This window comes from Ruegeria sp. P8 (assembly GCF_056534665.1).
Genome location: NZ_JBQERC010000021.1, coordinates 1 through 48,454, shown reverse-complemented (window position 1 = coordinate 48,454; position 48,454 = coordinate 1). Strand labels below are relative to the sequence as shown.

At 60.2% G+C, this 48,454-nt stretch carries 40 protein-coding genes; 18 read left to right on the top strand and 22 right to left on the bottom strand.

What is annotated here, in order from left to right; all coding sequences use genetic code 11:
- Positions 1-211 precede the first annotated feature (211 nt).
- From rfbA to ACR0BZ_RS17840, 10 genes are all read right to left on the bottom strand, one after another.
- Entirely contained in the window at positions 212-1,102 is an 891-nt protein-coding gene (rfbA, locus tag ACR0BZ_RS17885; RefSeq protein ID WP_480484785.1) for a glucose-1-phosphate thymidylyltransferase RfbA, read from the bottom strand.
- Positions 1,099-1,965, bottom strand: a complete 867-nt coding sequence (gene rfbD / locus ACR0BZ_RS17880) for a dTDP-4-dehydrorhamnose reductase (RefSeq protein WP_480920913.1) — start codon at positions 1,963-1,965, stop codon at positions 1,099-1,101. The genes rfbA and rfbD overlap by 4 nt, the downstream gene beginning before the upstream one ends.
- Positions 1,962-3,005, bottom strand: a complete 1,044-nt coding sequence (gene rfbB, locus ACR0BZ_RS17875) for a dTDP-glucose 4,6-dehydratase (protein WP_209508309.1) — start codon at positions 3,003-3,005, stop codon at positions 1,962-1,964. Before rfbB ends, rfbD begins: the two co-directional genes overlap by 4 nt.
- 3 nt (positions 3,006-3,008) lie before the next feature.
- Entirely contained in the window at positions 3,009-3,566 is a 558-nt protein-coding gene (gene rfbC / locus ACR0BZ_RS17870; RefSeq protein ID WP_480920912.1) for a dTDP-4-dehydrorhamnose 3,5-epimerase, read from the bottom strand.
- A 142-nt stretch (positions 3,567-3,708) separates the two neighbouring features.
- Positions 3,709-5,454 carry a Mur ligase family protein gene (locus tag ACR0BZ_RS17865; RefSeq protein WP_480920911.1) on the bottom strand — a complete coding sequence of 582 codons (1,746 nt, stop codon included), beginning with the start codon at positions 5,452-5,454 and terminating at the stop codon, positions 3,709-3,711.
- A 14-nt stretch (positions 5,455-5,468) separates the two neighbouring features.
- Entirely contained in the window at positions 5,469-8,270 is a 2,802-nt protein-coding gene (gene cphA, locus ACR0BZ_RS17860) for a cyanophycin synthetase (protein ID WP_480920910.1), read from the bottom strand.
- 15 nt (positions 8,271-8,285) lie between these two features.
- Positions 8,286-9,182, bottom strand: a complete 897-nt coding sequence (locus tag ACR0BZ_RS17855) for a cyanophycinase (RefSeq protein ID WP_480833416.1) — start codon at positions 9,180-9,182, stop codon at positions 8,286-8,288.
- Positions 9,183-9,456: 274 nt separating this feature from the next.
- On the bottom strand, positions 9,457-10,968 hold the full coding sequence (amaB, locus tag ACR0BZ_RS17850) for an L-piperidine-6-carboxylate dehydrogenase (protein ID WP_480920909.1): 1,512 nt from the start codon (positions 10,966-10,968) through the stop codon (positions 9,457-9,459).
- A gap of 3 nt (positions 10,969-10,971) precedes the next feature.
- Positions 10,972-12,078: a saccharopine dehydrogenase family protein gene (locus tag ACR0BZ_RS17845; RefSeq protein WP_480547540.1), complete on the bottom strand. Its 1,107-nt coding sequence runs from the start codon at positions 12,076-12,078 to the stop codon at positions 10,972-10,974.
- Between the two features lie 134 nt (positions 12,079-12,212).
- Entirely contained in the window at positions 12,213-13,466 is a 1,254-nt protein-coding gene (locus ACR0BZ_RS17840; protein WP_480920908.1) for a cytochrome-c peroxidase, read from the bottom strand.
- A gap of 33 nt (positions 13,467-13,499) precedes the next feature.
- On the opposite strand from ACR0BZ_RS17840, the gene ACR0BZ_RS17835 reads away from it, so the two are divergent.
- Positions 13,500-13,970 (top strand): tetratricopeptide repeat protein, encoded by a 471-nt coding sequence (locus ACR0BZ_RS17835; protein WP_480920907.1) that lies wholly within the window; start codon positions 13,500-13,502, stop codon positions 13,968-13,970.
- 30 nt (positions 13,971-14,000) lie between these two features.
- Here the strand turns inward: ACR0BZ_RS17835 and ACR0BZ_RS17830 are convergent, their stop codons facing one another.
- From ACR0BZ_RS17830 to ACR0BZ_RS17805, 6 genes are read right to left on the bottom strand one after another with little or no spacing between them, the layout of a single operon-like run.
- Positions 14,001-15,062, bottom strand: a complete 1,062-nt coding sequence (locus ACR0BZ_RS17830) for a TRAP transporter substrate-binding protein (protein WP_267365607.1) — start codon at positions 15,060-15,062, stop codon at positions 14,001-14,003.
- Positions 15,063-15,086: 24 nt separating this feature from the next.
- Positions 15,087-16,376, bottom strand: a complete 1,290-nt coding sequence (locus ACR0BZ_RS17825) for a TRAP transporter large permease (protein WP_209599366.1) — start codon at positions 16,374-16,376, stop codon at positions 15,087-15,089.
- Positions 16,377-16,964 carry a TRAP transporter small permease gene (locus ACR0BZ_RS17820; protein ID WP_480774360.1) on the bottom strand — a complete coding sequence of 196 codons (588 nt, stop codon included), beginning with the start codon at positions 16,962-16,964 and terminating at the stop codon, positions 16,377-16,379.
- Positions 16,965-17,017: 53 nt separating this feature from the next.
- A complete protein-coding gene (locus ACR0BZ_RS17815; protein WP_480477541.1) occupies positions 17,018-17,533 on the bottom strand; it encodes a flavin reductase family protein in 516 nt (171 codons plus the stop codon).
- A complete protein-coding gene (locus tag ACR0BZ_RS17810; protein ID WP_480920906.1) occupies positions 17,533-18,423 on the bottom strand; it encodes an aldo/keto reductase in 891 nt (296 codons plus the stop codon). Before ACR0BZ_RS17810 ends, ACR0BZ_RS17815 begins: the two co-directional genes overlap by 1 nt.
- Positions 18,423-19,577 (bottom strand): LLM class flavin-dependent oxidoreductase, encoded by a 1,155-nt coding sequence (locus ACR0BZ_RS17805; RefSeq protein ID WP_480488968.1) that lies wholly within the window; start codon positions 19,575-19,577, stop codon positions 18,423-18,425. Before ACR0BZ_RS17805 ends, ACR0BZ_RS17810 begins: the two co-directional genes overlap by 1 nt.
- A gap of 105 nt (positions 19,578-19,682) precedes the next feature.
- Here ACR0BZ_RS17805 and ACR0BZ_RS17800 point away from each other — a divergent pair, with 105 nt between their 5' ends.
- From ACR0BZ_RS17800 to ACR0BZ_RS17765, 8 genes are all read left to right on the top strand, one after another.
- Entirely contained in the window at positions 19,683-20,393 is a 711-nt protein-coding gene (locus ACR0BZ_RS17800; protein WP_480920905.1) for a GntR family transcriptional regulator, read from the top strand.
- A gap of 12 nt (positions 20,394-20,405) precedes the next feature.
- A complete protein-coding gene (locus ACR0BZ_RS17795) occupies positions 20,406-21,506 on the top strand; it encodes a Gfo/Idh/MocA family protein (RefSeq protein ID WP_480920904.1) in 1,101 nt (366 codons plus the stop codon).
- A 243-nt stretch (positions 21,507-21,749) separates the two neighbouring features.
- Positions 21,750-23,843: a hydantoinase/oxoprolinase family protein gene (locus tag ACR0BZ_RS17790; protein WP_480920903.1), complete on the top strand. Its 2,094-nt coding sequence runs from the start codon at positions 21,750-21,752 to the stop codon at positions 23,841-23,843.
- Positions 23,843-25,495 carry a hydantoinase B/oxoprolinase family protein gene (locus tag ACR0BZ_RS17785; protein ID WP_480920902.1) on the top strand — a complete coding sequence of 551 codons (1,653 nt, stop codon included), beginning with the start codon at positions 23,843-23,845 and terminating at the stop codon, positions 25,493-25,495. The genes ACR0BZ_RS17790 and ACR0BZ_RS17785 overlap by 1 nt, the downstream gene beginning before the upstream one ends.
- Positions 25,492-26,559, top strand: a complete 1,068-nt coding sequence (locus ACR0BZ_RS17780; protein ID WP_480920901.1) for a pyridoxal phosphate-dependent aminotransferase — start codon at positions 25,492-25,494, stop codon at positions 26,557-26,559. The genes ACR0BZ_RS17785 and ACR0BZ_RS17780 overlap by 4 nt, the downstream gene beginning before the upstream one ends.
- The gene (locus tag ACR0BZ_RS17775; protein ID WP_480920900.1) at positions 26,556-27,296 is read left to right on the top strand and encodes a maleate cis-trans isomerase family protein; all 741 of its coding nucleotides are present in this window, start codon (positions 26,556-26,558) and stop codon (positions 27,294-27,296) included. Before ACR0BZ_RS17780 ends, ACR0BZ_RS17775 begins: the two co-directional genes overlap by 4 nt.
- Before the next feature lie 309 nt (positions 27,297-27,605).
- Positions 27,606-28,856 (top strand): aminotransferase class V-fold PLP-dependent enzyme, encoded by a 1,251-nt coding sequence (locus ACR0BZ_RS17770; protein ID WP_480920899.1) that lies wholly within the window; start codon positions 27,606-27,608, stop codon positions 28,854-28,856.
- Between the two features lie 28 nt (positions 28,857-28,884).
- On the top strand, positions 28,885-31,302 hold the full coding sequence (locus ACR0BZ_RS17765; protein WP_480920898.1) for a GcvT family protein: 2,418 nt from the start codon (positions 28,885-28,887) through the stop codon (positions 31,300-31,302).
- Between the two features lie 117 nt (positions 31,303-31,419).
- Here ACR0BZ_RS17765 and ACR0BZ_RS17760 read toward each other — a convergent pair whose 3' ends face one another.
- Together ACR0BZ_RS17760 and ACR0BZ_RS17755 are read right to left on the bottom strand one after the other, a co-directional pair.
- Complete coding sequence (locus ACR0BZ_RS17760) at positions 31,420-32,001, bottom strand: UbiX family flavin prenyltransferase (RefSeq protein ID WP_480920897.1); 582 nt, start codon at positions 31,999-32,001, stop codon at positions 31,420-31,422.
- Positions 31,998-33,506, bottom strand: a complete 1,509-nt coding sequence (locus tag ACR0BZ_RS17755) for a UbiD family decarboxylase (RefSeq protein WP_480920914.1) — start codon at positions 33,504-33,506, stop codon at positions 31,998-32,000. The genes ACR0BZ_RS17760 and ACR0BZ_RS17755 overlap by 4 nt, the downstream gene beginning before the upstream one ends.
- 136 nt (positions 33,507-33,642) lie before the next feature.
- Between ACR0BZ_RS17755 and ubiT the strand changes: the two genes are divergently transcribed.
- Genes ubiT through ubiV form a run of 3 tightly spaced genes read left to right on the top strand, consistent with a single transcriptional unit; the run spans position 33,643 to position 36,087 of the window.
- Positions 33,643-34,185, top strand: coding sequence for a ubiquinone anaerobic biosynthesis accessory factor UbiT (gene ubiT, locus ACR0BZ_RS17750; protein WP_480920896.1), 543 nt, complete (start codon positions 33,643-33,645; stop codon positions 34,183-34,185).
- Positions 34,185-35,162: a ubiquinone anaerobic biosynthesis protein UbiU gene (gene ubiU, locus ACR0BZ_RS17745; protein ID WP_480833420.1), complete on the top strand. Its 978-nt coding sequence runs from the start codon at positions 34,185-34,187 to the stop codon at positions 35,160-35,162. The genes ubiT and ubiU overlap by 1 nt, the downstream gene beginning before the upstream one ends.
- Positions 35,163-35,166: 4 nt before the next feature.
- Positions 35,167-36,087 (top strand): ubiquinone anaerobic biosynthesis protein UbiV, encoded by a 921-nt coding sequence (gene ubiV, locus ACR0BZ_RS17740; RefSeq protein ID WP_480920895.1) that lies wholly within the window; start codon positions 35,167-35,169, stop codon positions 36,085-36,087.
- 88 nt (positions 36,088-36,175) lie between these two features.
- On the opposite strand, the gene ACR0BZ_RS17735 is transcribed toward ubiV, so the two are convergent.
- The 4 genes from ACR0BZ_RS17735 to ACR0BZ_RS17720 form a co-directional block, all read right to left on the bottom strand.
- The gene (locus ACR0BZ_RS17735) at positions 36,176-37,318 is read right to left on the bottom strand and encodes an amidohydrolase (protein ID WP_480920894.1); all 1,143 of its coding nucleotides are present in this window, start codon (positions 37,316-37,318) and stop codon (positions 36,176-36,178) included.
- Positions 37,319-37,498: 180 nt separating this feature from the next.
- Positions 37,499-39,517 carry a CocE/NonD family hydrolase gene (locus ACR0BZ_RS17730; RefSeq protein ID WP_480920893.1) on the bottom strand — a complete coding sequence of 673 codons (2,019 nt, stop codon included), beginning with the start codon at positions 39,515-39,517 and terminating at the stop codon, positions 37,499-37,501.
- A gap of 58 nt (positions 39,518-39,575) precedes the next feature.
- On the bottom strand, positions 39,576-41,615 hold the full coding sequence (locus ACR0BZ_RS17725; protein ID WP_480898894.1) for an oxidoreductase: 2,040 nt from the start codon (positions 41,613-41,615) through the stop codon (positions 39,576-39,578).
- Between the two features lie 286 nt (positions 41,616-41,901).
- Positions 41,902-42,828, bottom strand: a complete 927-nt coding sequence (locus ACR0BZ_RS17720) for a LysR family transcriptional regulator (protein WP_480508719.1) — start codon at positions 42,826-42,828, stop codon at positions 41,902-41,904.
- Between the two features lie 157 nt (positions 42,829-42,985).
- Between ACR0BZ_RS17720 and ACR0BZ_RS17715 the strand changes: the two genes are divergently transcribed.
- The 6 genes from ACR0BZ_RS17715 to ACR0BZ_RS17690 all read left to right on the top strand — a co-directional run bounded on the left by ACR0BZ_RS17715 (position 42,986) and on the right by ACR0BZ_RS17690 (position 48,330).
- Positions 42,986-44,002, top strand: coding sequence for a TRAP transporter substrate-binding protein (locus tag ACR0BZ_RS17715; RefSeq protein ID WP_267366014.1), 1,017 nt, complete (start codon positions 42,986-42,988; stop codon positions 44,000-44,002).
- 67 nt (positions 44,003-44,069) lie between these two features.
- Positions 44,070-44,606, top strand: a complete 537-nt coding sequence (locus ACR0BZ_RS17710; protein ID WP_480496055.1) for a TRAP transporter small permease — start codon at positions 44,070-44,072, stop codon at positions 44,604-44,606.
- Between the two features lie 17 nt (positions 44,607-44,623).
- A complete protein-coding gene (locus tag ACR0BZ_RS17705; RefSeq protein ID WP_480496053.1) occupies positions 44,624-45,964 on the top strand; it encodes a TRAP transporter large permease in 1,341 nt (446 codons plus the stop codon).
- Between the two features lie 17 nt (positions 45,965-45,981).
- Entirely contained in the window at positions 45,982-46,476 is a 495-nt protein-coding gene (locus ACR0BZ_RS17700) for a universal stress protein (protein WP_480496051.1), read from the top strand.
- Between the two features lie 26 nt (positions 46,477-46,502).
- The gene (locus ACR0BZ_RS17695; protein WP_480521060.1) at positions 46,503-46,889 is read left to right on the top strand and encodes a nuclear transport factor 2 family protein; all 387 of its coding nucleotides are present in this window, start codon (positions 46,503-46,505) and stop codon (positions 46,887-46,889) included.
- 37 nt (positions 46,890-46,926) lie between these two features.
- Complete coding sequence (locus tag ACR0BZ_RS17690) at positions 46,927-48,330, top strand: NAD(P)/FAD-dependent oxidoreductase (protein WP_480920892.1); 1,404 nt, start codon at positions 46,927-46,929, stop codon at positions 48,328-48,330.
- Positions 48,331-48,454 lie beyond the last annotated feature (124 nt).

Sequence of the window (48,454 nt, the reverse complement as noted above, 5' to 3'; positions counted from 1 at the left end):
TTGTTCCAGGCGCGCTTCATCATTGCGTTCTCCAAATCCGTGAAACGGTGCGCACGCCCAGATACCCCATATCCCGCCGCGCCTAAAGGACTGATGCAACCCTGCGGCACACCAACCCATCCCAACATCCAAACACGCTAAATAAGACCTCACCACCAAACCCGCAACCAAAACCAAAAAACTCAACCAAGCCAATACCGCTATTGAACGGCTAATGGTTCAGCAGGTTCTTGAGGTATTCGCCGTAGTCGTTTTTGCCGAATCTTTGGGCGCGGGCTTCGAGGTCCTGGTCGCTGATCCAGCCCAGCGTATGGGCGATTTCGTCAGGTGATCCGGTTTGCAGGCCTTGCCTGTCCTGAAGCGTACGCACAAAGTTTCCGGCGTCCAGCAGGCTTGCGTGGGTTCCGGTATCCAGCCAGGCATAACCGCGCCCCATGCGGTTGACGCTGAGCAACCCGGCCTCAAGGTACATTTCAAGCAAGGTGACAATCTCAAGCTCGCCGCGTGCAGACGGTTTTACGGCGCGGGCGCGTTCAGGGGCAGAGCCGTCCAGAAAATACAGCCCGGTCACGGCGTAGTTCGATGGCGGCACTTGGGGTTTCTCGACAATCTGGGTGACGGCGCCAGCCTCGTCATAGGCCACGACCCCGTAGCGTTCGGGATCAGCGACCCGATAGCCGAAGACGGTGCCTCCGGTCTCTTTGGCGTCTGCCGATTGCAGGATCTCGGGCAGGCCGTGCCCAAAGAAGATGTTGTCGCCCAGCACCATGGCCGAGGGGGCACCATCCAGAAAATCTTCGGCCAGAATATAGGCTTGCGCCAACCCGTCAGGAGAAGGTTGAACAATCCAGGTCAGGGACAGACCCCATTGGCTTCCGTCACCCAACAGGCGCTGAAACTGCTCCTGATCCTGCGGCGTCGTGATCATCGCGATGTCGCGGATCCCGGCCAGCATCAGCACCGAAAGGGGGTAATAGATCATCGGCTTGTCATAGATGGGTAAAAGCTGTTTCGAGACGCCCATCGTGATCGGATAAAGTCGGGTGCCTGACCCGCCTGCCAGAATGATACCTTTGCGTTTCTTGCCGTTCCGGGTCGTCATGTGCCGAGTTCTCCAAGGTCTTCAAGTATGCTGTGCAGGCCCGCCTTCCAATCCGGACGGGGCACGCCCAGGTCCGTTGTCAGTGTCGTGCAGTCCAGGCGGCTGTTCAGGGGGCGTTTCGCGGGGGTCGGGTATGCGCTGGACGGAATGTCTTCGACATCGCAGTCGATGCCGGCCTGATCGAAGATCTCGCGCGCAAAATCGGCCCAGCTGACATCAGGGCCACCGCTGCAATGGTAAATTCCGGTCTTTTCATCCGGGTTTGTCAAAAGGGCACGGGCCGCGCCGATACAGGCCTCGGCCAGTGCCGATGCCGGGGTTGGCCCGCCAATCTGGTCTGCGACAATTGTCAGGTGGTCACGCTCTTTGCCGAGGCGCAGCATGGTTTTGACGAAGTTATGTCCATGTGACGACACCACCCACGAGGTTCGTATGATTGCATGGGGTCCGCCCGCCGCAATCACACCGGCCTCGCCTGCCAGCTTGGTGCGCCCATAGGCGCCCAGCGGGCCGGTCGCGTGGTCGGGCGGAAACGGGGCCGTGCCCGCCCCGTCAAACACATAATCTGTCGAGACCTGAACAAACGGCACCCCGCGCCCGGCCGCGGCTTTGGCCAGCGCCGTGGGCGTGGTTCCGTTGATCAGCAGGGCAAGGTCTTCCTCCGCTTCGGCCTTGTCGACGGCGGTATATGCGGCGGCGTTGATCACCGCATCCGCGTCGGTGTTGCGAACCAGGGCCGCGCACCCTTCAGGATCGGTAAAATCCGCCTTGTCGCGCCCAAGCGCTTCAACCGAGATATCCCCGCCACACCGGATCAGTTCCCGACCCAGCTGACCGGTCGCCCCGAAGACCAGAAGTTTCACGCGCTGACCCCCAGCCGTTCGCCAACGCCGGACCGGTTCTGTAAAGACCGCCACCAGTCTTCATTGTTCAGGTACCATTCAACCGTTCTGCGCAGACCTTCCTCTACCGTCACGGACGGGCGCCAGTTCATTTCGTTGCGCATCCGCGAGGGATCGATGGCGTAACGCGCATCATGCCCGGGGCGGTCTGTGACAAAGGTGATCTGGTCCGCATAGACCCCCTGCGGTTTCGGGCGCAGGTCGTCCAGGATCGCACACAGCGTCTGCACCAGTTCCAGATTGCTGCGCTCGTTCTCGCCACCGATGTTATAGGACCGGCCGACAGCCCCCTTTTGCACCACCAGCAAAAGCGCGTCGGCGTGATCCTCGACATACAGCCAGTCGCGGACATTCGAGCCGTCGCCATAGATCGGCAGCGCCTTGCCCGCGATTGCGTTCAGGATCACAACAGGGATCAGCTTTTCAGGGAAATGATAGGGCCCGTAATTGTTCGAACAGTTGGTCAGCACCACCGGCAGGCCATAGGTCTCGTGCCAGGCCCGGACCAGATGATCGCTGGAGGCTTTCGACGCGGAATAGGGAGACCGCGGATCATAGGGGGTATCCTCGGTGAACTGGCCGGTGGGGCCCAGGCTGCCAAAGACTTCATCGGTCGAGATATGGTGGAACCTGAAAGTGTCCGGTTTTCCCTGTCCGGCCCAATAGCTGCGCGCCGCCTCCAGCATGTTGTATGTGCCCAGGACATTGGTTTCGATGAAAGCCCCCGGCCCGTCGATGGACCGGTCAACATGGGATTCCGCCGCCAGGTGCATCACCGCATCAGGCGCATGTTCGGCAAACACCGCCTTCAGGGCCGCAGGGTCGCGGATATCTGCGTGAACAAAGGCATAGTTCGGGTTCTCTGCAACCTCGGCAACATTGTCGAGGCAGGCCGCATAGGTCAGCGCATCAAGGTTCACGACCTGATGTCCGTCCGCAATGGCACGCCGCACGACCGCGGACCCGATGAAACCCGCACCACCTGTCACCAACAGTTTCATATTCTATCCTTCGTAAACAAACGGGCTGTCAAAATCGGCCAGCGCAGGCGCAATCCTGTCCTTGTCGCTCAGCACCGGGTTCCCCTGCAAGGGCCAATCAATACCACAGCTGTCCCAGCGCACACCCCCATCGGCATCCGCATTGTAAAAGCTGGTACATTTGTAGCAGATTTCGGTGTCGGGCTCTAACGTCACAAAACCATGGGCAAGTCCCGCCGGCACCCAAAGCTGCCGCCCGTTCTCAAAGCTGAGCTCGATGCCGAAAGATTGCCCATAAGTTGGCGATCCCTTGCGGATATCGACGGCAACATCATAAAGCGCGCCCCGGCCCGCGCGCACCAATTTGCCCTGCGCATGCGGAGGCGCCTGAAAATGCAGGCCGCGCAATGTCCCCGCCGCGGACGACAGCGAATGGTTGTCCTGCACAAATTCCGGCAACACAACCCCAGCCTCCTCCAGCCGCGCCTTGTTCCAGCTCTCAGAAAAAAACCCCCGCAAATCCCCATGCCGCTGCGGGCGAATAACCAACACACCCGACAAACCCGTCTGCTCAATCTCCATATCACCCAACCTCAACAACCTGTTGCCTGTGTTGGGCGAGTATTGTCAGGCTGGGTTTCAATGCAAGGGTGTTGCGCAATTCGCTGCTCAGATGACCGCAGCCGGATATGGCGGCTCGCTGCTTTACTACTCCCTCACCCCACTACGTCACCTGCTGGTCCAGCATCTCAAGCACGGCGTCGCGTTCCGACAGAACCAGCAGCAGGGCTAGATCGCCCGGTTCCACCTGTTTCAGGATCATCGCGGCGGCCTCGGACGGGGATGCGGCCCTTTGGATCTGGGTCTTGTCATACCCTTGTTTCAGGGCCGACTTTTCAATCAGGTCCGGTATCTCTCCCAAAGCGCGACCCCGTAGGTACCCTTCCAGTTCAGCAGCAACGACCACGTCGGGTTGGAAATTCAAGGCGGTTGCGGTGACGTCGCGAATGTCCTGGTCCGAGCGGTCTCCGGCATGGCTGAGCATGATGAACCGCCGTTTTGCCGGCAAGGCCGACAGCGCATCGCACACGGCAGAAATCGAATGCGGATTATGCGCGAAATCCACGAAAACCTGAGCGCCGTTGTGCTGGAATTCGTTGCAGCGACCCGGATTGTCCTTGGCATCCGGTTTGAACCCGGCCAACCCATGCCGAACCGCTTCAAGCGGCAGTTTCAAAGCCAGCGCAAGGCACATAGCCGCCAGAGCGTTCAGGATGTTGTATTTCGCGACCCCGCCCATGGTCAGGGGCACGTCGGACACGGCAATGACCGTATGCTCGGACCGGCCGTCAAAGAAGACGATGTTGCCCTGCGAGACATAAGCGCAGCATGTTCCCGCGTCGCGCGCCCGACGGATCAGATCATTCCCGGCATCCAGTGAAAACCACCAGATATTTGCTGCCGTGTTTTCGGCCTCGGCACGGACAAAAGGATCATCGGCATTCAGGGCCAGAACACCGCCCTTGGTCAGTGTCCGGTGCACGGCGAATTTCGCCTGAGCCAGCTCGGGCACCGTGTTGACGCCGTATTGCCCCAGATGATCGTTCGCCACGTTGGTGACAGTGGCGGCCATGGCGGCACGCGTCGGCAGGCCGCGGCGCAGGATACCCCCACGGGCCACTTCAAGGCATCCGATTTCAAGCCGCTTGTCGCGCAGCAACATCCGCCCTCCGCCGGGGCCGGAATAGTCGCCGCGATCCAGAATATCGTCACCCACCCGCACAAACTCGGTCGAGGTCAGTCCCGCGACCTTGCCCGAGGCGCGGGCGATCGCCTCCAGCAACCGGGTCGTGGTGGTCTTGCCGTTGGTTCCGGTGATGAAGGCGACGGGGATGTTGTGAAAGGCGGGCCAGTCCACGTCATCCGGGGCGGGCAGTGCGTCGACAGGCCAGGTTTGGCTGCCGGTTCCATGCCCGATGGAAATCTCATCATCGTCGCACAGGATATCCACACCATGCGCGTCGGCTGCCGCGATCAGGGCGATCAGCGCAGGATTGGCCTCCTTCGCCATTACGCCTTTGACATCCCGGATCATCTGATCAAAATCGCCCGGTGTGGCCTCCAGCAACTCTGCCGCGCAGAAATGCCAGGCGGTCTGCGCCGCAAAGATCGCGGAATACAGCTGATCCATCGGTGCCGAGATTGCCAGATTGACACCGCCGGTAAAGGTTCGGTGGGTCAGTGCCTGATCCTGCCAGCCAAGCGCATCCAGAACGCGCCGGGCGTGTTTTTCCCACAGTGCGATGACCTGCGCGGGGTCGATATCCGTGAAAAATACATCCATCACCGCGCCGGGGTGATCCCATAACAGGCCGGGGCCGGTCAGTCGCCGCGCGTCATCCACCTGAATATGATCAGCGGTCGCGCTTTCGATGGTCAGCGCGGTTTCAAGCTCTTCGATCCGGTCCATTCCGGTACCTCCGCTCAATCCGCGTCTTCGCTGATTTCACGCGCCAGTCTTACGCCGCGTTCGTCCCGGATCAGGTTCTGGTCACTGTCGAACATGTCCTCGAACGTGGTGTCGGCGGGGCTGGTTTTGGGTGTCGCCTCGGTTTCAGAGGTTTCGCCATCGGAATTGAAGTAGATGATCTGTTTCCAGCAGCGTGTGGTGTCATCTCCGAAGATCACCAGCAGATCGCCCGGTGCCGCCATCTCCAGCGCTGTAGTCACGGCCTCAACCTCATCCGGAATGATCGAGATCACGTCGTCCGGCGTCCCGCAATCGATCAGGGCCTGCCGCATCATTTGCGGCACTTCGTCATGCCCGCGACCCCGGCGGCGGTCGTCTGCCTTGCAGATGAAGTGGTCAAAATGCCCGGCCAGCGCTGCGGCCCCATCAACAATGTCTTCATCGCGCCGGTCGCCGGGCATCGCAACAACGCACAGCCTGCGGCCCTTGACCTCCAACTGATCGGCCAAAGCGGCCATCGCCTTCAGCGCGGCAGGGTTGTGGCCGTAATCAAGGATCACCTTGAAGGGATGTTCATCATAGACATTCATCCGCCCCGGTGCCTGGAAATAACTTGTGTCGAAAGTGCGCAGTCCATGCCGGATATTGTCCAGATCGACCCCAAAGCTATAGGCCATCGCCGCTGCGACCATGGCGTTTTGCACGTTGAATATCGCCTTGCCTTCAAGCGTGGCGGGGATCAGATGCGACCACAGAACCGGGATGTGAAGCCCTTTGTCATAGATGGTCAGCATGTCGCCATTCATGCCTTTTTCCAGCACGATGGCCTTGCCCCCTGTCTTGATATGTTCCTTGACCAGACTGTGACCGGGGTTGGTCGTGACATAGAAGATCTGATCCGCCCCGGCGTAATCGGCCATCTTCAGACAATTGATGTCGTCAGCGTTCAGAACGGCCGTATCGGTTGCGCTTTCCACTACCACCCGTTTGACGACGGCCAGTTCCTCGACCGTATTGATCCCGCCCAGGCCCAGATGATCTGCCGAGACGTTCAGACAGGCCGCCACGTTCGAGCGTTGATAGCCCAGACCCGAGCGCACCAGCCCGCCCCGCGCGGTTTCCATCACTGCAAAATCGACCATCGGATCACGCAGGACGATCTGTGCCGATTTCGGGCCGGTCATGTCCCCCTTGACGCTCAACTTGCCATCCACATAGACGCCGTCGGTCGAGGTCATGCCAACGATCTTGCCACTGGTTTTCATGATATGACCCAGCATCCGCGACGTTGTCGTCTTGCCGTTGGTGCCGGTGATGGCTGCAATCGGGATGCGGGTCTGTTCATTGGCAGGGAACAGCATGTCGATGACCTTGCCCGCCACATCGCGCGGCTGACCTTCGGACGGGGCCACATGCATCCGGAAACCGGGGGCCGCATTTACTTCGACAATCGCGCCACCGATATCCTTGTAGGATTTGGTAATATCGTCGATCAGGAAATCGACACCGCCCACATCCAGCCCGACGGCCATGATGGCGCGTTCGGCCATGTCGCGGTTGTCGGGATGCACCACGTCGGTCAGATCGATGGCGGTGCCACCGGTTGACAGGTTCGCGGTCGAGCGCAGATAGAAAACCTCACCCTCGGGCAGGACAGTGTCTTCCGTCACGCCCGCATTCTCCATCAGGCGGTTAGCCTGATTGTCCAGCTCGAGCCTGGTCAGCACTTTTTCGTGCCCGATGCCCCGGCGTGGGTCCTGGTTCACCATGTCGACCAGTTCGGCAATCGTATGGGTTCCGTCGCCTATTACATGGCCGGGGACGCGTTTGGCCACCGCAACCAGCTTGTCGTTCACGACCAGCATCCGGTGATCAAAGCCGGTGATGAAGCTCTCGACCAGAATGGCGCGGCTGCGCGAATGCTCCTTGGCCTCGGCAAAACCCGCCTCGACCTCGGCATCGGAATTCAGATTGATCGAAACGCCGCGCCCATGGTTGGCGTCCAACGGTTTGACCACCACCGGAAACCCGATCCGGGCTGCCGCGCGTACGGCCTCGCGGGCCGAATAGACCATGCGCTGCTGCGGAACCGGCAGGCCAAGATCGTTCAGCAGATTATGGGTGTCTTCCTTGTCACAGGATATCTCGACCGAGATATGCTTGGTCTCGGACGTAATTGTCGCCTGAATGCGTTTCTGAAACTTGCCGTGTCCAAATTGCACAAGCGAGCCGGAATTCAGCCTGATCCACGGAATGTCGCGTTCCTGCGCCGCCTTGACCAGCGATCCGGTCGATGGGCCAAATTCCTTGCGTTGCGCCCGCAGCACAAAGCTGCGCAGTTCTTCATCCCAGTTGAAGTCCGGGTCGAATTCGTAATCCACCTGATCTTTCAGGGATTGCGGCAGCAGGTGCATCAGTAACCGCATCGCCAGATTGCCCGCATCCAGACCGACGTCGCGCTGGCGGTATTCATAGACCATATTGTACTGGCCCGGCTCACCTGTGCCGCGCGTACGTCCAAAGGTCACGTCGGACCCGGCCACGTTCTGAACTTCGATGGCGCAATGTTCCAGCACATGTCCCAGCCAGGTGCCTTCATCCTCGCGCAGGCGGCGGATAAAGCCGCCGGGTTCGCGATAGGAACAGCCGTGTTCCGCCAGACCGGGAAGCGCCTTGATCAAGGCGTCAATAAACTCGGAACCAATTTTTGCCGAGGGCCACTCTTCCAGAACACCCAGATCGATGACGTGGCGAATGACCGGAAAACTTGCCCAGACATTCGGGCCGACAAAGACATTGGTCGAGATTATTTTCATGAGGCTCCCCGTTGGTTAGCTTTTTGTTATCCCCCCGCTGGCGGCCTCTTGACCGGACATGTCCGGCAATGTGCAGAACGCCAAATGCTCATCCGGCGGAAAAGCCTGGCGAGCCGTCAGATCATAACGGCACCCTTCGCCCAGAACGTCAAGCCGAAGTCCAAGCAGGCTCAGTGCTTCACCGCGGCGCGCGTCCCACATCGATGAATGGGTCAGATGACTGGCGTCCACGACGGTAACCGATCCGCTGCCCACGACTTCAAGGACATTATCGGGTCCGATGAAGGCTGCCGTGTCTTCGTCGATACCCAGTCCGATCAAAAAAGGGTTGAAAGATGAAGCGGTTAGCAAACGTCCCAGCCGATTGCGCTGTGTGAAGTGCTGGTCGATGATGACGGCGTTGGTCAAACCCATGCCCGGAGCCAGCGTGATATTGCCCTCAGCCGGAGCCGAGTTGCTGCTGCCCCCGGCCACCATGTGTTCGGACATGATCGACGCCCCGGCTGAAGTGCCGGCAACCGGCACACCGGCCGCATTCCGGCGCCGAATTTTCTGCGCCACAAGTGTGCCACCCAGAATCGCCGACAGCCGCAGCTGGTTGCCGCCGGTCATGAATATCCCTGTAGCGCGGTCCAGCATCTCGGCATAATCGGGATTGTCGCAATCAGCACGCCGCGAGATGGGCAGAAATTCGACCTTGCCCGCGCCCAGCTCGGAAAAGATGCGATTGTAATCCGGTCCGGTCTCTTCCAACATCGAGGCCGTCGGGATCACGACAATATCGGCATCAGGACCACCAGACAGCTCAACGAACTTGCGGTGAATCTGCATTTCCTTGACGCGGTCTTCGCCGCCGCCGATCGGGATGATGAACCCGCGCGGGGTCTCTGCATCAACGGGTGCAGGGCACATATCTTACTTACCTTCCGGAATAAAAGCAGCCAGCCATCGGGGCCGCTCGGACGCTTAATCTGTTCATACATGCCGTGTCGGGCCATCTGACCTTATCGGACATGCCGTTCCCCCCCCAGCGACATCACATGCCGCACGGCAGGGATATCGTCAAGAACCACCGGTTTTGTGCCTGCTTCAGCCTGCCAGTGCCAAACCCTGCGTGACAAAAGCAATCCCCCCGAAACATCAAAGCTCCGGGGGGATCAGATTGCCCGTCAGTTTGCGCGCTGGTTCAGATGTCGAATTTGACACCCTGCGCCAGCGGGAGCTCTGCCGAGTAGTTCACTGTGTTGGTCTGGCGGCGCATATAGGCCTTCCACGCGTCCGAGCCGCTTTCGCGTCCGCCACCGGTTTCTTTCTCGCCTCCGAATGCGCCACCGATCTCGGCGCCCGAGGGGCCTATGTTGACGTTGGCAATACCGCAATCCGACCCCGCCGCAGTCAGAAACTGCTCGGCCTCGCGCATGTTCAGCGTGAACACACAGGATGACAGCCCTTGCGGCACATCGTTTTGAATCTGGATCGCATCGTCAAAGTCGTCGTAGCCCATGACATAAAGGATCGGCGCGAAAGTTTCGGTTTTCACGACCGCGCTTTGGCCGGGCATTTCGACAATTGCGGGCTGCATATAGACACCCGCAGGAAGCCCTTCGGTCACGCGTTCACCGCCAAACACGGTGCCGCCTTCGGCCCTTGCGGCCTCCAGTGCGGATGTCATGGCGGCACCCGATGCCTCATCCACCAGTGGCCCGATCAACGTGCCCTCAGACAGCGGATTGCCGATGGGCAGACCAGCATAAGCCTTTTTCAGGCGGCTCACCAGTTCCTCGCGGATCGAGTTGTGCACGATCAGACGGCGCAGCGTGGTACAGCGCTGACCGGCGGTCCCAACGGCCGAGAAGACAATGGCGCGCACGGCCATTTCCAGATCCGCCGAAGGGCCGACGATCATCGCGTTGTTGCCACCCAGTTCCAGAATGCACTTGCCAAAGCGTGCCGCAACGATAGGCGCAACCGCACGACCCATACGTGTCGAACCCGTGGCCGAGATGATCGGAACATCTTCGCTGGCCACCAGCGCCTCGCCCAACTCCGCGCCACCGATCAGGACCTGAAGCAACCCTTCGGGGGCATCGCCAAACCGCACCAGCGCGCGTTCAAAGATCTTCTGGCAGGCCATCGCCGTCAGCGGGGTCTTCTCGGACGGTTTCCAGATCACCGGATCGCCACAGACCAGTGCCAAAGCGGCATTCCACGACCAGACCGCAACCGGGAAATTGAAGGCCGAGATCACCCCGACCGGGCCCGCCGGATGCCAGGTTTCCATCATCCGATGACCTGGGCGTTCCGACGCGATGGTCAGACCATAAAGCTGACGCGACAGACCAACGGCAAAGTCGCAGATGTCGATCATCTCCTGCACTTCGCCCAGACCTTCGGATGTGATCTTGCCGGCCTCCCAGCTGACAAGCGCGCCCAGATCGTCCTTGGCCGCGCGCAGCTCTTCGCCCAGCAGGCGGATCAGCTCGCCCCGACGCGGGGCCGGCACAACGCGCCACGCCTTGAACGCGTTTTTGGCGCGGGCAATGATCGCGTCCATTTCGGTGGCCGGCGTTTCATGCACATCGGCCAGCAGGCAGCCGTCAATCGGCGACGTCACCTTCAGAGTGCCGCCCTTCAATGCGGCGTCTGTCAGATCCAGATTTGCAAGCGTGGTTTGGGCTGTCATTACGATGTCTTTCATATCTCAGGCCGCCTTGTTTTGCCGGGTCACGTCACCAGCACGATACAGCTGGCCAAATTCTGTATTCAGGAAGTCGTTCAGTTTGACCTGTTCCTGCCGGACGAACCCTTTCGAAGGCAGCGTGCCGGTGCGCATCAGGTCAACGACGCCCAGAATACCCGCAGCTGTGGTGACCTGAATGGCACTCCAGACCTGCCCATTGATGGTTCGGGAAAAGCTCTTGTTGATCAGGGATTTCTCGCGCAGAACGCCGTTGATCATGCCCTTGGCCGTGCAATAGACCAGCACAACGTCCTGATCAGTGCGGGGCAGGGCGGTCTCGAAGATCTCTTTCAGCAGATCGCGGCGGCGTTCCAGTCCCAGATCGTGCAGCAACAGTTTCAGGATTTCACAATGGCCGGGATACCGGATCGTGCGATAAGACACGGCCCGCGCCTTGCCTTCCAGTGTTTCCGGCAGCGTGCCCAACCCGCCCGAGGTGTTGAAGCATTCGTATTCCACGCCATCGTGACCCAGAATCTCGTAATCTTCCAGCGGCGCGGTCTTGACCAGTTTGCCGTTCACAATGGCGTCGCAGGGATTGCAGTACTCGTTGATTAACCCATCGGTCGACCAGGTCAGATTGTACTTCAGTGCATTGGTCGGATAAAGCGGCAGCGCGCCCACCCGCATATGCAGGCTGTCCAGTTCATCAAACTCTGCGGCAAGCGCGGCTCCGGAGATACCCACAAAACCAGGTGCCAGACCACATTGCGGCATGAAAGCCGTCTCACTGCCTTCGGCCAGCTGGCGTACGGCCTCGGTGGCCGCGACGTCTTCGGTTAGGTCAAAATAATGCGCGCCCGCCTCTTTGGCGGCCTTGGCAATGTTTGGAGTAAGAAAGAACGGTGCCGCTGAAACCACGGCGTTAAACCCGGTCAGTTCCTTTGCCAGACTGTCCGCATCCCGGGCATCAATCTGCTTCGTGCCAATACCAAGCCTTGTGATTTCACCCAATGCTTTCAGGTCATGGTCGGCCACAGTCACTGTATAGTTTGGCGAGGCCCTCAGCAGCGTCGCGATCATCTGACCGATCTTGCCAGCCCCGATTACGCAAATATTCCAGGACATCAACGTCTCCGTAAATTTCTGTTCCTGATATTATGGTGCAAGGCTGGCCAGACATTTCATAGGCCGCAATTTGACGAAGTGATCGACTTATCCGACATTATGCCGGAATAATTGTCATTATGGCGTGACCGCCATCAGGGGTTGAAATCGGCCGGCACCCCGAAAGGAGGAGAGCCAACGCCGGTGCCCGTCAAGGAATGCAGAAATGCGACCAGGGCGGCGATTTCCACATCCGACAGCGTCACTGGCACAATGTCGATCCTGCTGCGCTGGCGTTCCATTTCGAACCGGTCGTCCCACACCACGAAATCCGCCTCTTGCAGCCAGGGAACCTTGGGCAACGCAGCCATTTCGGGTTTCCATTTGGCAAGGCTGGTCTGTGGGTCAAGATGGTGACGGATCATGCTTTCGAGGTCCGTAAAAGCACCGTTATGCCCGTAGGGCGCAGTCAGGGCGACATTGCGCAGCATCGGAGTGCGAAAGCGATAGGCGTCTTCCAGGCGGTTGCTTTCCGCCATCCGGCCAACGTCCCGCGCATATGGGTCCCATTGCCGGGTCCGGCCCGGCCCGAAAGGGGGCAAACCCAGCGCGTGAAACTCTTGGTCCGACATCAACGATCCCGCATGGCATGTCGCACATCGCGCTTTGCCATAAAACAGGTTCATCCCGTCTTTCTGGACGTCTGACAGCGTATCCCTGTCCCCGGCCAAGTACTGGTCGAATGGGCTGTCGGTGCTGCGCCATTCAATGGCCATGAAGGCCGCCAGCGCGTTGGCGATCTGGGTGATCGTGATGTCTTCGGTGGTCTCGATGTCGTCAAAAGCCGCGACTATGGCGGGGCCATAGCGCGGATCGGTCCGCACGCGTTTGGCAAGGATCGGCCAGCCCTTGTCGATCCTGTCGTGAACCGCGCCGGTCACCTGATTTTCGGCGACATTACCGGCCATCTCGAATTGCGCGGTCAGCGGGAACAAGGCCTGCGCTGCCAAAAGCGAGTTCAATCCCCCGGGCAGCCATTCCTGTGCAGGCGAATTGAACCCGTTGCCATAGATGTTCGAGATGCTCAGGCGGCCATCGTGGAAAACGGTATGAATGTCCTTTGCCCCGAGGTTCCACAACCCCGGCGCATTTCGGGGAATGCGTTTGCGGATCCTGTCCGCGCCGGTGCCCGGTGTGCGGTCCGGCCCCAACCCCTGTCCGCCTTCGCCGATCCCCAGGGACAACCCGTCAGAGGTGCCGAAATCGGGGTGATGGCAATGGGCGCATGAAATGTTCTGATTGCCTGACAGGATCGGATCGTAAAACAGTTGATGACCGATAGCGGCCTGTTCCATATCAAATGGGATAAAGTCATCATCCGTCAGCGGGCGCGGCAGGTCCTGCGCCACCGCGGCCCCCGCCCAAACGAGGACAATCGCCCAATGCGCCAGTTTCTCTTTACCCTTTGTTTTCTTGCGACCCCGGCTCTGGCTGAACTGGAACAGGCCCGTGACATGATGGAGGCCGGAGAGTTTGAAGCCGCGCGCGAGGAACTGCTGCCTGCCGCCCGGTCGGGCAATGCCGAGGCCGAGGAACTGATTGGTGTGATGTACGGGTTGGGTCTTGGGGTCGAGCAGGATCACGAAAGAGCGTTTGAATGGTATCTGCGTGCCTCGATGAAGGGGCATCCGGGCGCACAGTCGGGGGTCGGCTGGTACTACGAACTGGGTCTGGGAATGCCCGCGCCCGATCTGGTGCGGGCCTATATGTGGTACACGCTCAGCGCCATTGGCGGCGATCCCGATGCTGCGATCAGCCTTGAGGAAGTGATCAAGAAAATGTCGCCGGAGCAGATCGAGAAGGCGCATGTTCTGGTCAACGACTACAAAGGGTGGATGTACCCGTTTCGATAAGGGCCGGGCCACAAGGCCCGACCCATCCGTTTAGTTCAGGTCCGCATTGCGCGAGGCGTTCACATCCGCCTCAGCCGCTGCGACGGCTTCGGTCAGCGCTGCAAAGATTTCATCACCACGGGCAACATTGGTCTGGAACCAGTCATAGACAGGCGAAGCCGCAGCTTTGAACGCGGCCTTCTGCTCGGGCGTCGGGACATACAGGTCGCCGCCACCTGCGACGAAGTCCTCATAGGCCTGGATCGACTTGCGCTTGGGCGAGGCAAAGGTGGCCTGTTGCAGGGCGTAGAACCCATCGACAACGACCCGACGCATATCTTCCGGCATCGCCTGGAACTTGGCGTTGTTCATCCACCACAGCGCACCCATATAGGCGTGCCCGTCCAACGTGACATATTGCAGGCCGGCATCCGGGAACTTCATGCCCATGATGTCGGTGATGCCGTTCTTTGACCCCTCGACAACGCCGGTCTGGAAGCTGGTGAAGAGTTCCGGCCACGGGATCGGTGTAGGTGACGCGCCCAGGGCCTTGACCAGTTCCTGCGGCAGGTCGGCGACAACAGTACGGATTTTCAGACCTTCCATGTCGGCAGGCTCTGCGACGCGGTGTTTTGTGTTGGCGAAGTTGCGCCAGCCACCGGTGTTGCCGATGGTCATCAGGCGGATCGCGCCGCCGGAATCCTCAAGCGCCATGTCGCGCATGGTGCGGGTGAAATCGCCCGACAGAACATGCTCGGCGATCCGGTCATCGGCCATCAGATAGGGCAGGTCCAGAACCTGCACGTAAGGAAAGATGCCCGACGCCCCGCCCGAGGTAGAGATATAGATATCGATGGTGCCATCCGCCACGCCCTGCAGGCATTCAGCACCGTTCGAACACAGCTGGGTGCCGATGAACAGCTCAACCTCGATGGCGCCGTTCGACGCCGCCTCGACATAGTTCTTGAAAACGATAAGACCGTCATAATCCTCGTCATTTTCGTTCGAATTGGCAGTGGCGCGCAGCGTATAGTCCGCAGCCGTCGCCGCGACCACAGACGCGGCCACAAGCGATGTGGCAATCGCCGCTGTTTTGATGAAGTTTCCGAGCATGCGTTTCCTCCCTGTGATACTCAGTCAGTTTGCAAATCCCGTTATCCTCGGGATCGTCATGGATAGTGCGGGGATGTAGGTGATCAGAAAGATCACGATGATTTCGACCGCCAGAAACGGCAGGATCGCCTTGGCGATCGTCTCGACCCGCTCCCGCGACACGGCGGCGGCCACGAACAGCACCAGCCCCATGGGGGGCGTTGCAAGGCCGACGGTCAGATTGACGCTCATGATGATGGCGAAATGGATCGGGTCCACACCGAGACTGGTGAAAATCGGGCCAAGGATGGGCCCAAGGATGATGATCGCAGGGCCTGCGTCCAGAAACATGCCAACGATGAACAACAACAGGTTAATCAGGAACAACAGGATCAGTGGATTTTCCGACAGGCTGAGGATCAACGAGGCCAATTGTTCCGGGGCATGGCTCAGGCTGACCACGGTCTTGAACGCCATTGCTGCGCCAACCAGCAGCAACACTACGGCCGACGTCATACCTGCATTGCTCAGAACGTCGGGAATTTCCCTCAGGGTCAGTGTGCGCAGAACGAAAAACCCGATGATAAAGGCGTAGCCCACAGCGACTGCGGCGGCTTCGGTCGGGGTAAAGATACCCCCCAGAATGCCGCCCAGAATGATCACAGGCGTCATCAGCGGGAAGAACGCCTTGAGGCTGGCTTTGCGCCGCTCATCCCATGTGTATTTCCGGCTGGCGACGGGAAAATCGTACTTGTCGGCCATGAATTTGATCATCACCATCAGGCCGACACCCACCATGATTCCGGGCACGATGCCTGCAAGAAACAGGGCGGCCACGCTTTCTCCCATGACATAGGCATAGATGATCATAATGCCCGAGGGCGGGATGATCGGCCCGATCACCGAACTCGCGGCTGTGATGGCGGCGGCGAATTTTCGGGTGTAGCCCTGTTTTTCCATCGCCGGGATCAGCATCGACCCCAGGGCGGACGTGTCAGCCACCGCAGATCCCGAAAGGCCCGCGAACAGGATCGAGCTCAGCACGTTTACATGCGCCAGCCCGCCACGCAGATGGCCCATCAGGGCCTGGCTGAATTCGACGAGGCGGATGGTAATGCCGCCACGGTTCATCATTTCACCGGCCAGCATGAAGAACGGGATGGCCATCAGTGGAAAGCTGTCCATGCCGTTGTAGACATTGCGATAAAGCAGGGTGATGTCGTTCGTCTGCCCGTTCAGCCACAGCAGGATGCCGGGCGCCGCCAGAAGCGCGAAGAAGACTGGCAGGCCAATCAGCAGGAAAATCAGGAAAGTGGGCAGGAACCAGATCAGCATCTATTCGGCCCCCACCGCTGCGTCGGGAATGTCCGGCAAAAGATGCGCGCCGCCAAGCAAGGTGACCATGGAACGCAGGATAAGCTCGATATTGACCGAGATCAGCAGAATGATGCCCACCAGCAGCGAAGCCATCATCCAACTGCGCGGAATGCGATACCACTCGTCAAACCCAAGCGATGTTGGCAGGTACAGGGCGGCGGTGGCGAACCTGCCGCCAAAGCCCGTGACCTCGGACCAGCCGATATTGACCGCAACCAAAAGCACGGCCAGCGAGATCAGCAGGAGGAACAGATTGAGCGACAGGCCGAGCATACGCGGCAAAAACCGTTGCAGCATGTCGATAGCTACAAAACCGCCGCGCCGAAAGGCCGTCGGTGCCATCAACCCGGTCATCCACAACATGCAGAACCGCGCGGCCTCATCCGGCCAGGGCAGGGCGTTGCCCAGAACGTATCGGAAGAACACCTGAATCAGGATTGCGATGACCATGAATGCAATCGCAACAACGCCAACCGCGCGGCCCAGACGCAGCACGGTTTCGTTCACAAATGCTATCGGCGCAAGCACCGATGCCAGTCCGCCCATGCGGATCCTCCCTTGTTCAGCCGCAGGTGTGTCCCGCAGTCGTCAGATCGCGCTTAGTGCTGCGCGAATTGGCCCATTTTCCCGGCGTAGAACGTCAGCGCGTCGCCGTCGCTCATGCTGGCCTTCAGGACTTTGCCTACTACGATCACGTGATCGCCCGCGTCGTGATAGGCATGTTGTTCGCATTCAAATCGTGCCAGGCAATCCGACAGCAGCGGGGTGCCGTTTGCACAGCGCTCATGCCGGATGTCGCGCAGGGCATGGGCATCTTTCGAGCAGCCAAAACACAGTTCGGCCTGCGCTGACGATAACACATGCACCGTGAAATGCCGTGCCGCGCGAAAATAGGGGAACCGGCGCGAGTTGCGGTCGCCGGCCCACATGATCAGTGGCGGGTCCAGCGACAGCGACGAAAAGCTGTTGGCTGTGATGCAGATCGGGCCGTCACCGCTGTCGCATGTCACAATGGTAACGCCGGTTGCAAACCGCCCAAAAGCATCCCGCAGGGTTCGGGTGTCGTCCTTGTGTGGCACAAAAGTGTGGGTCATGTTCCTTGAGATTGCGTTCATCATGCTACCTCATGCCCCAGCGCCGCCTCGTACAGGCGGAACCAGGTTTCGCGATCAATTGTGACTTTCAGCGCGTCCGAGATGCGTTTGATACGGTTCAGGTTGTTGGTGCCCAGAACCGGCAGAATGCCCGCCGGATGAGCCAGCAGAAAGGCCACCGCCACAGCGGCCCGGTCTACACCGAACTCCTCTGCGATTTCATCGGCAACAACCCCAACGGGTGGGTTTCCGGCCATCAACAGTCCACCCCCCAGCGGCGACCACGCCATAAGATGGTGCCCGTGCTGTTGGTGAAACGCCAGATCTCCATTGGTGAAAGGGGCGATCTCGCCCAGTGAGATCTCGATCTGGTTGGTGACCAGCCGGGTTTTCATCGCCGATTGCAGCAGGGTCCAGTCCCACGGACGGAAGTTCGAAACACCAACCGCGCCTACCTTGCCGCTGGCGACAGCCTCATCCAGCGCAGCGCCGGTTTCGTGGTGGTCCATGAACGGATCGGGGCGGTGGATCAGCAACAGATCGATGTGGTCGATGGCCATTTCCGACAGCGACATGTTGATGGACTTCAGGATATGCGCGCGCGAGGTGTCATAGTATTTGACCTTCGCATCTGAATGCCGCCCCACGGGCGCGACGATGTCACATTTGGTGACGATCTCCATCTTCTGGCGCAGGCCGGGATTGGCGCGCAAGGCGTTGCCCAGAATGGCTTCGGCCGCGTATCCGCCATATATGTCGGCCTGATCGAAGGTGGTGATGCCCTGATCAAGGCAGGCTTGAATCTTGGCCTCGACATGCCCTGCCGAGGTGTCGCTATCGTCACCCAGCCGCCACATGCCATAGACAAGGCGGCTCATTTCCAGCGTCGGGGATAGTTTCACGCGTTGCATCAGCGGCGCACTCCGTTGCCCAGCGGTGTGGCCGGGGGTGTCTTGGGCACACGCCCGTAGGCTTCGGGAAGCGAGCAGGTTTTCAGATGCGGCATCACACGAGCACCGAAATGCATGGCCTCATCCATGTGCGGATAGCCTGAGAAGATGAACGCGCGAATGCCCATCTTCCGGTAATCTTCGATCTTTGACATGACCTGATCGGTTGATCCAACCAGTGCCGCACCACAGCCCGAGCGGGCGCGGCCGACGCCGGTCCACAGACCGGGTTCCACATACCCGTACTTATCCGCCAGATCACGATTCCTGGCCTGATGCGCTACGCCAAGCGACGTTGCATCCAACGCCCGTTCGCGGATCGCGCGGCCATAGTCGTCATCCAGTTTTGAAACGATGTAATCCGCGTATTCCTGCGCCTCGGCTTCGGTATCGCGAACGATCATGTGAACCCGCAAGCCATAGTCGAGCGTACGGTCATAATTTTCGGCCACTGCATGAACAGCTTTCATCCGCTCGGCCAGTTGATCCTTGGTTTCCGGCCACATCAGGTACACATCGCAATGCTCGCCGCACAGCTCCAGCGCCGAGGGCGAATAACCGCCGAAATACAGCAGCGGCCCGCCAGTCTGATAGGGCCGCGCCGGGTCGGTTGTCAGACCTGTAAAGTTGTAGACCTCGCCCGCATGGTTGATTTCCTCCTGCGTCCAGGCCTGTTTCAGGATCTCGACCACTTCGCGCGAGCGTTGATAACGATAGGCACTGTCGGCCTTTTCGCCGGGAAAATCGGATGAAATGATGTTGACGGTCAGCCGCCCCTTCAACATGTGATCCAAAGTCGCGATCGTGCGGGCCAGCATGATCGGCTGCATCTCGCCGCAGCGCACAGCGGCCAACAGGTTGATCTTCTGCGTGATCGGCGCGCAACCGGCGACAAAGCTCAGCGTGTCCTGCCCAACCTGATACGATGACGGGCACAGGATGTTGCGGAACCCCTGCGCCTCGGCCTCCTTCACGATGGCCGAGCAATGCTCCCAGCTGGACCGCAGATCACCATCAGGCACACCCAGGAACTGATAATCGTCCGAACATAAGGCGGCGAACCACGAAACCTCGGCCGCATCCAGATCAGGGGATGTGATGGGGACGATGGTCATTTGATTCACGCTCCGTGCATCTTTTACTTTCCTCTTGCGTAGCAATCACATTGATGTAGATCAATAGTGTATCAATTTTTCCTGCGACCGAATGAAGCGCCTGAAATGCCCCCCAACACCCGAAACCCCAATGCCCTGCCTATCTACGTTCAGATTGCCGAGCTGCTGATCCGCGATGTCGCTGCGGGCCGCTTGATCGATGGTGAGCGTCTGCCCCCGGAACGCGATATGGCGGCCGAGCTGAACGTGTCGGTCGGCACGCTGCGAAAATCTCTCGCAGAGCTTGAGAAAAAAGGCATGTTGGAGCGTATTCAGGGGTCAGGAAATTACATCCGCGAGACCGGAACTCAGAACAGCGTCTACGCGATGTTCCGGCTGGAATTGCCCCAAGGGGGCGGGTTGCCGCGTGCGGATATCCTGTCGGTCGATCATCTGAAGAAACCTTCCGATCTGCCGGATTTTGGCACCTCGGACACCGGATCGCGCGTACGTCGGATGCGCTATCTGAATGACACAATCATCGCGGTCGAGGAGATCTGGCTGGACGAATCAGCCGGCCTGATCAAGCGAAGCCTGCTGTCGGACTCACTCTACCGCTATTATCAGCACCAGCTGGGCTTCTGGATATCACGGGCCGAAGATCGCGTATCGATTGGTCAGCTGCCCGATTGGACGCCCGTGGCGTTCACCAAAGCCGCCGGTGAAACGGTGGGCTATATCGAACGGTTCAGCTGGTCGGACAAATCCGAACCTGTCGAATTTTCAAAGACCTGGTTCGACCCGGACCGGGCCACCTATGTCCAACGTCTGAAGTAAAAGGAAACGTGCATGACCCGGACCATCAATTACGGGCTGATCGGATGTGGCATGATGGGGCAGGAACACCTGCACAACATCGCCCTGCTGGACGGCACGCGTGTCGCAGCGATATTCGAACCCGATCCCGGGATGGCAAAAGCCGCGCAGGCGATTGCGCCGGGTGCGGTTATGGTACAATCGGTGCAAGAGGTGTTGGATATCGAAGACCTGGACTGCCTTGTCATCGCCAGCCCAAACCATCTGCATGTCGATCAGGTCTGTGAAATCGCGCAAACGCGCCCCTTGCCGCTATTGGTGGAAAAGCCCCTGTTCACCAACCCCCAGGACGCCGCAAGGCTAGAGAAGGTTCAGCGCGATTATCCACACCCGATCTGGGTTGCGATGGAATACCGTTATATGCCGCCTATCACGACCCTGATCGACAAGATCGGGGACACAGGCGGGGTCAGGATGCTGTCGATCCGGGAACATCGCTTTCCGTTTCTGCGGAAAGTCGGCGACTGGAACCGGTTCAACCGCAACACCGGCGGCACCTTTGTCGAGAAATGCTGCCACTTCTTCGATCTGATGCGGCTGATCCTGCAATCCGACCCGGTGCGAATCACCGCAAGCGGCGGGCAGGCAGTGAACCATCTGGACGAAACCTACGGGGGTGAAACACCCGATATACTGGATCATGGCTATGTTCTGGTCGATTTCGCCAATGGCGCGCGCGCGATGCTCGAGCTGTGCATGTTCGCCGAAGGCGCCCGTTATCAGGAAGAGATTTCGGCCATCGGACCCAACGCCAAGGTCGAGGCTCTGGTGCCGGGGCCGGGGCGGTTCTGGCCCGACCATCTGGGAACGCCGCCAGTGCCGCAGGTCATCGTCAGCCCGCGGGACCCCAAGGGGCCAATGTCGCAGGATATCCCTGTCGATCCCCGTTTGCTGGCTGCCGGAGATCACAACGGCTCGACCTATTATCAGCACAAGGGGTTTCAGGATCTGGTGCGCGGGCACAAGGCCGAACCGGATGTGACAGTGCATGACGGTTTGTGGGCGGTGCGAATGGGATTGGCAGCGCAGCAGGCCCTGCAAACCGGCGAAACGGTTCACCTAAAGCACCCTTAGACTGACCCCAGGCAGGTTCAGGGCAGAACCCTCTGCGGTGACAAATGTGTCGCTTGCGGGCCAATCTGTCGTAAACCAGCTAGTGAAGCGGGGCACAGTAGGGGACAAAACTGTATGACCTGTCAGTGTATTCCCACCCGTCTGGATCGCCGTGCGACCGGCTGTGATCTGGTCACGACGCGCCGGTAACCGCCCTGCGGGGCCGTTCTGCCTGCCTGCTTTCAGACGACAACGGAATACCTCATGACAACCGCTCTGCGCCTCGCCATCGATATTGGCGGCACTTTTACCGACACGGTCCTCGTCTCGGGTGATGAGACGATACTGGCCTCTACCAAAACCCTGACCACCCACCAGAACCCGGCAGAAGGCGCACTGGAAGGCGCGCGGCGCGTCATGGCGCAGACTGGCCGGTCGCTGAAGGATGTCACCGGATTCATTCACGGAACAACTCTGGCAACCAACGCGCTGATCGAACGGCGCGGGGCGGTCGTGACCACGGTCTGCACCGAAGGGTTCCGCGATATTCTCGATATCGGGTACGAGCGTCGGTATTCCCAATACGACATCAACCTTGAAAAGCCGGACATGCTGGTGCCGCGCGAACGCTCGTTGACCATATGCGAACGCATGTCGGCAGAAGGCAAGGTGCTGATTGAACTGGATGAAGGGAAAGTAGACCGGTTGCTGGCCGAGATTGACGCCAGCGGGGCCGAGGCGGTGGCCATCTGCCTGATGCACTCTTACGCCAACCCGACCCACGAACGGCGTTTGCGCGATCTTCTGGCGCGACACCGCCCCGGTTTGACCGTCTCGATCTCGTCCGATGTCAGCCCCGAAGCGCGTGAATTTGACCGGCTCTGCACCACTGTGGCCAACGCCTATATTCAACCGTTGATGGAAAACTATCTGACCCGGTTTGTGGATCAGTTCACGGCCGAGGGCGTAACCTGTCCGATCCTGATGATGACGGCAGGCGGCGGTATGTGCACGATCGGCACCGCCACGCGCTTCCCCATTCGTCTGGTGGAATCCGGCCCCGCCGGTGGGGCCATTCTGGCCGCCCGTATCGCCGCGCGTGCCGGGTTGGACCAAGTCCTGTCCTTTGACGTCGGTGGCACAACTGCCAAGCTCTGCCTGATCGACAAGGCGCGCCCCCAGACATCGCGCTCATTCGAAATCGCCCGCGCAGCGCGGTTCATCAAGGGGTCGGGAATGCCGGTGCGCATTCCGGTGATCGAGATGATTGAAATCGGTGCTGGCGGCGGTTCGATCGCGGGTGTTGACCGTCTCGGGCGTCTGACGGTCGGGCCAAAATCGGCAGGCTCGGAGCCCGGTCCGGTCGCTTTCATGCGCGGTGGCGTCGATCCGACCGTGACCGACAGCGACATCACTCTGGGCTATATCGTGCCCGACACCTTTGCCGAGGGGCATATCCAGCTTGACCCCGATGAGGCAAAGGCCGCCCTGAGACGTGTGATCGGGGACAAACTGGGGCTGGATGCAACAGGTGCGGCAGATGGGGTCAGCCGCATCGTTGTCGAAAGCATGGCCAGCGCCGGGCGGATGCATGCGGTCGAAAGCGGCAAGGACCTTGGCCCGCGCACCATGATTGCCTTTGGTGGCAACGGGCCGCTGCATGCCACCCGCGTCGCCCGGTCCGCCGGGGTGTCGCGTATCGTGATCCCGCCCAATCCCGGTGTCGGTTCGGCGGTTGGGTTCCTGTTTGCCCCGGTATCTTTCGAAATCGTCCGCTCGCGCTATTCTCTGCTCGACAGCATGGACATGGACGGGGTGAACGCCCTGTTCGATACGATGATTGCCGAAGCAAAAGAGGTCGTCGCCCAAGGGGCAGGGGATGCACCCACCGAAACCCTGCGCACCGCCTTCATGCGCTATAGCGGGCAAGGGCATGAGATCGAGATTACGTTGCCGGACCGCGCCCTGACACGCCCGGATATCGCCCCGCTGACAGCCGCATTCGAAGAAGAATACCGCAAACAATTCTCACGTCCTGTGCCGGGGATGAAGATCGAGGTTCTCAACTGGGCCGTTCGCGTTGCCACCCCGGACAAAGCGGTGCCTACGGTGTTGGAAACGCCGGGCAAAACCGCATTTCAGGTCACGCAGACGCGCCCCATCACCTGTGATCTGGATGGCACGGTAAAACAGGCCGCCTTTCTCGCCCGCGCCGATATGCGCCCCGGTGACCATGTGGCAGGCCCCGCGCTGATCCATGAACCACAAACAACCACACTCGTTTCCGCCGATTTCTCGGCCGAGATGGACGCAATCGGCAACCTTGTCCTGATACAGGACCAGAAAGGAGGCGCATGATGACCGCTGATCTGTCCCCCGCCCGCCTGCAAGTGATGTGGAACCGTCTGCTGGCTGTGGTCGAAGAACAGGGCCAGACCCTGATCCGCGCAGCTTTTTCGCCCATCGTGCGTGAATGCGGTGACATTTCCGCCGGGATATTCGACGTGAATGGCCGGATGCTGGCGCAGGCCGTGACCGGAACACCGGGCCATATCAACACCATGGCCGAGGCCGTGCTGCACCTGCGCGCCCGTTTCGCGGTGCAGGACATGCGCCCCGGCGACATCTACATGACAAACGACCCGTGGCTGGCCTCGGGGCATCTGAACGACTTCCTGCTGATGATGCCCGCGTTCAAGGACGGCAAGGTGGTGGGCTTTACCTCCTGCACCTCGCATCTGGTGGATCTGGGCGGTCTGGGTATGGGACCTGAAGGCTCGGACATCTATGACGAAGGCCTGCTGATCCCGCCTTGCAAACTGGTCGAGGCCGGAACGCCCAATGCGCTGCTGATGGATATCATCCGCGCCAACTCGCGCGAGCCTGTGGCCAATGAGGGCGACATCTACGCCCTGATCGCCTGTTGCGAGGCCGGGGTGAACCGCCTTGTTGCGATGATGGAGGAGTTCGGGATCGAAGATCTGGACAGGCTCGGCACCTATATCATCGACACCTCGCGCAAAGGCGCGTTACAGGCCATCGCCGAGGTGCCCAAAGGCGTTTACAAAAACGTGCTGCACATGGACGGCTATGAGGCCGAGCTGGAGCTGCACGCGACGCTCACCGTGACCAAAGAGGGGATGCATGTCGATTTCACGGGCACGTCCGGGTGTTCTAAGAAGGGCATCAACGTGCCTTTGAACTATGCGACCGCCTATACGGTCTTTGCCCTGCGTTGCATCGTCGGGCCGGATATCCCGAACAACGCAGGCTCGCTGGAACCTTTCACGGTGGACGGCCCCAAGGGTTGCATCCTGAACGCCCAGCATCCGGTGCCGGTGGCCATGCGGCATACGCTGGGGCAGGTCACACCGGATCTGGTTCTGGGCTGCCTGCATCAGGCGCTGCCCGATCAGGTGCCCGCCGAAGGGGCCTCGTGCATGTTCGATCTGCCAATGCGCCACGCGCCCGAAGTGGCGGCGAATGGCGGGCGTGAATTTGCCATCGAACCCGTTCACAACGGCGGCACCGGGGCGCGGCCCCACGCGGATGGCCTGTCTGCGACGGCCTACCCTTCGGGGGTGTTCGGCTCGCAGGTCGAAATAACCGAAAGTGTCGCACCCGTGATCATGTGGCGACGCGAATTGTTGCCCGACTCGGGCGGCGCGGGCCAGTACAGGGGAGGATTGGGTCAGCGGATCGAGATGACGTCCGCCAACGATGCCCCCTTCATCGTCTTCCTGTCGGTCGAACGTCTGAAATTCCCGGCTCTGGGCCGCATGGGCGGCCTGCCCGGCGCGCCGGGACGTATCCGGTTCCGCGATGGCGGCTGCGACATTCCGGGCAAGGGCGAGCTGCGCGTGGAAAGCGGCGATTACCTGATCTTCGATACCCCCGGCGGCGGCGGCTTTGGCGATCCGGCCGCGCGCGACCCAAAGGCGCTGGCGCTGGACCTCAGGCGCGGTCTGGTCACGGAAGAAGGGGCCAAAGCCTATGGAGGTGCCTCATGATCCGCGCTGTTGATCACATTCGTGCCATGGCGGCCTATGCGCTGGCCGATCTGGGCGCGCCGGACACTGTATCTCTGGCCCAGAATGAAAGCGCTTTCCCGGTCAGCCCTGCCGCAATTGCGGCGGGGCAGGCGGCATTGCACCGGATGCCGCTTTATCCCGATCCCGACTGGTCGGACCTGCGCGCCGCCATCGCTCAGGTGCACGGGGTGCCAGCTGGCAACATCCTGTGCGGTGCCGGATCGATGGAGTTGATCGGCTGCCTGATCCGCGCCTATTCAGGGCCGGGCGACCATGTATTGGGCACGGATTACGGCTATGCCTATGTGGCCTCAACCACGGCGCAGGCGCGGGCAGATTATGTGAAAGCGCGCGAGGTTGATCTGACCGTCTCGGTCGATGACATTCTGGCCGCTGTCACGCCTGAAACCCGGATCGTCTTTGTCTGCAATCCCGGCAACCCGACCGGCACCCTGATCCCGAATACCGAGATCATCCGCCTGCGCGGCACCCTGCCCGAGGGCGTGCTGCTGGTGGTCGATCAGGCCTATGCCGAATTCGCCGATCGCGATCACGACCCGGCTGAAATCTTTGCCCTCGTCGCACGTGGGGATACCGTGGTCATACGCACCTTCTCAAAGGCTTATGGTCTGGCGGGCGGGCGCGTGGGTTGGGGTCTTTTCCCGTCAGAGGTCGCGATTGAGCTGCGAAAGCTGCTCAACCCCAACAACGTATCGACCCTCTCTCAGGCCATGGCAACGGCAGCGATGCAGGATCAGCCCCACATGCGCGACACGGTTGCCAGAACCGCCGCCATCCGGGATCGCTTTGCCGATGGGTGCCGGGCGCTGGGATTATCTGTTCCGCGCAGCCACACCAATTTTGTCCTGATCCGCTTTGCCGATGCCGCGACGGCGCAAAAAGCAGATACCGCGTTGCGCAAAGCGGGTTTGCTCATTCGCGGAATGGGCGGCTATGGCCTCGCGGATTGCCTGCGCGCCACGATCTGCGACACGGCAGTGATGGAGCGCTGCCTGACTGTTCTGAAAGAGGTGACGTCATGACCTTTGAAACCCGGACACGGGCCAAAATCGGGGTGCTGGTGCCCTTTACCAACACCAATCTCGAAGCTGACATGATGCTGATGCGCTGCCCGGACACGACGGTGCATTTTCAGCGAATGGGTGGCTATGACGTGGATGAGATCCCCGGATCGGATCAGATGGCGGGTCTGGGGGCCTCGGATATCGGCCACGACCTCAAGATGATCTCGGGCGTTCGGCCCGATGTGGTGCTCTATGGCTGTACCTCGGCCACGCTGACCCATGGCCCGTCCTTTGACCACCAGCTGTCGCAGGACATCAGGGCCGCGTCGGGGGCGGTGTGTATTACCGCCGCTGGGGCGCTTGTTGCTGCGATCCATGCGCTTGGCGTGTCCCGGGTCGGTTTTTCTTCGCCCTATCTGGGCGAGATCAACACGCAGGCCATGGATTTTCTGTCGCATAACCGGATCACAACGGTGAAATGCGCCGATATCGGCCGCGAGCTAGGCAATTACGGGCAGGGCGAACTGACCCCGGACGAGGTTTTCGACCTTGCCATGCAGGCCGACCACCCAAAGGCCGAGGCCATCATACTCAGCTGCACCGACATGCGCGCAGTCGAGGCCATAGACCGGATCGAAGCGGCCCTTGATAAACCTGTTGTAACGTCCAATCAGGCCATGATGTTTGCCCTGATGCGGGCGCTTGACCTGCCAAGGCACGGGACTGTTCCGGGGCGGTTGTTTGATCTGCTATAGCCTTGGGTCAGGCAAAAGCATGGAAACCGCCCCGGTCGGCTGCCCGCATCAAAGGCGGATGCGCACCGGCATATGGGGCGGGTATTCCAGCCCACCCAACGCGCCGTGTCGCAGACGTGACTGTATTTACGTCGCAAAAGAACAAGATACCGCGCCCTCTACGCCATAGTCGGAATAAGGGCCGCTCGGGATTGAAGTACATGTTGAACCAGCCGCACAGTCACGGGAAATTGGCCTGCCCCGCGGGGAAACCATCTTAGGCTTGTCTGAAACATCATACGTTCACAACACAAAAAGGTGCCGCTTTTCATGAGCCAAATTTCGAAAAACCTGCTGAACCAGATCCGCGACCGTTTTGCCCAGATCGATCACTGCCCCGAACAGGGCGAGCGGGTATTTTTCGAAAACGCCGGTGGCGCTTTGACACTGAAATCCGTGCTGGACAGCTCGGCACGTCACGCCGCCATCCCCGACAATCAGGGGCGCGACAATCCGGGGTCTCATGCGCTGGTTGCCACGATCAACGCGGCCAAGGCCGATATGCGGGATTTCATGAATGCACCCGGTGGTCAGTTCTTTGTCGGTGAAAGCGGCACCGAACTTCTGTTCCGGCTGATCATGAACGCCTGTCTGGGAACCGGTCCGGGGATTGTGCTGGGGTCGACACTGGAACACCCCGCCACACGGTCAGCCTGTGATCGCTGGGCCCGTATTGCCGGGCAGACCCATGTGCTGGTGCCCCACGATGACGATACCGGCACCGTGACTGCCGACGCCTATGCTGCGGCCGTCACCCCCGACACCAAAGTGGCGACAATCCTGCACACCTCACCCGTGACGGGCATGGGCGTCGATGTGGCCGCTGTTTCGCAGGCGATCCGCGCCGTGGCGCCAGACTGTTTCATCATTGTCGATGGCATCCAGCACGCCGCCCATGGCCGGATCGATCTCAGCGCGTATGACGTCGACGGCTACGTGATCTCGCCCTACAAGGTGTTTTCACGCCATGGCTACGGCGTTGCGTGGATTTCCGACCGGCTGACGCGGCTTGAACACAATGCCCTTTTGGACGGTCCGACAGATAACTGGGAAATGGGCACGCGCGATACAGGGGCCTATGCGACCATGTCCGACGTTGTGTCTTATTTCGAATGGCTTGGCAGTCAGGTCAGCGACGCCACCGACCGGCGTGCCAGATTTCTGGCAGCGGGCGAAGCCATCCACGCGCAGGAAAAGGCACTGACCGACGCGATGATCCACGGCACCGGCAACCTGAGCGGTCTGGCCGAGATGGAGAAGGTCACCATTCTGGGCGGTGCCGACAACCCCGCTCGCGAAGGGCTGGTGTCGCTGCGCGTGCAGGGCGTGGCCTCGGCGGATGTCGTCAAACGGCTGAACGATGAGGGTATTCGCACCCATTTGCGCAAGGCCGACCACTACTCTGGCAACATATTGACGCCGCTGGGTTATGACGCCTGCGTCCGGGTCTCGATGTGCCACTACAACTCGATCGGCGAAGTCGCCAGATTTCTGGCTGTCATGAAAGAAATCGCCGCCTGAGTTGCGGCGGACCAAGGGACAAGCACTCATGAAAACCCATGCACAAGCTGTCGTGATCGGAGGGGGCCTTGCCGGCTGTTCGATCCTGTACCATCTGGCCAAGCTTGGCTGGACCGACGTTGTCCTACTGGAACGGAACGAGTTGACTTCCGGCTCGACCTGGCACGCAGCGGCGAATATCCACGGGCTGCACGACAACAACAACATCACCCGCATCCAGCACTATACGATGAATCTGTATAAACAGCTGGAACAGGAAACCGGCCAAAGCTGCGGCGTATTCCAGCCCGGCTCGCTCTATCTGGCTCAGACCGAAGAGCGTGAGCACCAGCTGCGCCTGCAAGAGGCGAAAGCCCGGTTTTATGGTCTGAACTTCTACGAAGTCAGCCGTGAAGAAGCCAAGGAACTGCACCCGCTGGCGCAGTTTGATGACATCCGCTGCATCATGTATGAACCCGAAGGCGGCAATGTCGACCCGTCGGGCGTGCCGCACGCCTATGCCGCCGGGGCCCGCGCCATGGGGGCCACCATCGAACGGTTCTGCCCGGTGACAGGCACCGAACAACAGCCCGACGGCAGCTGGATCGTGCGCACGCCCAAAGGCGACATTCACACCCAGTGGGTTGTCAACGCCGCCGGTCTCTGGGGGCGCGAGGTGGCGGCGCTGGCGGGTCTGACCCTGCCGCTGCAACCGACCGAGCATCAGTATTTCGTGACCGAAAGCATCGACGAAGTGGCCAGCCTGGGGCGCCGTCTGCCCTCGATCGCTGACCGCGACGGCGAATATTACTTCCGGCAGGAGGGCAACGGCCTTCTGATCGGAGCTTATGAGAAAGATATGAAATTCTGGGCCGAAGACGGCACGCCGCTGGATTTTGCCCATGATCTGTTCCCCGACGATCTGGACCGGATCATGGAAAACGTGATCCGCGCCACCGAACGCGTGCCGGTTGCGGCGACCGCCGGGGTGAAACGCGTGATCAACGGGCCGATGATCTGGTCGCCCGACGCCAACATGCTGTGGGGGCCGGTGCCCGAGCTGAAGAACTATTTCCTCTGCGGCGGCCTGATCCCCGGTTTCTCGCAATCCGGGGGGTTGGGTCTGCTGGCGGCGCAATGGATGATCGAGGGCGAGCCGCAATATGACATGTTCGCCTGGGATCTGGCCCGGTTTGGCGATTGGGCCGACAAGGCATTCACCAAGGCCCGTGTTCAGGATGCGTACACCCACCGCTTCAAGATCCATTTCCCCAACGAGGAACGCAGCGCAGGCCGTCCGGCCCGTGTGCGCCCCGCCTATGAGATGCAGAAGCAGATGGGCTGCGTCTTTGGCCTCAATTGCGGCTGGGAACATCCGCTCTGGTTCGCCGATGAGCCCGAGGTGGAAGAGACCACCGGCTTTACCCGCCAGAACTGGTGGAAGCCCGTGGGCCGAGAGGTGCAGATGCTGCGCGACGGCGTGGGTGTGATCGACATTTCGAACTTCGCCAATTACATGATCAAGGGCCCCGGTGCCCATGACTGGCTGGACCGTCTGGTGGCCAATCGGGTGCCCACCGAAGTGGGGCGCAGCTGTCTGACGCCACTGATCTCGGTTCGCGGTGGCGTGGCGGGCGATTTCACCATCACCAAGCTGGCCGAGGATGAATACATGATGATCGGGTCGGGCATGGCCGAACGCTATCATCAGCGCTTCTTTCAGATGGTGGAAATGCCTCAGGGCACAACTCTTGAAGTCGCCACCGACCGCATCGCAGGGTTCAACATAGCAGGCCCCAGGTCACGCGAAGCGCTGGCACGCCTGACCAATACCGATCTGTCGAACGAGGCGTTCCGCTTCATGCGGTCGCAGAAAATCACGGTTGCTGGTGTCGAATGCGTGGCCATCCGGGTCAGCTTTACCGGCGATCTGGGCTGGGAACTGCACTGCGCCGAGGGGGATCAGGTGGCGCTCTACACCGCCCTGCTTGAGGCCGCCAAAGACTGTGGTGGCGGTCCGGTGGGCGGGCGCGCGCTGGGGGCGCTGCGGATCGAAAAGGGCTATGGCTCGTGGGGTCGAGAGTATTCTCAGGAATACTGGCCGCAAGAGGTCGGGCTGGCCGGCCTGATCAAGCTGGACAAGGATTTCCTGCACAAAAACGCCTATCTGTCCATCAAGGACAACCCCGCGCGCGAGGTGCTGTCCGTCTTCGAACTGGATGTGACCGAAGATGCCGACGCAACCGGGGGTGAGCCGATCTTTACCCCCGACGGCGCGCCCGTGGGTCGTGTCACGTCGGGGGCGTTCGGCTATTCGGTCGGGAAATCGCTGGCGCTGGGGTTCCGCAACCCAAACACGGCACAGCCGGGCGATGAGGTGGTCATTCAGGTCATCGGCAAACCACACAAGGCGCGCATACTGGCCGAGGCGCCGTTTGACCCGACAGGCGCCAGACTGCGGTGTTAACGCTCAAAACCCGTCTACAGGCAGGCAAGGCCAATAAGACGCTCCAAAAGATGTCTCGTCTCAGCCCTTCAGGCGACTTCATCTTTTTCCAAATACTCCCGCCGGAGGCGCCCGAACTCACCCACCAGCGCATTGCGGGCGCCACTCTTGCGCCACCGGGTCACAAATGCGCAGGCAGTCCACCGCGCGTGCAGCGATCTGGGACACGATATCCATCAGGGTGTCGGGCTTCAGATAAAACGCTGGAACCGGCGGCAGGATGATGGCCCCCATTTCTGCCGCCGCCGTCATGTTGCGCAAATGGGCCAGCGTCAGCGGTGCTTCGCGTGTCAGTAAAACCAACGGCCTGCGTTCCTTGAGCTGAACACTGGCGGCGCGCGTCAGCAGGTTATCGTCCAGCCCATGCGCAATTGCGGCAAGCGTTCGCATGGAACAGGGCGCAACGATCATGCCGGATACCGGAACCGACCCGGACGCAATGCTGGCACCGATATCGGCGCTCGGGTGATGCCGTGTCACCAACCGCCGCAGGTTTGGCAAAGCGTCCGGGCCGCATTCCTGCGCAAGGGTCCGCATCCCGGCTGCGCTGACCACTAGATCGGTCTCGATATCCGATGACGCCAGACACCGGGCCACGGCAAGGCCCAACGCCGCGCCCGATGCACCGGATACCCCCAGAACAACACGGGCGTTTGTCATGCTCTCAGCTCCGGCATCAATCGGTTTACAAGGTCTTCCGCAAAGGCGTGATCTCCATCCGCAGTGCGCATCACCGTCCCCCATTCCCGCAGCGTTTCACTGCCCAGTTTCGTCGTGGCGTCGATGCCGATTTTTCCGGCCAGACCGGGTTCGGGCGATGCAAAATCCAGATAATCCATAGGTGTCCTGTCCAGTACCATCACATCCCTGCCCGGGTCCATGCGTGTGGCAAGCGCCCAGGCAATATCCTCCCAGTTTTGGGGGTCGATATCGGCATCGACCGCGATGATCATTTTCGTATAGCTAAATTGCGGCAGCATTCCCCACAGGGCCATCATCACGCGCCGGGCCTGCCCCGGATACCGTTTGTCGATGGCAACGATTGCGATGCGATAGGAACAGGCGGCGGGCGGCAGCCAAAGATCGTGGATTTCGGGGATTTGCGCGCGGATGGTCGGCAAGGCCAGACGGTTGAACACCTCGCCAATGATCGACGGCTCGTCCGGTGGCCGCCCGGTATAGGTGGAAAGATACAGCGGCGCGTCCCGATGGGTGACAGCGCTGACCCGCATCACTGGAAAGGGTTCAGCCGGGTTGTAATAGCCGGTGTGATCCCCAAAAGGCCCCTCGGGGGCGGTTTCGCTTGGTGAAACCCAACCTTCCAGAACAATCTCGGCATCTGCAGGGACCAGCAGGGGGATGGTTCTGGCCGGGATCAGATGTGGGCGCTTCTGGTTCAGGGCACCGGCAAATGTCAGCTCGGATACCGCCTCTGGCAAGGGCAAGGCCGCCGACAACAGCGTCGCGGGGTTTGCGCCCAGCACAATGGCGACGGGCATCTTTTCGGCGCACCTCGCCCAGCTTCGGTGATGCGCCGCGCCGCCGCGATGGGGCAGCCAGCGCATGATGACACGGTTCCGGTCCAGCACCTGAATGCGGTAAACCCCCGCGTTATAGCCTTGCGCCGCGTTGGGATCGCTGCCGTAGGGCCGGGTAAGGACCACGGGCCATGTGATCAGCGGCCCGACATCACTGGGCCAGTGCGTCTGGACCGGCAGCGCTGTCAGGTCCACATCCGCCCCGCTGTGGCAGACGCTTTGAACCGGGGCAGTTCTGACCAGTTTCGGCCGGGTCGACAGGGCCGCCTTCAGCATCGGCCATCTGGCCAGCGCGTCCCGCACCCCGTCCGGCGGCGTCGGGGCTCGCAGCGCGGCCAGAAAGGCGCCCAGATCGTCCAGCCCGTCGGGTGTGACACCCAGCCCGGCAGCAACCCGCTCTGCCGTTCCGAACAGGTTGACGACGACGGGGGTATCGAACCGATCAGTGGACACGTCTGTCGGTTGGTCAAATTGCAGAACCGGTCCGCCCGCCTCAAGCACGGAGCGGTGAACAGCGGTCATCTGGTGGCGCACGGAAACCGGATCAGGGATGCGCCTGAACTGTCCGGTGTCCTCGCACCATTTCAGAAAATGCCGAAGGCTGGGATATTGCGGCAGGGTGCGAATGGGGCTGCTCCGACGGTGGTGTCCACCCTCTAGCAACGAAAGCGAGGGGTCGAATTGACAACCGTCAAGTCACCCCAGCCGCGATCGCCCTAGGAAGGCATCCAAGGTCATAATGTTGAGACAGCAGGAGGTCTTATTGCCCGTTCCTCAGAACCCGATACCGCGCTGCCCGGCGGCTTTGGCGGCCATGTTTCGGATAGTGCCGCTTGGCCCCTTATCACTGTCGCTGACGGTCTTCACGCGCCGGATCGCAAAGAAAAATCCGGAAATGTTTCAACGGCTTGGCCTATACGGAAGATCAGTTTTCGTTCTTGATCCGACGGATTTGCCTGTTGCCCTGCTGCTTGATCCGAATGGCGGTGCCCCAAAGGTGACACTGACCCGGCGCAGCGGGACAGGGGTTGCGCGTATTTCCGGCCCTCTGGCGGCCCTTCTTGGGCTGGTTCACGGCGCGTTTGACGGCGATGCGCTGTTCTTCTCACGTGATCTGGTGATCGAGGGCGATACGGCCGCAGCGCTGGCCCTGCGCAATGCAATCGACGACGCGGAACTGGACCTCGCGCACGAGGCCGCAGCCCTCTCCGGCCCGCTTGCGCGCCCGCTCAAGCAGCTCATCGCGTTGGTGGAACGTCGAACCGGCCTGTACCTGACCCGACCGGAAGACGCTGTACTATGGTAATGGAAATCGTCTGCCCGGCAGGAACGCCCGCCGCTTTGCGCGCAGCCGTCAAGGCCGGGGCGCATACGGTCTATTGCGGCTTCAATGATGAAACCAATGCGCGCAACTTTCCCGGTCTGAACTTTGACCGGGCCGAAATGCGCGCGGGCGTTGCCTTTGCCCATGACCACGGGGCCAGGGTGCTGGTTGCGATCAACACGTTTCCCCGCGCCGGCAACGAAGCAATCTGGCACCGCGCCGTGGCCGATGCGGAAACCTGCGGCGTGGATGCCGTGATCCTCGCCGATATTGGGTTGCTGGATTATGCCGCGTGCAATCATCCGGGGCTGCGCAGGCACCTGTCCGTGCAGGCCGCAGCCGCAAATGCCGATGTGATCAACTTCTATGCCGAAACTTTTGGCGTCAAACGCGTAGTCCTGCCGCGCGTGCTGTCGGTTCCCGAAATCGCCGCCATCAACGCCGAAACAGAAGTCGAGACCGAGGTTTTTGTGTTCGGCGGGCTCTGTGTGATGGCCGAAGGTCGCTGTTCGCTGTCCTCTTATGCCACCGGGCTGTCTCCGAACATGAATGGCGTCTGTTCGCCAGCCAGCCATGTCGAATACCAGAACGACCAGGGCGCGTTGAACACCCGTCTGGGTGGCTACCTGATCCACCGGGTCGAACGAAACCAGCCTGCACCCTATCCGACATTGTGCAAAGGGTGCTTTTCCGCAGGTGAAAAGACGGGCCACCTGTTCGAAGACCCCGTCAGCCTGAACGCGGAACGGCTGATCCCGCAATTGCAGAAGGCCGGTGTTACCGCGCTGAAGATCGAAGGGCGCCAGCGTTCGAAATCCTACGTCGCGCAGGTGGTTCGGAATTTCCGTGCCGCTGTCGACGCGCTTGAGGCCGGACGCCCTCTGCCCGAGGGGATGCTGGCCCGTTTGTCCGAAGGGCAGGCCATGACAACCGGCGCCTACAAAAAAACCTGGAGATAGCGCGATGGAACTGACCGTTGGCCCCAACCAGTTTTTCTGGCCTGCCGAGAACTGGACATCCTTTTACGAAGATCTGGCCCAAACCCCCGTCGACCGCATCGTGCTGGGTGAGCTGGTTTGTTCCAAGCGCCTGCCGTTCTATCAGGACCGGATCCCCGACGCGATTGCCCGGCTGGTTGAGGCTGGCAAACAGGTTGTGCTGACCAGTCTTGCACTGGTGACGCTCAAGCGTGAACGCAAGCTGACCGCCGATCTGGCGGATCTGGGGGTCACGGTCGAGATCAACGACCTGACCGCGCTGGCGCATCTGCCCGAAAACACCGATTTCGATGTCGGACCGCTGATCAATGTCTATAACGAAGGCACATTTGCATGGCTGGCGTCACGCGGGGCGCGTCGCATATGCCTGCCGCCGGAACTGCCAATCGCCTCGGTCAGGGTTCTGGCACAGGCCGCCGCCAGTTTGGGTGTCGCGGTCGAGGTTTGGGGCCACGGTCGCCTGCCGCTGGCCATCTCCGGCCGGTGTTACCATGCGCGCCTGCATGGGCGCAGCAAGGATAATTGCCAGTTTGCCTGCGAAAACGATCCCAACGGGCTGGATGTGCTGACCGGCGATGGACAGCCGTTCATGGCCATGAACGGCGTGCAGACCCTGTCAGACAGCTATGCCTGCACGGATCACCAGATCGAGTTGCTGCAAAGCGCGGGCGTCTCGGCCCTGCGCCTGTCGCCGCAATCTCAGGGGTTCCCAAGGCTCTGCGCGCTCTACCGACAGCGGCTGGATGGTCAACTTGACCGGGGCGATCTGGAACATGCCCTGTGCACGGACGATCCCGATATAAGGCTAAGCGATGGGTTCCTGACCGGCGCATCCGGTGCTGAATGGTCGGGTTCGGCACGCGTGTCCACCGAAGCGGCACGCTGATCATTCTGGAAAAGTCCGGCATCCGTGGGCGAATGTTTGAGGCGACCAGAGGAAGCGATCCGAAACATCCACGGATCGTCCTGCGCAGTCAGGTGGTCACTGGCAGACGTTGCCGCACCAGTTCGGCCCACAGGTTTGCCCCCAATGGCAGCAGCGCGTCGTTGAAATCATAATCGTCCGCGTGCAGGGGGCGGCCATTCGACCCCTCGGTTCCATTGCCGATCAGCAGAAAACACCCCGGAACCGCAGCCGCAAATTCCGCGAAATCCTCGGAAAACGACATGGCGGTCCGGTCGCCGTCAACCTCAAGGCCCAGCGTTTTTGCTGCTGAAACCACATGGGTTGCGGCGTCGGTATCGTTGATTGCCTCGATGAATTCGGTCCGGAATTCCACCGTCACCGCGACACCGTGGCTTTCCGCCACGCCCGCCGCGATCTGCCGCATATGGTGTTCAATCCGCGCGCGGTCATCGGGGGACATCGCCCGTGCGTCCCCTTTCAACACTGTTCGACCCGGCAGGACGTTGCGCTGCCCATCGGTGATGAACTCGGTCACGGAAACGACCGCGCCAGACAATGGGGCAAGCTTTCGCGAAACGATGGTTTGCAAGGCCAGAACAAGCTCTGCTGCGGGCGTGATTGTCTCGCGCCCGACATGGGGCATCGAGGCATGGCCGCCCTGACCGGTGATGGTGATCTCGAATAGGCTTTCGCTGCAACAAATGACACCGGCGCGGGTTGAAACCCGCCCGACGGGTTCGCCCGGCAGATTGTGCGCGCCATAGATTTCGTCAATCGGAAAATCCCGCAGGACGCCTTCCTCAATCATCGCCCGCGCGCCCAGCCCGTGCTCCTCGTTGGGCTGGAACAGGAAGACAACGGTGCCGTCAAAGCCCTGATCCCCGGCCAAAAGCTCGGCCGCGCCCAGCAGCATCGTCGTATGGCCGTCATGGCCGCAGGCATGCATCACGCCCGGATTCTGAGACTTGTAGGCAAAGCTGTTGGCCTCGGTAATGGGCAGGGCGTCGAAATCCGCGCGCAGACCGATGGACCGGTTGCCATGGCCCGCTCGTAGAACACCAACAACGCCGACACCCTCATGCACTTCGATGCCAAGGCTTCTCAGGTGATCGGCGATCCGGGCCTTGGTCCAGTCCTCCTGAAAGCCAAGCTCGGGGTTGCGGTGAAACTCATGCCGCAGGGCGCGCAGGTTTTCGAAAAAACTCGTCATGGCAACTCTCCTTCGTCCTGCTTTCTTTCGTCATTGCTACAGGGTTTTGCAATCCCGCTCAAAGATAGGTTCCGATAGATGCACGTTGCCCCCGGATGAGAGCCCTGAACAATTTCGATCCCGCGAGGGGAACACCAGCCCACGCATCACAAGACGGCAGGTCTGTAAACCATTCTGCGCCTACATCCCGTTGCGGGGGATGACAAAAGACTGTTCTTCCTCAAAGATCAGGTCGTCACCCGACCACGCCTTTAGGCGAGCGGTCAGGTGAAATTCGGTCGCAGTCGCCCTTTGTTCGGAACAGGTCCAGATCTTGGCGGACCACCCCTCGCGGTCGAAACCGGCGGTTTGCTCCATTGTGGCCACTGCCGACAACGGATCATCCGGCTGGATGGTATAGCGTCGATCCGACATATCGCTCAGCACCGTGCCGATATCGTCGAGGCGAATATCGCCCACCGGCCCAAAGACACCCCCGTCAAGGAAATACCTGTGTGTCACCTCGCCATTGGTCAGATCGGTGTGGACCGAACGCTCCATCGAACCGGAGCGAACGTTCGTCTTCCGCGGGGCGACGTCGGGACCCCGAGGTTCGGGCAAGGGGCGTGGGGCTGGCGTGTCATCTCGCTGGCTGCGCACGGGCAGGATCAGCCGCGATGTGCCGGGCCGGATCGTCAGCGTAACCGGCTCGGGCGCTGGCCACAGGACCGGCCAATAGGCGGACGCGATTTGCAGAACGATGCGATGACCCGCCAACACCCGATAACCGGTTCCATAAAGCGGGACAGTCACGTGCATGTCTTCGCCGGGTGTGATCGGTGTCGGTTCAGTGTCGCTGATCCGGTGGGTCAGATTGCAGAACCCGCGTGCAATCAATGTCTGCGCGCCATCCGGGGCCTCATCCACCAGCAGGGCCGCAACGAAACCCTGCGTCCGATCGGCAGAAACAGTCAGGTCAACCGAGGGCTGGCCCAGAATATCTATGGGCTTTTCCAAGGGCTTTGCTTTGAATTGCAGCGCCCCTGCGGCCTCGATCCGGCAATCCGCTGCCATATCTCCGGGTATTGCAAAAGAACACATGTCGCCCGCTGCGGCCCCGAAATTCTGTGGCGAACAAACCGCCATCTCCCCGCCCGACCCGGCGGAGGCGTCCAGGGTTCCGTCATTCAGCCACAAGGGCTGGTCCTTGACATTTGGCGATGGCCAGCTCGGCTCCTCGATCCACCGCCCCTCGCGGTGCACATGTGTCCCGGACGGGGCGGCACTGTCTTGCAGGAAAAACCGCAAGGGCGGCTCGTTCATCAGGCCGGTGTCGATCCCTTTCAGCCAATGGTCCCAGAACCGGATTACCTCGCCGACGAAATCGACCCGGGGCCCCGGCACCCCTTCTTGCGGATACAGATGCGCCCAGGGGCCCATCAGGATCTTGACCGGCCCGCTCAGGTGTTCCGCGATGCGGAACGGCGTGTCGCGATACAGGTCCATCCATCCGCCAAAGAAATACACCGGCACATCGACATCCGCATAGTTTTCGCAGATCGAGCCGCGCCGCCACATGTCGTCATGGGTCTGATGTTCCAGCCACATGGCGGGCCAGAATTCGACCCCCTCCAACCGTGCGCGCCACATGTCGATCCAGCGATCCGCGCCCACGATCTCGGGGTCGGGCGGCATGGCATTATACAGCTGCATGATCGAGCCCCACCAGAAATTGTCATTGGCCAGACAGCCGCCGTAAAAGTGAATATCCTCGCGCCAGCGGTCATCCGTTCCCATCACCGGCGCAATCGCCTTCAGCGCTGGTGGGCGGGTCGCGGCCACCTGAAAGGCGTTATACGCCCCCCAGCTTTTGCCGAACATTCCGACATTTCCGTCGCACCAGTCCTGATCTGCAATCCACTGGATGATGTCGTGCCCGTCCTGAATCTCCTGATGCGAATACTCGTCTTCGGGAATCCCGTCGCTGTCGCCATAACCGCGGATATCCACCCGGATCGACGCATAGCCTGCTGCGGCGAAATGCGGATGCATGCTTTCATCCCGCATCCGGGTGCGATCCCGGCGGCGATAGGGGATGTATTCCAGAACACAGGGAACAGGTGTTGTTCGCGCCGATCCGGGCAGCCAAAGCCGGGCCGCAAGTTTTACGCCGTCCGGCATGGGAATCCAAACGGTTTCGATGACCTCTGTGTTGCTCATGTCCGGTCCTTTGACTGACTGTCAGGTGAAAGGCTGCTTGTGGTGTGCTTCAATGATCTCACCACCGAAGCCCCAAGCGCAGCGCATCATAAATGGCGGCATGCGTGTTACGTGATGAAACGGCATCTCCGATCCGGTACAGATCAAACCCGGCCTCTGGGACAGATTGCGGAAACACGGGGCCGGACCCGCCGACCAGCGCTTCATAATCCACGGCGCCCAGGTTGCGCGACAGCGGTTTCAGGTCGAAGTACAGATCATCCAGCGGCAAAACACCCTGATTGACAACCACCTGATCATACAGGCGCTTTTCTATCAGGTCCGAGTAATCCGTTCCAATGGCTGCCTCCAGCTGGTTGCCTGATCGCACCAGTGATTTCAGCGTCCGGGCGACTGTAAACACGGCTCCGGTCTTTTGCAGGGCCCGCATATAGGGCACCAGGTTCATCCCCATGATTTCGGGGGCAAAACTGCGGTCGCGGGTCATGATTTCTACCCGCCCCCCTGCCTGCGCGATAGCCTCAGCCGCCATCAGGGCCGGGTGATCCCCCGCATCGTCATAGATAAGGACATTGTCGCCGGGGCGCACATCACCGGTCAGGATATCCCAGGCAGTAACCGCCAGATCGTTGCCCGTTTCCAGAACCGTCACCTCGGGCAACCCGCCGGTTGCGATCACCACCATATCCGGCGCAAGCGCGGTTACAGCATCGGCGTCCGCAAAGGTGTTGAACCGAAATGTAACGTCGCGCGCCGCGCATTGGGCCATGCGCCAGTCGATGATCCCGATCATCTCGGCCCGGCGTCGGGATTGCGCGGTCAGCCGCACCTGACCGCCGGGTTCGGGCGCGGCCTCAAGAACGGTGACGTCATGCCCGCGCTCGGCCGCGACCCGCGCCGCCTCAAGCCCGCCGGGGCCTGCGCCCACAATCACCGCGCGGCGGCGCGTTTCAGCGGCGGGGATCACATGCGGCATCGACAATTCGCGCCCGGTGGCCGGGTTGTGGATGCACAGCGCCTCACCCGCCTGATAAATGCGGTCAAGACAGTAGGTGGCGCCAACGCAAGGCCGGATGTCCTCTTCCCGTCCGGCCCGGATTTTGGCAACGATCATCGGATCGGCCATATGTGCGCGGGTCATGCCGACCATGTCCAGCAGGCCCGAGGCCACCGCATGCCGCGCCGTTGCCACATCGGGAATGCGCGCGGCGTGAAAGGTCGGCATCCCAACCTCGGCCCGGACGCGCCCGGCGAAATCCAGATGGGGTGCGCTTTTCATGCCCTGAACCGGGATCACGTCCGTCATGGCCGGGTCGGTATGAATACGCCCGCGAATAATGTTCAGGAAATCGACCTGACCACTGTCACGCAGCCTTCGGGCAATCTCCAGCCCTTCCGCTTCGGTGATGCCGCCCTTTTCCACCTCGTCGGCGGTGTAACGGACCCCTATGATGAAATCGCGCCCGACGCGGTCGCGGATTGCATCCAGAACCATGAAGCCAAAGCGCAACCGGTTGTCCAGATTGCCCCCAAAAGGCGCGTCCATCCGATTGGTCATCGGCGACCAGAACTGATCGATCAGATGGCCATAGGCCTGCAATTCAATTCCATCCAGCCCGGCGGCCTGCATCCGTTCGGCAGCATCGGCGTAATCGGTCACAATCCGCGCGATGTCGAAATCTTCCATCTTCTTGGCAAAGGCCCGGTGCGCCGGTTCCCGGTCGTGCGACGGCGACAGGGATGGCAGCCAGTCACCCTTGTTCCAGCCCGTGCGCCGCCCCAGATGGGTCAGCTGGATCATCACCGCACAGCCATGGGCATGGCAGGCATCCGTCAGCTCCGCCATCCAGCGGACCACCTCGTCCTTGTAAGCTAGGATATTGTTGAACGCAGGCGGGCTGTCGCGGCTGACAACGGCCGACCCCGCCGTCATGGTCATCGCAACCCCCGCTTTGGCCCGCACCTCGTGATAGGCACGATAACGTTCCGTCGGCATCCCATCTTCGGGATAGGCGGGTTCGTGACTGGTCGTCATGATCCGGTTCTTCAGCGTCAGGTGCTTTAGCTGATAAGGTTGCAGCAAGGCATCGCGGCTCATGATAGCGCCTCGTGATCGGTTTGAGTGCGCAAGGCGGCAACAGGGTCGGATGACATGCGGCTCTCCGGTTGTCTGGGGGCAAGAGGTGATGGTCTTTGCTGATTGAAATCAAACTGGAATTGCCAAGTCAAACTTGTTTTCAATCAGACGTTTTCGACCCATTTTCCTCATGCCTTACGCCCGAGTGGACAGGACAAGCGTGGCCGCGCGCACCCGGTTGGCGCATGCCTTCGGTGAACAAATTCTCTTGCGGGGTGCCACGCGCAAACAGGCGGCGAGGCCGGGCTCAGGGCACGTCGGAATGAACGCTCAGCAGGGTTTCCAGAAACAGCTTGGCCGCACGTGTCGGATCCGGATGTTTCCGTGTCACCGCCGCAAAGCGCGTTCTGTATTTGATTTCCTGCGGCATCACCTGCCTCATAAGCCCCTGTTCGACAAATTCCTGCGCCAGATGGTCCGGAAGAAAGCCCAGATAGCTGCCTGACAGAATAAGAATTGCAAGAGCCTGCTCGTTTTGCACTTTGGCAGCGCGCCGAAACCCCAGTTGCTGGCCATAGATCAGGTTGGGCGAATTCACGTTCAGACCCGCATAGTTGTACGCCTGAATGTCCCGCAAACTCAGCGTGTCAGCGGACTGGCTGAACAACGGATTGTCCTGCCCGCAATACAGAAACATGTTTTCCCCATAAAGTGGCGCATAATGCAGGCTTGCCGAGGGGCGGTGCAGGGCGATGATCCCGACATCCAGCTGCCCGCTGATAACCATGGTCTCAATGACGTTGGGCGGTTCGATCGACAACTCGATCTGGATGGCAGGGGCGGCTTCGTTGAACCTGTGAATGGCGCGGGCAAGGCGCGCTTCTGGGTTCGTGGTACACTGATCGAACAACGCCACGCGGATACTTCCTGCCAGTTGCTGCTTGATCTCGTTGACTTCGGTTCTGAACTGAGAAACCGAAATCAGCAGGTCTTCTGTCGCGGCCAGCACTTTTTCGCCGTCTTCAGTCAGGGAAAAACCCGCCGGGCCACGGTTGCACAGCTTCAAGTCCAGCCGCAGCTCCAGATCCGATATGTGTTTCGAGATTGTTGACTTCCCGATGTTGAGCTCATTTTCCGCCGCTGAAAACCCTCCGCTTTCCGCAACGGTTTTGAAAACCCGAAGAAGGCGGATGTCCGTGTCCCCGATGCGGGTGGCCAGTGGGTTTTGTCTCATATTATAAGTTCGACATTTGTGAAACCTTTCACGCAAATATTAACAACGACGAAACCATGTTGGCAAGATAGCCTCTTGTGGCCGAGGCAGAATCGGACTGGCCACCTTCTCCCCAGGCCATCGCGCACCTCGAAACACGACAAATGGGAGGACATCCATGTCATTTATCAAAAAGCTTGGCACCATCAGCGCCGCCGTTTCCGTTGCTGCACTGATGGTTGCGGGCACGGCTGATGCGAAGAACTTCAAGATCGCGGTGGGCGATAGCGCAGGAAGCGCACAGGAAGCTCTGGGCATCGCCTTCGTCAAGGCGCTGGAAGAGAAATCGGGCGGTGCCCACACCGCAACGCTGTTTCTGAACGGTCAGCTGGGGTCCGAACAGGACACCGTGAACGAGGCGGCGATCGGCACGCTGGATATGTCGCTGCTGGCGATCAACAACATCACGCCGTTCTCGCCTTCGGTCGGTGTTTTCACGCTGCCTTACGTGATCCTCAGCCTGGAAGATGCCGAAAAGCTGACCCAGGGCCCAATCGGTCAGGAACTGGTCGAAAACACCATCCGTGATGCCGGAGTACGCATCATCGGCTGGACCTATACCGGTTTCCGCCGCCTGACCAACTCGAAAAAACCGGTCAAATCGGTTGCTGACCTTCAGGATCTGGTCATCCGCGTTCCCAAGAACGAGATCATGATCGAAACCTACAAGGCATGGGGCATCAACCCGACGCCAATGGCCTGGTCGGAAACCTTCACCGGACTGCAAACCAAGGTGGTCGACGGGCAGGACAACCCTTACCTGACCATCAACGCGATGAAGTTCTACGAGGTTCAGGACCACGTCACCAACCTGCGCTACATCTTCTCGATTGAACCGCTGATCGTTTCAGAAGCGGTCTTCCAGGACCTGTCCGCAGAAGATCAGGCAATCCTCCTTGAAGCAGGACAGGAAGCCACCCTGGCATCCGCACAATTCCTGCGGGATTCCGAGGCCGCCATCAAGGAAGAGCTGACCGCCAAAGGCATGGAGATCATCGATCCCGAAAACGACGAAGCCGAGTTCATCGAACTGGCGACCGGTGCCGTATGGCCCCAGTTCTACGACTCCATCGGTGGCGTCGAAAAACTGAACACCGTTCTGGAAGCCATCGGCCGCGAGCCGGTGCAGCAATAATCGCCGCAGAGCGATACCGAGAAGAGCGCCACGGCGCTCTTCTCATCTCAGGGAGGAGTGAAACCACATGTTCTGGAAATTTCTGGACAACATAGAAAGTGTCATCTGCCGGATACTCTTATCCGGCTTTGTCTGCCTTTTATTCGTGCAGATCATCGCGCGCGAAGTCTTCGGCTTTTCGGTCAGCTGGATCGAAGAACTCTCGGTCTACATGTTCGTATGGTTCGTCTATTTCGGCGCAAGTTACGCCGCCTTGAAAGGGGCGCATAACCGCGTGACATTCCAGTTCAAGTTCCTGCCTGAGGGGGCGATCAAGTACATCGAAGCCTTCGCCGATCTCTTCTGGCTCTTCTTCAATGTCTACTTCCTCTATCTGGCGACAGATTTTGTCTTCAACAAGATGAACAAGTTCTGGAAATCCCAGACCCTGGGTGTCGAGATGAAGTATATCTACATGGTGCTGCCCATCGCGTTTGCGCTGATGACCGTCCGCATCATTCAGGTGAATTACCTACGCCTTGTCAAAGGCGAGGACATTCACGATCCCGATCAGATCGACCTCGACGAAATCAAAGCTGCGACCGAAGCAGCAAAGAAATCCTAAGGGCAGGGGGTTAAATCATGGAATCCGAAATCGTCACGGTCCTGTTTGGATCATTTCTGTTCTTGCTGCTCATTGGCGCGCCGATCACGGTGGCGCTGGGTGTCGCGTCGCTGATCTCGTTTCTCTATCTGGGCGATAACCCGATAAAATTCGTGCAGATCGCCTTTACATCCGTGGGCTCGTTCCCGCTGATGGCGCTGCCAGCCTTTATCCTTGCCGGGGCCCTGATGGAGGCTGCCGGTATCTCAAAACGCCTGATCAACGTTGCCGAAAGTCTGGCCGGTCCTTTTACCGGTGGTATTTCGGCCGCAACGGTCATGGCCTGTCTGTTCTTTGGTGCCATCTCGGGCTCGGGCCCGGCAACAACCGCGGCTGTTGGGATGCTGATGATCCCGGCAATGATCGACCGCGGCTATGAGCGCGGCTATGCCTCGGCGATCACTGCGTCCTCTGGCGGCCTCGGGATTATCATTCCTCCCTCCATCCCGATGGTGATCTTCGGCATTGCCGCGCTCGGTATGGCCCCGCCGCCCGAAGCGGTCGAGAAATTCGGCACCTTCCAGTCGGTTTCGATTTCGAAACTGTTCATTGCCGGGTTCGTACCCGCCTTCCTGATCGCCACAAGCCTGCTGATCCTGAACTATTTCATGTCGAAAAAGCGCGGCTACAAAGGCGTCGCCGAGGGCTGGTCGATCCGCCATGTGGGCTGCGAAATGTATCGCGGGTTCTGGTCTTTGATGGCGCCGCTGGTGATCCTGGGCGGTATCTATACCGGCTTCTTCACCCCGACCGAGGCTGCAATCGTCGCGATCTTCTATACCCTGTTCGTGGGGGTAGTCATCTATCGCGAACTGACCTGGCAGTCGCTGTTCCAGTCGCTTGAAGCCACCACATGGCTGACCGGTCGCGTCCTGCTGATCCTGTTCACCGCTACGGTGTTCGGACGTCTTTTGGTGGAAAACCAGATCCCGGCGATCATCGCAGATTCGATGCTCAGCTTCACCGACAACCTCTATGTAATCTGGGCGCTGATCATCTTCTTCCTACTGTTCGTCGGCATGTTCATGGAAACACTGGCCACCATCCTGATCCTTGTTCCGGTAATGCTGCCGGTAGCGTATTCGGTTGGTATCGATCCGATCCACTTTGGCGTGGTGATGGTCTGTACGCTGGGCATCGGGTTCCAGACCCCGCCGCTGGGCGAGAACCTGTTCATCGCATCGGGTATCTCGAACATCTCGATCGAACAGATCTCGTTGCGCGCGCTGCCTTTTGCGGCGGCAAACACGGTGGCGATCTTCATTATCGCCTTCTTCCCTGAACTGTCGCTGTGGCTTCCACGGCTGTTTGGCTACTGATCTGAAAGGATGACGACATGAAACAGATGGTCTCCAACATCCTGTTTGCCACCGACCTGTCCGAAAACTCGGGTCACGCCATGCGCCATGCCGCAAGCATCGCGCAGGCCACCGGGGCGGAGATTCACGTGTTGCACGTGAATGAACCCTTGTCGGACGACGCCAAGATCACGATGGAAATCTTCATTATGAACGAAGAGACCCGCAAGACCGCCATTGAGCGTCGTCACGAGATGGTGCGCAAGGTTCTGGCCGAGCGGCAAGCCAAGTTCTGGGCGCAGTTCGACGGCGACGACGGGAAAATTCGCGATCAGGTCACCTCGGTCGAGGTGACTGACGGCCATCCGGCAGAAGTGATCCTGCGCCGCTCGGTCGAACTGGGTTGCGACCTGATCGTATTGGGAGCGCATGATCACGGCTTTTCGCACACCTTCCTGGGCACGGTCGCAAAACGCGTTTTGCGGCGCTCCAGGATCCCGACACTGATCGTTCCGAACCCGGACGAAATGTAACAACCCCACTGACAAGGAAGTACAAAATGAACAAAACCTTGACCACGCAGGACCTGGCGGACACGTTCGACGCGTTCAACCGCCACGACATCGACGGCGTGATGACCCACTTCGCCGACGACTGCGTGTTCTACACCGTGGCCGGTGACGAGAAATACGGCAACAAGGTTGAAGGTGCCGAAGCCATCGCCGCCGCGTTTTCGGGCGTCTGGGCAGGCATGAAAGACGCCCATTGGGATCATCACAGCCACTTTGTCCACGGTGATCGTGCCGTATCCGAGTGGACCTTCTCGGGAACCGACGCAAACGGAATGCGGATCGAAGCCGAAGGTGCGGATCTGTTCACCGTTCGTGACGGTAAAATCATTGTAAAACAGGCGCTTCGCAAAGCTCGCCCGATGTTCAAAGCCTGATCCGCCGCCCTGCGCGCAGCCTCGGAGAAAAACAAGAATGGTGGATAACAGCATCCCGCGTCACTGGCCCAAGGCCAGTTATGACCCCAAATATGACCCGATCATTGATGCGGGTCCGGGTCACAATCGCGACCACGCGCCCACGTATTGGATTGGAACGGCCGGAACACCTCCGGCCGATGATGGACCTGTGTCCAGCGATATGGATGCAGATGTGGTGGTGATCGGATCGGGGTATACCGGCCTGTCCACCGCCATCCATCTTGCCAAGGAACACGGCATTCAAGCCGTTGTTTTAGAAGCAAATACCGTCTCATGGGGCTGCTCCACCCGCAACGGCGGGCAGGCCCAGATCTCATCCGGGCGGCTCAAGCGGTCGCAATGGATCGAACGGTGGGGAACGGACGTGGCCAAGCGCATGCATGCCGAGGTCACTGAAGCGTTTCAGCTGTTCAACGATCTGATTGCGACCGACGATATCGATTGCGACCCCCAGCCAGGCGGCCACTACTACATCGCGCATCGCGACAAGGTCATGCCGTCCCTCAAGAAAGAGAGCAAGCTGCTCAACGATGTGTTCGGCTATGGCTCGCGCATCCTCTCTCGGGAAGAGCTGCATGAAAAGCACGTGCGCGATATGGAGGCCGCAGGTGCCATGTGGGAACCTGACGGGACCTGTATCCATGCGGGTAAACTGGCGTTCGGATATGTCAACATGGCACGCCGTCTGGGGGTGAAAATTCACACTGGCAGCCCGGTCATGGGATGGCAGACGAAGAGCGGCGTGCATCACCTGCGCACACCGGGCGGCATCGTCCGCGCCAAAACCGTGGCGTTGGCAACCGCGGGCTATACCCCACCGGGTCTGAACACGCGCACAAAGCACCGCCTGATGCCTATCTTGTCGAACTCGATGGTGACACGGCCGCTGACCCAGGCCGAACTGGATGAGTGTGGCATTCAGACCAAATCACCCCTGACGGACACCCGCACCTTGCGCCACTACTATCGTTTGTTGCCCGACAACCGGATGCAGATCGGCAGCCGCAGCGCGGTAACAGGACGAGACGCCGAGAACGAAAAGCACCTGGAGCTTCTGAAAAAGGGCCTCGCCCGAAAGTTCCCGGCGCTGACGGATATCAACCTCGACTATTCGTGGTGGGGCTGGGTCGATGTCAGCCACGATATGATGCCGCGTATCTTCCAGCCGGACCCGGAACAGCGCGTGTTCTACGCGATGGGATATGGTGGCAACGGCGTGATGTACTCGGCTCAGGCCGGGCGTCGTATGGCACAGCTGATTGCGGGCAAGAAAGACAAGGCCTTTGCCCTGCCGATCTTCACGTCCCCGCTGCCCAGCCATGGCATCCTGACACCCTTCCGCCGCCTGGGTCAGCGTATAGCCTATGTCGGCTATTACCTCCGAGACGAAATACTGTAATTTACCAACGCTTTGGCGTTCCGAAGATAAGGAAACACCCCTATGAAGATGACGACGGAAGAGGCCTTTGTTAAGGTTTTGCAGATGCATGGTATTGAGCATGCGTTTGGGATCATTGGCTCTG

What these genes read in the sequence shown, in the direction of transcription:
- ACR0BZ_RS17765 (WP_480920898.1), top strand. Translation starts at nt 28,885, where the DNA reads ATGAAAACCCATGCACAAGCTGTCGTGATCGGAGGGGGCCTTGCCGGC.
- ACR0BZ_RS17725 (WP_480898894.1), bottom strand. Translation starts at nt 41,615, where the DNA reads ATGAGCCGCGATGCCTTGCTGCAACCTTATCAGCTAAAGCACCTGACG.
- rfbC (WP_480920912.1), bottom strand. Translation starts at nt 3,566, where the DNA reads ATGGAGATTGAGCAGACGGGTTTGTCGGGTGTGTTGGTTATTCGCCCG.
- ubiU (WP_480833420.1), top strand. Translation starts at nt 34,185, where the DNA reads ATGGAAATCGTCTGCCCGGCAGGAACGCCCGCCGCTTTGCGCGCAGCC.
- ACR0BZ_RS17795 (WP_480920904.1), top strand. Translation starts at nt 20,406, where the DNA reads ATGACCCGGACCATCAATTACGGGCTGATCGGATGTGGCATGATGGGG.
- ACR0BZ_RS17820 (WP_480774360.1), bottom strand. Translation starts at nt 16,964, where the DNA reads ATGGGCGGACTGGCATCGGTGCTTGCGCCGATAGCATTTGTGAACGAA.
- ACR0BZ_RS17775 (WP_480920900.1), top strand. Translation starts at nt 26,556, where the DNA reads ATGACCTTTGAAACCCGGACACGGGCCAAAATCGGGGTGCTGGTGCCC.
- ACR0BZ_RS17735 (WP_480920894.1), bottom strand. Translation starts at nt 37,318, where the DNA reads ATGACGAGTTTTTTCGAAAACCTGCGCGCCCTGCGGCATGAGTTTCAC.
- ACR0BZ_RS17835 (WP_480920907.1), top strand. Translation starts at nt 13,500, where the DNA reads ATGCGCCAGTTTCTCTTTACCCTTTGTTTTCTTGCGACCCCGGCTCTG.
- ACR0BZ_RS17705 (WP_480496053.1), top strand. Translation starts at nt 44,624, where the DNA reads ATGGAATCCGAAATCGTCACGGTCCTGTTTGGATCATTTCTGTTCTTG.
- ACR0BZ_RS17865 (WP_480920911.1), bottom strand. Translation starts at nt 5,454, where the DNA reads ATGGACCGGATCGAAGAGCTTGAAACCGCGCTGACCATCGAAAGCGCG.
- amaB (WP_480920909.1), bottom strand. Translation starts at nt 10,968, where the DNA reads ATGAAAGACATCGTAATGACAGCCCAAACCACGCTTGCAAATCTGGAT.
- ACR0BZ_RS17805 (WP_480488968.1), bottom strand. Translation starts at nt 19,577, where the DNA reads ATGACCATCGTCCCCATCACATCCCCTGATCTGGATGCGGCCGAGGTT.
- ubiV (WP_480920895.1), top strand. Translation starts at nt 35,167, where the DNA reads ATGGAACTGACCGTTGGCCCCAACCAGTTTTTCTGGCCTGCCGAGAAC.
- ACR0BZ_RS17770 (WP_480920899.1), top strand. Translation starts at nt 27,606, where the DNA reads ATGAGCCAAATTTCGAAAAACCTGCTGAACCAGATCCGCGACCGTTTT.
- ACR0BZ_RS17720 (WP_480508719.1), bottom strand. Translation starts at nt 42,828, where the DNA reads ATGAGACAAAACCCACTGGCCACCCGCATCGGGGACACGGACATCCGC.
- ACR0BZ_RS17855 (WP_480833416.1), bottom strand. Translation starts at nt 9,182, where the DNA reads ATGTGCCCTGCACCCGTTGATGCAGAGACCCCGCGCGGGTTCATCATC.
- ACR0BZ_RS17785 (WP_480920902.1), top strand. Translation starts at nt 23,843, where the DNA reads ATGACCGCTGATCTGTCCCCCGCCCGCCTGCAAGTGATGTGGAACCGT.
- ACR0BZ_RS17800 (WP_480920905.1), top strand. Translation starts at nt 19,683, where the DNA reads ATGCCCCCCAACACCCGAAACCCCAATGCCCTGCCTATCTACGTTCAG.
- ACR0BZ_RS17695 (WP_480521060.1), top strand. Translation starts at nt 46,503, where the DNA reads ATGAACAAAACCTTGACCACGCAGGACCTGGCGGACACGTTCGACGCG.
- ACR0BZ_RS17760 (WP_480920897.1), bottom strand. Translation starts at nt 32,001, where the DNA reads ATGACAAACGCCCGTGTTGTTCTGGGGGTATCCGGTGCATCGGGCGCG.
- ACR0BZ_RS17780 (WP_480920901.1), top strand. Translation starts at nt 25,492, where the DNA reads ATGATCCGCGCTGTTGATCACATTCGTGCCATGGCGGCCTATGCGCTG.
- rfbA (WP_480484785.1), bottom strand. Translation starts at nt 1,102, where the DNA reads ATGACGACCCGGAACGGCAAGAAACGCAAAGGTATCATTCTGGCAGGC.
- ACR0BZ_RS17845 (WP_480547540.1), bottom strand. Translation starts at nt 12,078, where the DNA reads ATGTCCTGGAATATTTGCGTAATCGGGGCTGGCAAGATCGGTCAGATG.
- ACR0BZ_RS17830 (WP_267365607.1), bottom strand. Translation starts at nt 15,062, where the DNA reads ATGCTCGGAAACTTCATCAAAACAGCGGCGATTGCCACATCGCTTGTG.
- ACR0BZ_RS17690 (WP_480920892.1), top strand. Translation starts at nt 46,927, where the DNA reads ATGGTGGATAACAGCATCCCGCGTCACTGGCCCAAGGCCAGTTATGAC.
- ACR0BZ_RS17825 (WP_209599366.1), bottom strand. Translation starts at nt 16,376, where the DNA reads ATGCTGATCTGGTTCCTGCCCACTTTCCTGATTTTCCTGCTGATTGGC.
- ACR0BZ_RS17710 (WP_480496055.1), top strand. Translation starts at nt 44,070, where the DNA reads ATGTTCTGGAAATTTCTGGACAACATAGAAAGTGTCATCTGCCGGATA.
- ACR0BZ_RS17715 (WP_267366014.1), top strand. Translation starts at nt 42,986, where the DNA reads ATGTCATTTATCAAAAAGCTTGGCACCATCAGCGCCGCCGTTTCCGTT.
- ACR0BZ_RS17700 (WP_480496051.1), top strand. Translation starts at nt 45,982, where the DNA reads ATGAAACAGATGGTCTCCAACATCCTGTTTGCCACCGACCTGTCCGAA.
- ACR0BZ_RS17790 (WP_480920903.1), top strand. Translation starts at nt 21,750, where the DNA reads ATGACAACCGCTCTGCGCCTCGCCATCGATATTGGCGGCACTTTTACC.
- rfbB (WP_209508309.1), bottom strand. Translation starts at nt 3,005, where the DNA reads ATGAAACTGTTGGTGACAGGTGGTGCGGGTTTCATCGGGTCCGCGGTC.
- ACR0BZ_RS17810 (WP_480920906.1), bottom strand. Translation starts at nt 18,423, where the DNA reads ATGCAACGCGTGAAACTATCCCCGACGCTGGAAATGAGCCGCCTTGTC.
- cphA (WP_480920910.1), bottom strand. Translation starts at nt 8,270, where the DNA reads ATGAAAATAATCTCGACCAATGTCTTTGTCGGCCCGAATGTCTGGGCA.
- ACR0BZ_RS17815 (WP_480477541.1), bottom strand. Translation starts at nt 17,533, where the DNA reads ATGAACGCAATCTCAAGGAACATGACCCACACTTTTGTGCCACACAAG.
- ACR0BZ_RS17730 (WP_480920893.1), bottom strand. Translation starts at nt 39,517, where the DNA reads ATGAGCAACACAGAGGTCATCGAAACCGTTTGGATTCCCATGCCGGAC.